Source organism: Kitasatospora sp. NPDC059327 (assembly GCF_042752535.1).
GTDB lineage: Bacteria > Actinomycetota > Actinomycetes > Streptomycetales > Streptomycetaceae > Kitasatospora.
The window spans coordinates 1-57671 of the sequence record NZ_JBHYYB010000011.1 but is presented as its reverse complement, the minus strand read 5'-3'; the positions used below and the strand labels follow the sequence as shown (position 1 = coordinate 57671).

Below are 57671 nucleotides of genomic sequence, written 5' to 3'. Positions count from 1 at the left end.
GTCTCGGCCAGCATCGCCTCCAGCCGGCTCAGCTCGACCAACAGCGGGTGCGAGGTGGCCGCGGCCTCGGCGGCCGGGTCCAGCCGGTCGTACAGGTAGTGCGCCAGGGACAGCGGCGTCGGGTAGTCGAAGACCACCGTGGCCGGCAGGCTCAGCCCCGTCACCTCCCGGAGCCGGTTGCGCAGTTCGACGGAGGTGAGCGAGTCGAATCCGGCGTCCTTGAACGCCGTCTCCGGCTTGACCTGCTCCGCCCCGGCGTGGCCGAGGACCGTCGCCACCCGGCCGCGCACCAGGTCCAGCAGCAGCGCCTCCTGCTCGGCCGGCGCGAGCCCGGCCAGCCGGCGGACCAGCCCGCCGCCACCGTCGCCGGTGGCCGCCCGGACGGCCTGCCGGCCGGTGCGGACCAGGCCGCGCAGCATCGGCGGGACACCGCCGCCGAGCGCGGCGTCGGCCCGCAGCGCCCGCAGATCCAGGTCGACCGGCACGAGCAGGGCCTCGCCGGTGCTCAGCGCCGCGTCGAACAGGGCCATTCCGGCCTCGGCCGTCAGGGGCCGGACACCCCCGCGCCGGCCGGACCGGTCCTGGCCCGACCCGTCGACGGAGCCGTCCTGACCGGCGGTCCGCGCCCACCCGCCCCAGGCCAGCGACGTGCCGGGCAGACCCGCCGCCCGGCGTCGGTGCGCCACCGCGTCCTGGTGGGCGTTGGCCGCGGCGTAGCCACCGGTGCCGGCGCCCAGGAAGACCGAGGAGGCGGAGGACATCAGCACGAACGCGTCGAGCTCCGGCGCCAGTTCGCGGCTGAGCTCGTCCAGGTGCCGGACGGCGGTCACCTTCGGCGCGAAGACCCGCGCCATCCGGTCCGGGTCGGCCTCGCCGATCACTCCGGCGTCGAAGACCCGGGCGGCGTGGACGATGCCGGTCAGCGGGTGCTCCGCCGGGACGGCGCCGAGCAGGGCGGCGACCGCGTCCCGGTCGGTGACGTCGCACGCCACCACCGACACGGCCGCCCCGGCGGCGGTGAGTTCGGCGGCGAGCGCCGCGGCGCCCTCGGCGTCCGGGCCACGCCGCCCGGCCAGGACGAGATGGCGGACGCCGTGCCGCGCGACCAGGTGGCGGGCCGCCAGCGCGCCCAGCGAGCCGGTGCCACCGGTGATCAGGACCGTGCCGTCCGGGCGGAAGGCCGGCTCCTCGCCCGGTGCGTCGGCGCCGGCGGCGCGGGCCAGGCGCGGCACGTGCAGCGCCGTCCCGCGCACCGCGACCTGCGGCTCGCCGAGCGCGAGCACCTCGGCGAGCACCGCCTCGGTGTCGCCGTCGCCGTCGCCGTCGCCGTCGAGCAGGATGATCCGGTCCGGGCTCTCCGACTGGGCCGCCCGGACCAGGCCCCAGACGGCCGCGCCGGCCGGGTCGGTCAGCGCGACGTCGCCGCCGGCCGGCACCGCGCCCCGGGTCCGCACCACCAACCGGGCGTCCTCCAGGGACTCGTCGGCCAACCATGACTGCACCACCGCCAGTACCCGCGAGGTCAGCGCGAGCACGGCGTCCGCGTCCTCGCCGTCCGCGACGGCCGGCAGCAGGACCACCGGGGGTACGTCCCCGCCGGCCGTCAGGGCCGGCAGGTCCGCCGCGGTGCGCACGGTCGCCCGGCGGGGCGCCGGGCCGGCGGGCCGCAGCGGGGCCGGTGGCAGCACCGTCCAGTCCACCCGGTACAGCGTCTCCTCGTCCGCCGTGCCCGACGCGACCGCCAACTGCTCGGCGGTGAGCGGCCGCAGCGTCACGCCGGCCGCCGTCAGGACCGGGCCACCGGTCTCGTCGACCGCCGCCAGCGCCAGCGTGTCGGGCCCCTGCCCGGTGACCCGCACCCGCAGCGCCGAGGCGCCGACGGCGTGCAGGGCCAGCCCGTGCCACTGCGAGGGCTGCCACGTCCGGTCGCGGTCAGCCGCACCCGCGTCCCGCAGGGCGGGGTGCAGGGCGGCGTCGAGCAGCGCGGGGTGCAGGCCGAACCGGGCGGCGCCGTCCCGCTGCTCCCCGGGCAGGGCGACCTCGGCGAACAGCTCCTCGCCGCGCCGCCAGGCCGCCCGGACGGCCCGGAACAAGGGTCCGTACTCGTGGCCCTGCCCGATCAGCTCGGTGTAGAGGCCGTCCAGGTCGACCGGTTCCGCACCGGCCGGGGGCCAGACCGCGGTGTCGAACTGCGGGGCGGCATCCGCCGTCGGCGCCACCGCCAGGGTGCCGACGACATGACGGGTCCAGGTCTCGGCGGCCTCCTCGCGCGCGGAGTACACCTCCACCGCACGCGTGCCGTTCTCGTCGGGGCCGCCGACGGCGACCTGGACGCGGACACCACCGTGCTCGGGCACCACCAGCGGGGCCTCGACGACCAGTTCGGCCAGGGTGCCGCAGCCGACCTCGTCACCGGCCCGCACGGCCAGCTCCACCAGCGCGGAGCCGGGGACCAGGACGACGCCGCCGACGGTGTGGTCGGCCAGCCAGGCGTGGGTGCGCAGCGAGAGCCGGGAGGTGAACACCAGCCCGTCGGACTGCGGGAGTGGGACGACCGCGCCCAGCAGCGGGTGATCGGCCCTGCCCTGGCCGAGCGAGGCCGCGTCGGTGGCCGGGGCACTCCGGAGCCAGTAGTGCTCGTGGTCGAAGGCGTAGGTGGGCAGCTCCACCCGAGCGGCACCGGCCCCGGCGGGCAGGGTCTTGGCCCAGTCCACCTCGGCGCCCCGGACGAAGAGTTCGGCCACCGAGGCGAGCAGGGTGTGCGCCTCGGGGCGGCCGTCGCGCAGCGAGGCCACCGCGACCGCGCCCTCGCCGGCGGACTCCGCCACGACACCGCTCAACGCGGCACCCGGGCCCAGCTCGACGAAGACCGCGTCACCGAGCCCGGCCGCCGCGGCGATCCCGTCCGCGAACCGGACCGGCTGCCGCACATGATCCACCCAGTAGGCAGGATCGGTGAGTCGACCCGGTTCGGCCGGACGGCCGGTGAGGTTGGAGATCACCGGCAGCCTCGGCTCGCGCCAGGTGACCTCGGCGAGCACCGTGGCGAACTCCGCCAGCATCGGCTCCATCAACGCCGAGTGGAAGGCGTGCGAGACCGTCAGCCGCTTGACCTTGCGGCCCTGCGCCTTCAGACTCTCCGCCGCCTTCAGCACGGCCGCCTCCTCACCGGAGAGCACCACCGACGACGGACCGTTCACCGCCGCCAGATCCACCCCGCCACCCAGGAACTCGGCGACCTCGGCCTCCGTCGCCGCCACCGCCACCATCGCGCCACCCGACGGCAACGCCTGCATCAACCGACCCCGCGCCGCCACCACCGCCGCCGCGTCCTCCAGCGACAACACACCCGCCACATGCGCGGCCGTGATCTCACCGATCGAATGACCCAACACCGCATCCGGCCGAACACCCCAGGACTCCACCAGCCGGAACAACGCCGTCTCCACCGCGAACAGACCCGCCTGGGTGAACACCGTCTGATCGAGCGAACCCGCCGTCCCGTCCACCACGTCCTTGACCGCGTGCTCCACCCGGCCCGCCAAGTACGCGTCCAACGCCGCACACGCCGCGTCGAACGCCTCCGCGAACACCGGGTAGCGCTCGGCCAACTCCCGTCCCATCCCCACCCGCTGGGAACCCTGACCCGGGAACACCAACACCGTGCGAGCCGAACCGCCACCCGTCACCAGCGCGGCATCCGACTCCCCGCGCGCCAACGCACCCAGACCCGCCAGCGCCTCCTGCGACGAACCCGCCACCACCACCGCACGCTCGGACAGCAGCGCCCGCTGCGACACCAAAGCGGCGGCGACGTCCGGTTCCGCGACCTCGGAGGTCTCCAGGAAGGCGGCCAGCCGCCCGGCCTGGCCCGCCAGCGACCCGGCGCTCTTCGCCGACAGCACCAGCGGCGCCAGGGCATCGGGGGCGGTCACGACCGCCTGCTCCACCTCGGCGTCCTCCGGCACCTGCTCCAGGATCAGGTGCGCGTTCGTCCCGCTCAGCCCGAACGAGGAGACACCCACCCGGCGGGGGCGGCCGGTCTCCGGCCACGCCCGCGCCTCGGTCAGCAGCTCGACGGCGCCCGCCGTCCAGTCCACCTGGGAGGACGGCGCGTCCACGTGCAGCGTCGGCGGCAGCACCCCGTGCCGCAGCGCCTCCACCATCTTGATCACCCCGGCCACGCCCGAAGCCGCCTGCGTGTGGCCGATGTTGGACTTCAGCGAGCCCAGCCAGAGCGGCCGCTCCGGGTCGCGGTCGCGCCCGTAGGTGGCCAGCAGCGCCTGTGCCTCGATCGGGTCACCCAGTACCGTGCCGGTGCCGTGGCCCTCGACCGCGTCGATGTCGGACGGGGCCAGCCCGGCCGCCGCCAGCGCCTTGCGGATGACCCGCTGCTGCGACGGGCCGTTGGGCGCGGTCAGACCGTTGGACGCGCCGTCCTGGTTCACCGCGCTGCCGCGCACCACCGCCAGGACGTGATGCCCGTTGCGGCGCGCCTCGGACAGCCGCTCCAGCACCACCACGCCCGCGCCCTCGGCCCAGCCCGTGCCGTCCGCCGCGTCCGCGTAGGACTTGCACCGGCCGTCCGAGGCCAGACCCCGCTGCCGCGAGAACTGGACGAACGCGCCGGGACCGGTCATGACGGCCGCACCGCTGGCCAGGGCCAGCGAGCACTCACCGGACCGCAGCGCCTGCGCGGCCAGGTGCATCGCCACCAGCGAGGACGAGCACGCCGTGTCGACCGTCACCGCCGGACCCTCGAAGCCGAACACATAGGAGACGCGGCCGGAGGCCACACTGCTGCCGGCGCCGGTCGTGACGAAGCCCTCCAGCTCGGCGGGGACGTCGCTGCCCGAGCCGTAGCCGGCGCCCATCAGACCGGAGAACACCCCGACGTCGGTGCCCTTCAGCGTGGCCGGGTCGATGCCCGCACGCTCCAGCGCCTCCCACGAGGTCTCCAGCAGCAGCCGCTGCTGCGGGTCCATCGCCAGCGCCTCACGCGGCGAGATCCCGAAGAAGCCCCCGTCGAACAGAGCCGCCTCGTGGAGGAACCCGCCCTGGTCGACGTAGGAGGTACCGGCCTTGTCCGGGTCGGCGTCGAACAGACCGTCCAGGTCCCAGCCGCGGTCGGACGGGAACCCGGACATCGCGTCCCGGCCCTCGCTGACCAGCCGCCACAGGTCCGCCGGACTCGCCACGCCGCCGGGCAGCCGGCAGGCCATCCCGACGATCGCGATCGGCTCGCCGGGGTCGGCGGCCACCGTCGGCAGCGCGGGCGCCGCCGGAACACCCGTCCCCGTCGTCTCTCCGAACTCACCGTGCAGATGACGGGCGAGCGCGAGCGGGGTGGGGTGGTCGAACACGACCGTCGCGGGCAGCTTGAGGCCGGTGGCCTCGCGCAGCCGGTTGCGCAGCTCGACCGAGGTCAGCGAGTCGAAGCCGGAGTCGCGGAACGCGGTGTCGGTCTTGACGCCCTCCGGTCCCGCGTGCCCGAGCACGGTCGCCGCGTGGGTGCGGACCAGGTCCAGCAGCAGCGCCTCCTGCTCGGCCGCCGACAGCCCGGTCAACCGGCCGGCCAGCCCGCCCGTCGTGTCGCTCGCGGCCGACCGCGCGGTCTGCCGGCTCACCCGGATCAGGCCGCGCAGCAGGGGCTGCACCTCACGGCCCGCCGCCGCGTCGGCGCGCATGGACCGCAGGTCGAGCTTGATCGGGACGAGCAGCGCGGCATCGGTGCGCAGCGCCGCGTCGAAGAGGTCCAGGCCCTCCCGCGAGCCCAACGAGCGGCTCCGGCTGCGACCGGTCCGGGACTCCTCCGCCGTGTCGAGGTGGGCGGTCATCGCGGTGGCCTGCTCCCAGAGGCCCCAGGCCAGCGACACGGCCGGCAGACCGTCGGCGCGGCGCCGGTGGGCCACCGCGTCCAGCTGGGCGTTGGCCGCCGCGTAGTTGCCCTGCCCCGCCGAACCGAACACCCCCGCCGCCGACGAGAACACCACGAACGACCGCAAACCCGGCGCCAACTCACGCGTCAACTCGTCCAGATGCCGCACCGCGGTCACCTTCGGACCGAACACGTACGCCAACCGCTCCGCCGTCAGCGCCCCGAACACACCGTCGTCCAACACACCCGCCGTGTGCACCACACCCGTCAACGGATGCTCCACCGGCACCGACGTCAACAACGCCGCCACCGCCGCACGATCGGTCACATCACACGCCACCACCGACACCGACGCCCCGAACCCGGCCAACTCCGCCGCCAACTCCGAAGCACCCACGGCATCAGGACCACGACGACTCACCAACACCAACCGCCGGACCCCGTGCCCCGTCACCAGGTGCCGAGCCAGCAGCCCACCGAGGGTGCCGGTGCCGCCGGTCAGCAGCACGGTGCCCTCCGGGTCGAACGCCGGGGCCCCGTCGGCCGCGGTCCGGTCTCCCGGCACGACGGCCCGGGCGATCCGGGGCGCGAACAGCGTGGTCCCGCGCACGGCGACCTGCGGCTCACCGGTGGAGAGCACGGCGGCGAGCACCGGTTCGACGTCGGTCCCCGGGGCGGCGTCGGTGTCGAGCAGCACGATCCGGTCCGGGTTCTCCGCCTGGGCGACCCGGATCAGACCCCAGACCGCCGCACCCGCCGGGTCCGTCACCGCGGCGTCACCACCGGCGGCCACCGCGCCCCGGGTGACGACGACCAGCTGCGCCGCCTCCAGCCCCCGGGTGGCCAGCCAGGCCTGGACGATCTCCAGCACCCGGCCGGTCAGGTCGAGCGCCGCGTTCTCGTCCGTGAGGTCCCCGACCGCGTCCAGGACGACGACGGGCGGCACACCCGAGCCGTTGGTCAGCATGGCCACGTGGTCCGGGGAGGCCACCGGCACCCAGGCCGGCGGCAGTTCCAGGCCCGGAGCGGCACTCGTGGGCAGCTCCGTCCAGTCGACCCGGAACAGCGCGTCCCGGCTCTCCTCGGCGCCCGCCCCGCCCAACTGGTCGGCGGACACGGCGCGCGAGACCAGGGAACGGAGCGTCAGGACGGGCCCGCCGGTCTCGTCGGCGGCCTCCAGCGAGAGGGTCTGCGGATCGGCGCGCACCAGACGGACCCGCAGGGCCGAGGCGCCGGCCGCGTGCAGCCGCAGCCCGTTCCAGCCGAACGGCAGGTGCACCTCGGAATCGCCGCCCGACCGGTTCTCGCCCGTCGGGTCCCCGAGCGCCACATCCAGCATCACGGGGTGCAGGGCGGCGTCGAGCAGCGCGGGGTGGATGCCGAACCGGGCGGCGCCGTCGCGCTGCTCCTCGGGCAGGACGACCTCGGCGAAAAGCTCCTCGCCGCGCCGCCACACCGCCCGCACGCCCTGGAAGGTCGGCCCGTAGCCGTACCCCGCCTGCGCGAGCAGGTCGTAGCCGCCGGTGACGCCCACCGGCTGCGCGTCGGCGGGCGGCCAGGCGGTGAAGTCGAACGCCGGAGCGCCGGCGTCCGAGGTCGCCGTCAGCGTGCCGGTGGCGTGGCGGGTCCAGTTGTCGCCCCCGGTGTCCCCGGCGCCGTCCCCGGCGCTGTCCTCACGGACGGAGTAGATGCCGACGCTGCGGGCGCCGGTCTCGTCGGGGCCGCCGACGGTGACCTGGACCCGGACGCCGCCCTGCTCGGGCAGCACCAGCGGGGCCTCGATCACCAGCTCGTCCAGCGTGCCGCAGCCGACCTCGTCACCGGCCCGCACCGCGAGCTCCACCAGCCCGGTGCCGGGCACCAGCACGGCGCCGCCGACGGCGTGATCGGCGAGCCAGGGGTGGGTGTGCAGGGAGAGCCGGAAGGTGCAGAGCACGCCGCCCGTCTCGGGCACCGCCACCACGGCGCCGATCAGCGGGTGGTCGACACCGGCCTGACCGAGCGCGGCCGCGTCCGTGGCCGGGGCGGTCCGCAGCCAGTAGTGCTGCTGGTCGAAGGCGTAGGTCGGCAGGTCCGCCTGCGCGGATTCGGCGCCGGTGGGCAGCACACCCGTCCAGTCCACCGGGACGCCCCGGACGAACAGTTCGGCCATCGAGGTCAGCAGGCGGCGCGGGCCGCCCTCGTCCCGGCGCAGTGTGCCGGTCACCAGGGCCTCGGCCCCGGCCTCGTCCACGATCTCGTTGACCGGCTGGACCAGCACCGGGTGGGCGGAGGCCTCCACGAACACCGTGTGGCCCTGGCCGAGCAGGTCGGCGACGGCCGGCCCGAAGCGGACCTGACCGCGCAGGTTGCGGTACCAGTAGCCGCCGTCCAGCACGCCCGCCTCGTCGACCCAGGCGCCGGTGACGGTGGAGAAGAACGGCACCAGCGGGGCCTGGGCACGGATGTCCGCGAACGCCTGGGTGAGGGTTTCCTCGATGGCCTCGACGTGGCGGGTGTGGGAGGCGTAGTCCACCGCCACCCGGCGCACCCGGACCCCGTCGGCCTTCAGCACCGCCAGGGCCTCGTCCAGCGCCTCGGCGTCACCGGCCACCACCACGGAGGACGGGCCGTTGACGGCCGCCACCTCCACCCGGTCCGCCCACGGCTCCAGCCTGGTCAGCGCCTCGGCCTCGGACAGCGCCACCGACGCCATCCCACCACGCCCCGCGAGGCTGCCGGCGATCACCTGGCTGCGCACCGCCACGATCCGCGCCGCGTCCTCCAGCGAGAGCGCGCCCGACACACAGGCCGCCGCGATCTCACCCTGCGAGTGCCCGACCACCGCGTCCGGGACCACACCGACGGACGCCCAAACGGCGGCCAGGCCGACCATCACCGCGAAACTCGCCGGCTGCAGCACATCCACGCGCTCCAGCAGCTCGGCCGGCGCCTCACCCCGCAGCACCTCGACCAGCGACCAGTCCACCCAGCGCTCCAGCGCCGCCGCACACGCCGCCACCCGCTCGGCGAACACCGGCGAGGACTCCAGCAGCTCACGACCCATCCCGGCCCACTGCGAACCCTGCCCCGGGAACACCAGCACCGTCCGGCCCGTACCGGACAGGCTGCCCGCCACCAGCCCCGGCGCGGACTCGCCCCGGGTCAACGCGCCCAGCCCCGCCAGCGCCTCGGACCGCGAACCCGCCACCAGCACCGCACGCTCGGAGAGCACCGCACGCCGCGTCGCGAGGACGCCGGCCACGGCGGCCGGCGACAGCGACTCGGAGGCCTCCAGGAAGGCCGCCAGCCGCTCGGCCTGCCCGGCCAGCGAGGCGGTCGACGCCGCCGACACGACCAGCGGCACCACCGCGTCGGGCCCGGCCTCGACCGCGACCGGGGCCTCCTCGGGGGCCTGCTCCAGGATCAGGTGCGCGTTCGTCCCGCTCAGCCCGAACGAGGAGACACCCACCCGGCGGGGGCGGCCGGTCTCCGGCCACGCCCGTGCCTCGGTCAGCAGCTCCACCGCGCCGACCGACCAGTCCACCTGCGGGGTCGGTTCCTCGACGTGCAGGGTGGGCGGCAGCACCCCGTGCCGCAGCGCCTCCACCATCTTGATCACACCCGCGACACCCGCCGCCGCCTGGGTGTGGCCGACGTTGGACTTGACCGATCCGAGCCAGAGCGGGAGGTCGGCGGCGCGACCGCGGCCGTAGGTGGCGAGCAGCGCCTGCGCCTCGATCGGGTCGCCCAGTGACGTGCCCGTCCCGTGGGCCTCGACCACGTCGACATCGGTGGTGGACAGGCCGGCGTTGGCCAGGGCCTTGCGGATCACCCGCTGCTGCGAGGGACCGTTCGGCGCGGTCAGACCGTTGGAGGCGCCGTCCTGGTTCACCGCGCTGCCGCGCAGCACGGCCAGGATCCGGTGTCCGTTGCGGCGCGCCTCGGAGAGCCGCTCCAGCACCACCACACCCGCGCCCTCGCCCCACCCGGTGCCGTCGGCGGTCGAGGAGAACGCCTTGCAGCGGCCGTCGGGGGCCAGCGCCTTCTGCCGCGAGAACTCCACGAAGGTGTGCGGCGTCGCCATGATCGTCGCACCGCCGGCCAGGGCCAGCGAGCACTCGCCCGAGCGCAGGGCCTGCGCGGCCAGGTGCATCGCCACCAGCGAGGAGGAACACGCCGTGTCCACCGTCACCGCCGGGCCCTCGAACCCGAACACGTACGACACCCGGCCCGAGGCCACGCTCATCGCCGAACCGGTGGCGGTGAACCCGCTCAGCTCGGGCGGGATCACGCCACCGATCCCGTAGCCCTGGGTCATCACGCCGGAGAACACCCCGACGTCCCGGCCCTTCAGCGAGGCCGGGTCGACCCCGGCCCGCTCCAGCGCCTCCCAGGACATCTCCAGCAGCAGCCGCTGCTGCGGGTCCATCGCCAGCGCCTCACGCGGCGAGATCCCGAAGAACCCCGCGTCGAACAGCCCCGCGTCGTGCAGGAAGCCGCCCTGGTCGACGTAGGAGGTGCCGATGTTCTCCTGGTCCTCGTCGTAGAGACCGCCCACGTCCCACCCGCGGTCCACCGGGAAGCCGGACACCGCGTCGCGGCCCTCGGACACCAGCCGCCACAGGTCCTCCGGAGTGACCACGCCGCCGGGCAGCCGGCAGGCCATCCCGACGATCGCGATCGGCTCGTCCAGGTCGGCCGCGGCCACCGCGGGAACGGCGGCGGCAGCGGCGGTGTCGCCGAGTTCCTCGCGCAGGAAGCGGGCGAGCGCCACCGGCGTGGGGTAGTCGTAGACGACGGTGGTGGGCAGGTTGAGGCCGGTCGCCTCACGGAGCCGGTTGCGCAGCTGGACGGAGGTGAGCGAGTCGAAGCCGGCGTCCTTGAACGCCTTCTCCGCCTTGACGTTGGCCGCGCCGGCGTGCCCGAGCACGGTCGCGACGTGCGTGCGCACCAGCTCCAGCAGCAGGGTCTCCTGCTCCGCCGCGGCCAGCCCGGCGAGCCGGTCGGCCAGCCCGGAGGCGGTCCGGACGGCCCGGCGGCCGACCGGCACCAGACTGCGCAGCAGCGGCAGGACCCCGCGCCCCGTCGCGGCCTCGGCCCGGACGGCCCGGAGGTCCAGCTTGATCGGCACGGTCACGGCCCGGCCGGTGCGCAGGGCCGCGTCGAAGAGCTCCAGGCCCTCCGCCGGCGCGATCGCCAGGAAGCCTCCCCGGTTCACCCGGTTCTGGTCCGCCTCGGTGAGGTGCGCGGCCATGCCGCCGGCCTGCTCCCAGAGGCCCCAGGCCAGCGACACGGCCGGCAGACCGTCGGCGCGGCGCCGGTGGGCCACCGCGTCCAGCTGGGCGTTGGCCGCCGCGTAGTTGCCCTGCCCCGCCGAACCGAACACCCCCGCCGCCGACGAGAACACCACGAACGACCGCAAACCCGGCGCCAACTCACGCGTCAACTCGTCCAGATGCCGCACCGCGGTCACCTTCGGACCGAACACGTACGCCAACCGCTCCGCCGTCAGCGCCCCGAACACACCATCGTCCAACACACCCGCCGTGTGCACCACACCCGTCAACGGATGCTCCACCGGCACCGACGCCAACAACGCCGCCACCGCCGCACGATCGGTCACATCACACGCCACCACCGACACCGACGCCCCGAACCCGGCCAACTCCGCCGCCAACTCCGAAGCACCCACGGCATCAGGACCACGACGACTCACCAACACCAACCGCCGGACCCCGTGCCCCGTCACCAGGTGCCGAGCCAGCAGCCCACCCAGCGAACCCGTCCCACCCGTCAGCAGCACCGTGCCCTCCGGGTCGAACGCCGGGGCCCCGTCGGGCTCGGCGGCGTCGACGGCGCGGACCAGGCGCGGCGCGGACAGGGTCGTCCCGCGCACGGCGACCTGCGGCTCGCCCGTGGCCAGCGCCGCGGCGAGCACGGCGTCGCCGGCGGCGTCGGTGTCGCTGCCGCTGTCGCTGTCCAGCAGCACGATCCGGTCCGGGTTCTCCGCCTGGGCGACCCGGATCAGACCCCAGACCGCCGCACCCGCCGGGTCCGTCACCGCGGCGTCACCACCCGCGGCCACCGCGCCCCGGGTGCGCACCACGAGACGCGAACCTTCGAAGTGCGGCGCGGCCAACCAGGCCTGCACGGTCGCCAGTACCCGGCCGGTCAGACCGAGCGCCGCGTCCTCGTCCGCGGCGTCCCCGACCGCGTCCAGGACTACCACGGACGGCACCGGCCCACCGTCGGCCGGCTCGCCCACCTCCGCCGCGCCGGACAGCGCGGTCCACCGCACGGCGGCCGGGGCGGCCGCCCCGGGCAGCTCGGTCCACTCCACCCGGAACAGCGCGTCACCGCCCGCAGAGCCGGCCACCTGCTCCACCGCGAGCGGACGGAACGTCACCGCCTCGGCCGCCAGAACGGCGGCGCCGGTCTCGTCGGCGGCCTCGAACGAGACTGTTCCGGCGCCGAGTCGGGCGAGTCTGACCCGCAGTGCCGCCGCGCCCGTGGCGTGCAGCACCAGCCCGCTCCACCGCAGCGGCTGCCACAGCCGGTCGCCGTCGGCCGCCACGGTGTCCCGCAGGCCCGGGTGCAGGGCGGCGTCGAGCAGCGCCGGGTGGATGCCGAAGCGGTCGGCCTGGTCCTGGTGGTCCTCGGGCAGGGCGATCTCGGCGAAGAGCTCCTCACCACGGCGCCACAGCGCGCGCACCCCCTGGAAGGCCGGGCCGTAGGCGTAGCCCTGCGCGACCAGGTCGGGGTAGAGGTCGTCGATGTCGGCCGGCTGCGCCCCCGCCGGGGGCCAGGCCGTGAAGTCGAAGGCCGGGGCGGCGTCAAAGGCCGGGGCGGCGTCGCCGACCGTGGTCGGGGCCAGCCGGCCGGCGGCGTGGCGGGTCCACGCGTCAGCGGCGTCCTCGCGGGCGGAGTACACCTCCACCGTGCGCGTGCCGTTCTCGTCGGGGCCGCCGACGGCGACCTGGACGCGGACGCCGCCGTGCTCGGGCACCACCAGCGGGGCCTCGACGACCAGTTCGGCCAGCGTGCCGCAGCCGACCTCGTCACCGGCCCGCACGGCCAGCTCCACCAGGCCGGTGCCGGGGACCAGGACCACTCCCCCGACGGCGTGGTCGGCCAGCCAGGCGTGCGTCCGCAGGGAGAGCCGGGAGGTGAACACCAGCCCGTCGGACTGAGGGAGTGGGACGACCGCGCCCAGCAGCGGGTGACCGGCGCCGGTCAGGCCGAGCGCCGCCGCGTCCGTCACCGAGGCCATCATCTGGAGCCAGTAGTGCTCGTGGTCGAAGGCGTAGGTGGGCAGCTCCACCCGAGCGGCACCGGCCCCGGCGGGCAGGGTCTTGACCCAGTCCACCTCGGCGCCCCGGACGAAGAGTTCGGCCACCGAGGCGAGCAGGGTGTGCGCCTCGGGGCGGCCGTCGCGCAGCGCGGCCACCGACACGGCACGGCCGTCGACCGTCTCGTCCACCACGCCGCTCAGCGCGGCGCCCGGGCCCAGCTCGACGAAGACCGCGTCACCGAGCCCGGCCGCCGTGGCGATGCCCTCGGCGAACCGGACCGGCTTCCTGACGTGGTCCACCCAGTAGGCCGGGTCGGCCAAATCAGCCACCCCGGCCACCTGACCGGTCACGTTGGACACGATCGGGAACCGCGCCTCACCCCAGCTCACCCCGGCCAGCACCGTGGCGAACTCCGCCAGCATCGGCTCCATCAACGCCGAGTGGAAGGCGTGCGAGACCGTCAGCCGCTTGACCTTGCGGCCCTGCGCCTTCAGACTCTCGGCCGCCTTCAGCACGGCCGCCTCCTCACCGGAGAGCACCACCGACGACGGACCGTTCACCGCCGCCAAGTCCACCCCGCCACCCAGGAACTCGGCGACCTCGGCCTCCGTCGCCGCGACCGCCACCATCGCACCGCCCGACGGCAACGCCTGCATCAACCGACCCCGCGCCGCCACCACCGCCGCCGCGTCCTCCAGCGACAACACACCCGCCACATGCGCGGCCGTGATCTCACCGATCGAATGACCCAACACCACATCCGGCCTGATGCCCCACGACTCCACCAGCCGGAACAACGCCGTCTCCACCGCGAACAAACCCGCCTGGGTGAACACCGTCTGATCGAGCGAACCCGCCCTACCGTCCACCACGTCCTTGACCGCGTGCTCCACCCGGCCCGCCAAGTACGCGTCCAACGCCGCACACGCCGCGTCGAAGGCCTCCGCGAACACCGGGTAGCGCTCGGCCAACTCCCGTCCCATCCCCACCCGCTGGGAACCCTGACCCGGGAACACCAACACCGTGCGAGCCGAACCGCCACCCGTCACCAGCGCGGCATCCGACTCCCCGCGCGCCAACGCACCCAGACCCGCCAGCGCCTCCTGCGACGAACCCGCCACCACCACCGCACGCTCGGACAGCAGCGCCCGCTGCGACACCAACGCGGCGGCGACGTCCGGTTCCGCGACCTCGGAGGTCTCCAGGAAGGCGGCCAGCCGCCCGGCCTGGCCAGCCAGCGACCCGGTGCTCTTCGCCGAGATCACCAGCGGCACCGGGCCGGCACCCGGCGCGGCTTCCCCCGCGACCGGCTCCAGCTCCTCCTCGGGGGCCTGCTCCAGGATCAGGTGCGCGTTCGTCCCGCTGACACCGAAGGAGGACACCCCGGCCCGGCGCGGCCGCTCCACCTCCGGCCACGGCCGGCTGCGGTCGAGCAGCTCGACGGCGCCCGCCGTCCAGTCGACCTGCGAGGACGGCGCGTCCACGTTCAGGGTCGCGGGCATCACGCCGTGGCGCAGCGCCTGCACCATCTTGATCACACCGGACACACCGGCCGCGGCCTGGGCGTGGCCGATGTTCGACTTCAGCGAGCCGAGCCACAACGGCTGCCCGGGCTCGCGCTCCTGGCCGTAGGTGGCCAGCAGCGCCTGCGCCTCGATCGGGTCGCCCAGTACCGTCCCGGTTCCGTGCCCCTCCACCACGTCCACGTCGGCCGGGGTCAGTCCGGCCGCCGCCAGCGCCTTGCGGATGACCACCTGCTGGGAGAGCCCGTTGGGCGCGGTCAGCCCGTTCGACGCGCCGTCCTGGTTCACCGCGCTGCCGCGCAGCACGGCCAGGACGCGGTGTCCCTTGCGACGCGCCTCGGAGAGCCGCTCCAGGACCACCACACCCGCGCCCTCGGCCCAGCCGGTGCCGTCCGCCGCGTCCGCGTAGGACTTGCACCGGCCGTCCGAGGCCAGACCCCGCTGCCGCGAGAACTCCACGAAGGTGTGCGGGGTGGCCATCACCGTCGCGCCGCCCGCGAGCGCCATCGAGCACTCGCCGCGCCGCAGCGCCTGGGCGGCCAGGTGGATCGCCACCAGCGAGGACGAGCACGCCGTGTCGACGGTGACCGCCGGACCCTCGAAGCCGAACACGTACGAGATCCGGCCGGACGCCACGCTGCCCGCCGCACCCGTGCCGGCGAAGCCCTCCAACTCCGGCGGCACGCTCCCGCCGAAGAAGTAGTCGACGCCCATGATCCCGTTGAACACCCCCACGTCGGCGCCCTTGAGCGAGGCCGGGTCGACCCCGGCCCGCTCCAGGGCCTCCCACGAGGTCTCCAGCAGCAGCCGCTGCTGCGGGTCCATGGCCAGCGCCTCACGCGGCGAGATCCCGAAGAACTCGGCGTCGAACTTCCCGGCGTCGCGCAGGAATCCGCCCTGCCCGACGTAGGAGGTACCGGCCTTGTCCGGGTCGTCGTCCAGGAGCGTGTCCAGGTCCCAGCCGCGGTCGTCCGGGAACGCCGACACGCCGTCCCGGCCCTCGCTGACCAGCTGCCACAGGCTGTCGGGGCCGGTGACGCCGCCGGGCAGCCGGCAGGCCATCCCCACGATCGCGACCGGCTCGTCCGCGTTCCGCTGGACCTGCTTGCGCAGGTCGTGCAGTTCGGCCGTGACACGCTTGAGGTACTTGAGGATCTTCTCGTCCGTGGCCATCTTCAATTCCTCACCGGGGGGTTGGGCAGACCGTGAAGGCGTGGGGGGTTCAGGAGATTCCGAGCTCGTCGTTGATGAAGTCCAGGACCTCATCGGCCGAGGCGGACTCCAACTGCTCGGCCACCGTGGACTCTTCCGCCTGCTCGACTCCGTTGAACTTCGCCACCAACCCCTGAAGGCGGAGCACGATGCTGGATTTCTTGGACTCGTCGGACAGCAGTCCGGCGATCAGTGACTCGATGTCCTCGATCTTCGCGTTGACGATCGAGAGCGCGTCGTCGGTGGTGCCGAGTTCGCCGTGCAGGAAGCGGGCCAGCGCGAGCGGGGCCGGGTAGTCGAACACCACGGTCGCGGCCAGCTTCAGGCCGGTGGCCTCGCGGAGCCGGTTGCGCAGCTCCACCGAGGTCAGCGAGTCGAAGCCGGCGTCCTTGAACGCCGTCTCCGGGCCGACCTGGTCCGGTCCGGCGTGACCGAGGACGGTCGCCACCTGGCCGCGGACCAGGTCCAGCAGCAGGGCCTCCTGGGCCGCCGGTGCCAGGCCGGCCAGGCGACGGGTCAGCCCACCGCTGTCACCGGTGGCCGTGCGTGCCAACTGCCGTCCGGCGCGCACCAGTCCGCGCAGCAGCGGCTGGGCCGTGCGGCCGGCGGCCGCGTCGGCCCGCAGCGAGCGCAGGTCCAGCTTGATCGGCACCACCAGCGCCGTGTCGGTCCGCAGGGCCGCGTCGAACAGCCGCATGCCCTCGGCCGGGCCGATCGGCAGGACCCCGCCGCGGCTCATCCGGGCCTGGTCGGCGGCGCCCAGGTGGGCGGTCATGCCGCTGATCTGCTCCCAGAGGCCCCAGGCGAGGGACGTACCGGGCAGGCCGACCGCCCGGCGCCGGTGGGCCAGCGCGTCGAGGAAGGCGTTGGCCGCCGCGTAGTTGCCCTGGCCGGCGGAGCCGAACAGGCCGGACGCGGAGGAGAACACCGCGAAGGTGGTCAGGTCGAGGTCACGGGTGAGCTCGTCCAGGTGGCTCACGGCGGTCACCTTCGGACCGAACACGTAGGCCAGGCGCTCGGGCGTCAGCGCGCCGATCACCCCGTCGTCGAGCACACCGGCGGTGTGCACGACGCCGGTCAGCGGGTGCTCGGCCGGCACCGCCGCCAGCAGCGCCGCCACCGACTCCCGGTCGGTCACGTCGCAGGCGGTGACCGTCACCGCCGCGCCGAGCCCGGCCAGTTCGGCCACCAGCTCGGTCGCGCCCTCCGCCCGCGCACCGCGCCGGCTGGCCAGCACCAGGTGCCGGACGCCGTGCTCGGTGACCAGGTGCCGCGCCAGCAGGGCGCCGAGGGAGCCCGTCCCGCCGGTGACCAGGACGGTCCCGTCGGGGCGGAACGCCGCCGGTGCCTCCGTGGCCGGCCGGGCCTGGGCCCGGACCAGGCGCGGCACGGACAGTGCCGCCGCCCGGACCGCGACCTGCGGCTCACCGGTGGCCAGCACGGCGCCGAGCACGGTGGTGAAGGAGTCCTCGGTGTCCGGGTCGAGGTCGAGCAGGACGATCCGGTCGGGGTTCTCGGCCTGGGCGGTGCGCAGCAGACCCCACACCGCCGCTCCGGCCAGGTCGGTGACGTCGGCGTCGGGCCCGGCCGGCACCGCGCCCCGGGTGACCACCACGAGCCGCGCGTCCTCGAAGGCCTCGTCGGCCAGCCAGGCCTGGACGACTTCCAGGGCCGTTCCGGTCAGGGCGGGCACCTGGTCGGCGCCGCCGGTGCCGCGGGCCTCCAGGACGGCGACGGCGGGGGCCTCGCCGGCCAGCGCGGCCACGTCGTCGCCGCCGGTGACCGGTACCCAGGCGGGTGCCGGGTCGGCCGCCGCCGGGGGCAGCGCGCTCCACTCCAGGCGGAGCAGCGCGTCGCGATCCTCGTCGGCCGCCGCCGCGGTGTCCAGTTGCTCGACGTCCACCGGCCGGAAGGTCACCGAGTCGACCGTGAGGACGGCGCCGCCGGCCTCGTCGACCGCGGTCAGCGCCAGCTTGTCCGGCCCCTGCGGGGCGATCCGGACCCTGATCGCCCCGGCGCCGGCGGCGTGCAGCACCAGCCCGTTCCAGGCGAACGGCAGGACGTTGTGGCCCTCCTCCGGCTGGGCGAACGCCTGCGTGTGCAGGGCCGCGTCGAGCAGCGCCGGGTGGATCCCGAAGCGGGTGGCCTCGTCCCGCCGCTCGTCCGGCAGGACGACCTCGGCGAACAGTTCCTCCTCGCGCCGCCAGACCGCCCGCAGGCCCTGGAAGGCCGGGCCGTAGGCGTAGCCGTGCCGGGCGAGGTCGTCGTAGAACCCGGTGACGTCGAGGTCGACGGGCTCCGCGCCGGCCGGCGGCCAGGCGGTGACGTCGAAGCCGGGCGCCTCCGCGACCTCGGCCGGAGCCGTCGTCAGGGTGCCGGCCGCGTGCCTGGTCCAGGCGTCCGGGCCGATCTCGCCGGCCGCGTCCTCGCGGGCCGAGTAGACGGCGACGGTGCGCGTGCCGTTCTCGTCGGGGCCGCCGACGGCGACCTGGACCCGGACGCCGCCGTGCTCGGGCACCACCAGCGGCGCCTCGATGACCAGTTCGTCCAGCACGCCGGCGGCCACCACGTCACCGGCCCGCACGGCCAGCTCCACCAGGCCGGTGCCGGGGACCAGGACGACGCCGCCGACGGCGTGGTCGGCCAGCCAGGCGTGGGTGCGCAGCGAGAGCCTGGAGGTGCAGAGCACCCCGCCGGTCTCGGGCACCTCCACCACCGCGCCGAGCAGCGGGTGGTCGGCCGTGACCTGGCCGAGCGAGACCGCGTCGGTGGCCCGGGTGGTCTGCAGCCAGTAGTGCCGGTGGTCGAAGGCGTAGGTGGGCAGGTCCAGATGGGCGGTCGCGCGTCCGGCGGGCAGGGTCTTGGCCCAGTCCACCTCGGCGCCCCGGACGAAGAGTTCGGCCACCGAGGCGAGCAGGGTGTGCGCCTCGGGGCGGCCGTCGCGCAGCGCGGCGACGCAGAGCGCGTCCTCGCCGGCGGACTCCGCCACGACACCGCTCAACGCGGCGCCCGGGCCCAGCTCGACGAACAGCGCGCCGCCGAGCCCGGCGGCCGTGGCGATGCCCTCGGCGAACCGGACCGGCTTCCTGACGTGGTCCACCCAGTAGGCCGGGTCGGCCAGTTCAGCCACCCCGGCCACCTGGCCGGTCACATTGGACACGATCGGGAACCGCGCCTCGCCCCAGCTCACCCCGGCGAGCACGGTGGCGAACTCGGCCAGCATCGGCTCCATCAGCGCCGAGTGGAAGGCGTGCGAGACCGTCAGCCGCTTGACCTTGCGGCCCTGCTCCTTCAGGCTCTCCGCGGCCTTCAGCACGGCCGCCTCCTCGCCGGAGAGGACCACCGAGGACGGGCCGTTCACCGCCGCCAGATCCACCCCGTCGCCGAGGAACCCGGCGACCTCCGCCTCCGTCGCGGCGACCGCGACCATCGCGCCGCCCGAGGGCAGCGCCTGCATCAGCCGGCCGCGCGCGGCCACCACGGCCGCCGCGTCCTCCAGCGAGAGCACACCCGCGACATGCGCGGCCGTGATCTCACCGATCGAATGCCCCAGTACCGCATCGGGCCGGACGCCCCAGGACTCCAGCAGCCGGAACAGCGCGGTCTCCACCGCGAACAGACCCGCCTGCGTGTAGACGGTCTGGTCGAGCGAACCCGCCGTACCGTCCACCACCTCCTTGAGCGAGTGGTCCACCCAGCCCGCCAAGTGCGCGTCCAGCACGACGCACGCCGCGTCGAAGGCCTCGGCGAACACCGGGTAGCGCTCCGCCAGCTCCCGGCCCATGCCCACCCGCTGGGAACCCTGCCCCGGGAAGACGAACACCGTACGGTCCGTGTCGGACACCGTGCCGGTCACCACACCGGCCGGGGACTCCCCGCGTGCCAGCGCGGCCAGCCCCGCCAGGACCTCCGCCGTCGAACCCGCCGGCACCACCGCCCGCTCGGACAGCAGCGCCCGCTGCGCCAGCAACGCGGCGGCGATGTCCGGCGCCCCGGCCCCGGAGGTCTCCACGAAGGCGGCCAGCCGCCCGGCCTGGCCGGCCAGCGAGCCCGCGCTCTTCGCGGACAGCACCAGCGGCACCAGGGCGTCGGGGGCGGTGACGACCGCCTGCTCCGCGCCGGCCTCGACCGGCGCCTGCTCCAGGATCAGGTGCGCGTTGGTGCCGCTGACCCCGAACGCGGACACCCCGCCGCGCCGGGGGCGGCCGGTCTCCGGCCACGCCCGCGCCTCGGTCAGCAGCTCGACCGCGCCGGCCTCCCAGTCCACCTCGGTGGAGGGCGACTCGACGTGCAGGGTGGGCGGCAGCACCCCGTGCCGCAGCGACTCCACCATCTTGATCACGCCCGCGACACCGGCGGCCGCCTGCGCGTGCCCCAGGTTGGACTTGACGGACCCGAGCCAGAGCGGGCGCCCCGGCTCGCGGTCCTGGCCGTAGGTGGCCAGCAGCGCCTGCGCCTCGATCGGGTCACCCAACACCGTGCCGGTGCCGTGCGCCTCGACCGCGTCCACCTCGACGGTGGACAGGCCGGCGTTGGCCAGGGCCTTGCGGATCACCCGCTGCTGAGAGGGGCCGTTCGGCGCGGTCAGACCGTTGGAGGCGCCGTCCTGGTTCACCGCGCTGCCGCGCACCACGGCGAGCACCGGGTGCCCCTTGCGGCGCGCCTCGGACAGCCGCTCCAGCACCACCACACCCGCGCCCTCGGCCCAGCCCGTACCGTCGGCCGTCGAGGAGAAGGCCTTGCAGCGGCCGTCGGGCGAGAGCGCCTGCTGGCGGGAGAACTCGACGAAGGTGTGCGGGTTGGCCAGGACGGTCGCGCCGCCGGCGAGTGCCATCGAGCACTCGCCCTGGCGCAGCGCCTGCGCGGCCAGGTGGATCGCCACCAGCGAGGAGGAGCAGGCCGTGTCGACGGTGACCGCCGGACCCTCGAAGCCGAACACGTAGGAGACGCGGCCCGAGGCCACGCTGCCGGCGGAGCCCGTCGCGGTGAAGCCGCTCAGCTCCGGCGGGATCTCACCGCCGAACCCGTAGCCCTGGCTCATCACACCGGAGAAGACGCCGACGTCGGTGCCCTTCAGCGCCGCCGGGTCGATGCCCGCGCGCTCCAGCGCCTCCCAGGACGCCTCCAGCAGCAGCCGCTGCTGCGGGTCCATGGCCAGCGCCTCGCGCGGCGAGATCCCGAAGAAGCCGGCGTCGAACAGCCCGGCCTCGTGCAGGAAGCCACCCCGGTCGACGTAGGAGGTGCCGACCCGGCCGGGGTCGGCGTCGAACAGGCCGTCCAGGTCCCAGCCGCGGTCCTCAGGGAACGGGGAGAGGGCTTCCCGGCCGTCGGCGACCAGCCGCCACAGGTCGTCCGGGCTCGCCACGCCGCCGGGCAGCCGGCAGGCCATCCCGACGATCGCGATCGGCTCGTCCGGGTCGGCGACCAGGACGGTCGGCGCCGCCGATCCGGCCGCGGCGGCGACGTGGCCGAACGCGCCGTGCAGGTGCCGGGCCAGGGCGAGCGGGGTCGGGTAGTCGAAGACCACGGTGGTGGGCAGGTTGAGGCCGGTCGCCTCGCGGACCCGGTTGCGCAGTTCGACGGAGGTCAGCGAGTCGAAGCCGGCGTCCTTGAAGGCCTTCTCGGCCTTGACGTGGTCCGCCCCGGCGTGGCCGAGGACGGTCGCCACCTGGCCGCGGACCAGGTCCAGCAGCAGGGCCTCCTGCTCGGCCGCCGACAGCCCGGCCAGCCGCTCCGCCAGCCCGCCGCCGCTGCGCTGCGCTGCCGCGGCCCGGACGGCCTGCCGGCCGGCCCGGACCAGGCCTCGCATCAGCGGTTGGACGGCGCCGCCGGAGGCCGCGTCGGCCCGGGCGGCCCGCAGGTCGAGCTTGATCGGCACGACCAGGGCCCGGTCGGCGTGCAGCGCCGTGTCGAACAGGGCCAGGCCCTCGGCCGGGGTCAGCGCCAGGACGCCGCCGCGGCTCATTCGCGCCTGGTCGACCTCGCTCAGGTGCGCGGTCAGACCGGTGCTCTGCTCCCACAGGCCCCAGGCCAGCGAGACACCCGGCAGGCCGCTCGCGCGACGGCCGGCCATCAGGCCGTCCAGGTAGGCGTTGGCCGCCGCGTAGTTGCCCTGGCCGGCCGAGCCGAACAGGCCGGCGGCGGAGGAGAACACCGCGAACGTGGTCAGTGCGAGCTCACGGGTGAGTTCGTCCAGGTGCCGCACGGCGGTCACCTTGGGCGCGAAGACGCCCGCGATCCGCTCCGGGGTCAGCGCGCCGATCACCCCGTCGTCCAGCACACCGGCGGTGTGCACGACGCCGGTCAGCGGGTGCTCGGCCGGCACGGCGGCCAGCAGCGCCGCCACCGCGTCGCGGTCGGCCACGTCGCAGGCGGTGACCGTCACCGCCGCGCCGAGCCCGGCCAGTTCGGCCACCAGCTCGGTCGCGCCCTCCGCCCGCGCACCGCGCCGGCTGACCAGCACCAGGTGCCGGACGCCGTGCTCGGTGACCAGGTGGCGGGCCACCAGGGCGCCCAGCGAGCCGGTGCCGCCGGTGACCAGGACGGTGCCCTCCGGCCGGAAGGCCGGGTCGGTGGCGGTCGCCTCGCCACCGGTGGCCCGGACGAGCCGCGGCGCGGAGAGCACGCCACCGCGCACGGCGACCTGCGGTTCGCCGGCGGCGAGCAGGGCGGTGAGCAGCGGTTCGACGTCCGTACCGGAGGTGACGTCGGTGGCCGTGTCGGTGTCGAGCAGGACGATCCGGTCCGGGTTCTCCGCCTGGGCGGCGCGGATCAGGCCCCAGACGGCGGCGGCGGCCGGGTCGGTGACGTCGGCGTCGCCGCCGGCCGGGACGGCGCCCCGGGTCACCAGCACCAGCCGGGATTCCTCCAGGCTCGGTGCGGCCAGCCAGGTCTGGACGAGCTCCAGGATCCGGGTGGTCAGTGCCAGGGCGTCGCCGCGTCGGCCGACCGCCTCGACCAGCGCGACCACCGGGGTGGTGACGTTGTCGGCGAGGATCTGCACCTCGTCGGCGTGGAACAGCGGCACCCACGGCGGCAGCGTCTCGCCCCCGGCGGTCGCCGCGGGCAGTTCGGCCCACTCGACCCGGAAGAGCGCGTCGGGTCCGGCGTCCGCCGCGGCGGCCGACAGCTGCTCGGCGGAGACCGGCAGGAAGGAGAGCGCGTCCAGCGTCAGGACCGGTCCGCCGGTCTCGTCGGCGGCCTCCAGCGACAGCCCGCCCTGGTCGGACGGCGCGAGCCGCACCCGCAGCGCCGAGGCGCCGGCGGCGTGCAGGGTGAGGCCGGTCCACTCGGCCGGCTGCCACAGCCGCGGTCCGCCCGCGCTCTGGTCCGCGACGGCGGCGTGCCGAAGGCCGGACTGGAGGGCGGCGTCCAGGAGTGCCGGGTGGATGCCGAAGCTCCCGGCGTCGGAGCGCTGATCCTCGGGCAGGGCGACCTCGGCGAAGACCTCCTCGCCCCGCCGCCAGAGCCCGCGGACGCCCTGGAAGGCCGGGCCGAAGGCGTAGCCGAGGCGGAGCAGGTCGTCGTACAGCTCGTCGGCGCCCGCCTGCCGGGCGCCGGTGGGCGGCCAGACGACGAGGTCGGGGTGGGCCTCGGTCCGGGCCGCCGTCGTCGCGGCGAGCCGGCCGGTGGCGTGCCTGGTCCAGGCGTCGGCGTCGTCGGCGGTGTCCTCACGGGTCGCGTAGATGTCGACGCTGCGGGCGCCGGTCTCGTCGGGGCCGCCGACGGTGACCTGGACCCGGACGCCGCCCTGCTCAGGCAGCACCAGCGGGGCCTCGACGACCAACTCGTCGAGGGTGCCGCAGCCGACCTCGTCGCCGGCCCGCACGGCCAGCTCCACGAGCGCGGAGCCGGGCACCGGCACGGCGCCGCCGACGACGTGATCGGCGAGCCAGGGGTGCGAGCGCAGCGAGAGCCGGGAGGTGAAGGCCAGCCCGTCCGACTGCGGCAGCCGGACGACGGCGCCGATCAGCGGGTGGTCGACGCCGGCCTGGCCGAGCGAGGCCGCGTCCGTGGCCGGCGCCGTCCGGAGCCAGTAGTGCCGGTGGTCGAAGGCGTAGGTGGGCAGGTCGACGGGGGCGGTGCCGGAGGGCAGCACGCCCGTCCAGTCCACCGGGACGCCCCGGACGAAGAGTTCGGCGATCGAGGTGAGCAGCCGGCGCGGGCCGCCCTCGTCCCGCCGCAGCGAACCGGTGACCACGGCCGACACCTCGGCCTCGTCCACGATCTCGTTGATCGGCTGGACCAGCACCGGGTGGGCGCTGGACTCGACGAAGACGGTGTGACCCTCGCTCAGGAGGGCGGCCACGGCGGGGCCGAAGCGGACCTGGCCGCGCAGGTTGCGGTACCAGTAGGCACCGTCCAGCACCCCGGCCTGGTCGACCCAGGCGCCGGTGACGGTGGAGAGGAACGGGACCAGCGGGGCCTGGCTGCGGATGTCCGCGAAGGCCTCGGCCAGTGTCTCCTCGATCGCCTCGACGTGGCGAGTGTGGGAGGCGTAGTCCACCGCGACCCGGCGGACCCGGATCCCGTCGGCCGTCAGCGCGTCCAGCGCCTCGGTCAGCGCCTCGGCGTCACCGGCCACCACCACGGAGGACGGACCGTTGACGGCCGCCACCTCCACCCGGTCCGCCCAGCGCTCCAGCCTCGCGACGGCTTCGGACTCCGAGAGTGCCACCGAGGCCATGCCACCGCGCCCGGCCAGCTGACCGGCGATCACCTGGCTGCGCACCGCGACGATCCGCGCTGCGTCCTCCAGGGACAGCGCACCGGCCACGCAGGCCGCCGCGATCTCGCCCTGCGAATGGCCCAGGACGGCGTCCGGGACGACACCCACCGAGGCCCAGACGGCGGCCAGACCCACCATCACCGCGAAACTCGCCGGCTGCAGCACATCGACCCGCTCCAGCAGCTCGGCCGGGGCCTCCCCGCGCAGCACCTCGACCAGCGACCAGTCCACCCAGCGCTCCAGCGCCGCCGCACACGCCGCCACCCGCTCGGCGAACACCGGCGAGGACTCCAACAGCTCACGACCCATCCCGGCCCACTGCGAACCCTGCCCCGGGAACACCAGGACGAGCTTGCCCGCACCGGCCGAACCGAGCGAGCCACCGGTCACCAGAGCGGGGGCGGACTCGCCCCGGGCCAGCGCGCCCAGCGCGGCCAGCGCCTCGTCCGTCGAACCGGCCACCACCACCGCGCGCTCGGAGAGCAGCGCGCGCCGGGAGACCAGGGCTGCCGCCGTACCGGCCGGCGTCGCCGCGTTCGCGGCGGCGAGGAAGGCCGCCAGCCGCTCGGCCTGCCCGGCCAGCGAAGCCGTCGAGGCCGCCGACACCACCAGCGGCACCACATCGGCGCCGGGCAGCAGCTCGCCCGCCTCGGGCCCGGGCGCCGCCGCCTCGGCGGACTCCTCCAGGATCAGGTGCGCGTTGGTGCCGCTGATGCCGAAGGAGGAGATCCCCGCCCGGCGCGGCCGGCCACCGCCGGCCCAGTCGCGCGGCTCGGTGAGCAGCTCGACCGCGCCGGCCGTCCAGTCCACCTGCGGCGTCGGCTCGGTCACGTTCAGCGTGGCGGGCAGCACGCCGTGGCGCAGCGCCTGGACCATCTTGATGACGGCGGCGACACCGGCCGCGGCCTGGGTGTGGCCGATGTTGGACTTCAGCGAGCCCAGCCAGAGCGGCCGCTCCGGGTCACGGTCCCGGCCGTAGGTGGCGAGCAGGGCCTGCGCCTCGATCGGGTCGCCCAGCGCCGTCCCGGTGCCGTGCGCCTCCACCGCGTCGATGTCGGAGGCGTCCAGGCCGGCGTTGGCCAGGGCCTTGCGGATCACCCGTTGCTGCGAGGGGCCGTTGGGCGCGGTCAGACCGTTGGAGGCGCCGTCCTGGTTCACCGCGCTGCCGCGCAGCACGGCGAGCACCTGGTGCCCGTTGCGCCGCGCCTCGGAGAGCCGCTCCAGCACCACGATGCCGACGCCCTCGGACAGGATGGTGCCGTCGGCACCCGCCGAGAAGGCCTTGACCCGACCGTCGGCCGCCAGGCCGCGCTGACGCGACATGCCGAGCACGCCGACCGGCGAGCCCATCACGGCGACGCCGCCGGCCAGCGCCAGCGAGCACTCGCCCGACCGCAGCGCCTGCGCGGCCAGGTGGATCGCCACCAGCGACGAGGAGCACGCCGTGTCCACCGTCACCGCCGGGCCCTCGAAGCCGAACACGTAGGACACCCGGCCCGAGGCCACGCTGCCCGCCGTCGCGGTGGTCACGAAGCCTTCGAGCTCGGCGGGCATGCTGGTGAGGGACTCGACGTAGTCGTGGATGGAGACACCGGAGAAGACCCCGATGTTGCCGCCGCGCGCCGTACCGGGGTTGATCCCGGCGCGCTCCATGGCCTCCCAGGACGCCTCCAGCAGCAGCCGCTGCTGCGGGTCCATGGCGAGCGCCTCGCGCGGCGAGATGCCGAAGAACTCGGCGTCGAACTTCCCGGCGCCCTGCAGGAATCCGCCCTTGTGCACATAGGAGGTTCCGGGCGTCGACGCGTCGTCGTCGAAGAGCTCGTCGAGGTTCCAGCCGCGGTCGTCCGGGAAGCCCACCATCCCGTCGCGGCCCTCGTGCACCAGACGCCACAGGCCCTCCGGGTCGAGGACGCCGCCGGGCAGCCGGCAGGCCATGCCGACGATCGCGATCGGCTCGTCCGGGTCGGCCGCGACCACGGTGGGGACGGCGGCGGCGCCGGCCGCCGTGTCGCCGAGTTCCTCGCGCAGGAAGCGGGCCAGCGCCACCGGCGTGGGGTAGTCGAAGATGAGGGTGGCGGGCAGCTTGACCCCGGTCGCGGCGCTCAGCCGGTTGCGGAGCTCGACGGCGGTGAGCGAGTCGAAGCCGATGTCGCTGAAGCCGCGGGTGCCCTGGGCCAGTTCCTGGCCGTTGAAGCCGAGCACCGCGGTGGCCTCGGCCTGGACGATGCCCAGCAGGACGCTCTCCTGCTCGGCCTCGGACTTCCCCGCGAGGCGGCGGACCAGCCCGCTGCCGTCACCGGCGGCGGCCCGCGCCACCCGGCGTCCGCTCCGCACCAGGCTGCGCAGCATGTGCGGGACGGCGCCGCCGGACGCGGTGTCGGAGCGCAGCGCCCGCAGGTCCAGCTTGATCGGGACGAGCAGCGCCTGCTCGGCCCGCAGTCCGGTGTCGAAGTGGGCGAGGCCCTCGGCCGGGGTCAGCGCCAGGACGCCGCCGCGGCTCATTCGCGCCTGGTCGACCTCGCTCAGGTGCGCGGTCAGACCGGTGCTCTGCTCCCACAGGCCCCAGGCCAACGAGACACCCGGCAGGCCGCTCGCGCGACGACGGGTCATCAGGGCGTCGAGGTAGGCGTTGGCCGCCGCGTAGCTGCCCTGGCCGGCCGAGCCGAGCAGTGCGGCGGCGGACGAGAAGACCACGAACGCCCGCAGTTCCGGGGCGAGTTCGCGAACCAGCTGGTCCAGGTGGCGTGCCGCGGTCACCTTGGGCGCGAAGACGCCGGCGATCCGCTCCGGGGTCAGCGCGCCGATCACCCCGTCGTCCAGGATGCCGGCCAGGTGCACGACGCCGGTCAGCGGGTGCTCCGCCGGGACGGCGGCCAGCAGGGCGGCGACCGCCTCGCGGTCGGCGACGTCGCTCGCGACGACGGACACCGAGGCCCCGAGCTCGGCCAGTTCGGCGGCCAGGTCGTCGGCGCCCTCGGCGTCGGGACCTCGGCGGCTGGCCAGGACGAGGTGGCGCACGCCGTGCCGGGTGACCAGGTGGCGGGCCACCACGGCGCCCAGCGAGCCGGTGCCGCCGGTGACCAGAACGGTGCCCTCCGGGTCGAAGGCGGGGGCGACGGACTCCTCGACGGCGGCGGACTGCTCAACGGGGGCGGACTGCTCGACGGGGGCGGCGTCGGCGCGCACCAGACGGGAGGCGGACAGCACGGTGCCGCGCACCGCGACCTGCGGCTCACCCGAGGCCAGCACCGCCCCGAGCACCGGGCCGGCCCCGGTGGCGGCGGCGGGGTCCAGGTCGACCAGGACGATCCGGTCCGGGTTCTCCGCCTGGGCCGCGCGGACCAGGCCCCAGACGGCGGCGCCGGCCGGGTCGGTCACCGCGGCGTCGCCGCCGGCCGGCACCGCGCCCCGGGTCGCCACGACCAGCCGGGCGTCGGCCAGGCCCGGTGCGGCCGTCCAGGCCTGGATCGTGGCCAGCACCCGGCAGGTCAGCGCCAGCGGGTCGGCGTCGCCGTCCTCGCCGCTCGCGTCGAGGACGGCGACCGGCGGGACGCTCTCGCGGTCGGCGAGCGCGGCCACCTCGTCCGGGCCGGCCAGCGGGGCCCAGACCGGCGCGGCCGTGGCGCCCTCGGGCGCGGGCAGCTGGGTCCACTCCACCCGGAACAGCGAGTCCCGGGCGTCCTGGCCCGCCGCGCTGCCCAACTGCTCGGCGGAGACCGGCAGGGAGACCAGCGAGTCCATGGTCAGGACCAGCTCGCCCGCCTCGTCGGCGGCCTGGAAGGACAGCGCGTCGGTGCCCCGGGGGGCGACCCGCACCCGCAGCGCCGAGGCGCCCAGGGCGTGCAGGACCAGCCCGTTCCAGGCGAACGGCAGCACATTGCGGCCGTCCTCCGGGTTGGCGAACGCGTTGGTGTGCAGGGCGGCGTCCAGCAGGGCCGGGTGGATACCGAACTTGTCGGCGTTCTCCCGGTGGTCCGCGGGCAGGACGGCCTCGGCGAAGAGCTCCTCGCCGCGCCGCCAGACCGCCCGCAGGCCCTGGAAGGCCGGGCCGTAGGAGTAGCCGCGGACGACCAGGTCGGTGTAGAAGTCGTCGATCTCCACCGGCTCGGCACCCGCCGGGGGCCAGGCGGTGAAGTCCACGGCGGGCGTGTCGCTGCCGCTCGGGGCGGTGGCCGAGAGCAGACCGGTGGCGTGCCGGGTCCACTCGCCGTCGCCGTCCTCACCGGCCGCGTCCTCGCGCAGGGAGTAGACGTCCACCGTGCGGGAGCCGGTCGGACCGGGGCCGCCGACCGCGACCTGCACCCGGACGCCGCCCTGCTCGGGCAGCACCAGCGGGGCCTCGATGATCAGCTCATCGAGGATGCCGCAGCCGAACTCGTCACCCGCGCGCACCGCCAGGTCGACGTAGACCGTGCCGGGGACGATCACCACGCCCTGCATGGCGTGGTCGGCGAGCCAGGGGTGGGTGCGCAGCGACAGGCGGGAGGTGAACACCAGCCCGTCGGACTGCGGCAGCCGCACCACGGCGCCGAGCAGCGGGTGGTCGGTGCCGGTGAGGCCCAGCGAGGCGGCGTCGGTGGCCGCCCCGGTCAGGTGGAGCCAGTAGTGCTGGTGGTCGAAGGCGTAGGTCGGCAGGTCGACGGGGGCTGTGCCGGTGGGCAGCACGCCCGTCCAGTCCACCGGGACGCCCCGGACGAACAGTTCGGCGATCGAGGCCAGCAGCCGGCGCGGGCCGCCCTCGTCCCGGCGCAGCGAGCCGGTGACCACGGCCGACGCGTCGGCGGCGTCCACGATCTCGCTGATCGGCTGCACCAGGACGGGGTGGGCGCTGGACTCGACGAAGACGGTGTGACCCTCGCTCAGGAGGGAGGCGACGGCCGGGCCGAAGCGGACCTGGCCGCGCAGGTTGCGGTACCAGTAGCCGCCGTCCAGCACCCCGGCCTCGTCGATCCACTCGCCGGTGACGGTGGAGAAGAAGGGGATCCGCGGGGCCTGGCCGCGGATGTCCGCGAAGGCCTCGGTGAGGGTCTCCTGGATCGCCTCGACGTGCCGGGAGTGCGAGGCGTAGTCCACGGCGATCCGCCGCACCCGCACACCCTGGTCCTCCAGGGAGTCCAGGACCTCGTCGAGGGCCTCGGCGTCACCGGCGACCACCACGGACCTCGGGCCGTTGACGGCCGCGACCTCCACGCGGTCCGCCCAGCGCTCCAGCCGCTCGACGGCGTCGCTCTCGGACAGCGCCACCGAGGCCATTCCACCGCGCCCGGCCAGGCTGCCGGCGATCACCTGGCTGCGCACCGCCACGATCCGCGCCGCGTCCTCCAACGACAGCGCGCCGGCCACGCAGGCAGCCGCGATCTCGCCCTGCGAGTGCCCGACCACCGCGTCCGGGACGACACCCACCGAGGCCCAGACGGCGGCCAGACCGACCATCACCGCGAAGCTCGCCGGCTGCAGCACATCGACGCGCTCCAGCAGCTCGGCCGGGGCCTCACCCCGCAGCACCTCGATCAGCGACCAGTCCACCCAGCGCTCCAGCGCCGCCGCGCACTCGGCCACCCGCTCGGCGAACACCGGCGAGGAGTCGAGCAGTTCACGACCCATGCCGACCCACTGCGAACCCTGCCCCGGGAACACCAGGACGAGCTTGCCCGCCCCACCCGCCGTCCCCGTCACCAGACCGGGAGCCGACTCACCCCGCGCCAGCGCGGCCAGCCCCGCCAGCGCCTCGTCGGGCGAGTCCGCCACCACCACCGCACGCTCACCGAGCACCGCGCGCCCGGTGGCCAGCGTCCCCGCCACATCGGCGAGGGAGACCGCCTGCGGGGTGTCGAGGAAGGCGACCAGCCGCTCGGCCTGGCCGGTCAGCGACCCCGCCGAGGCGGCGGAGACCACCAGCGGCACCACCGCGTCGGGCGCGGCGCCGGGGGCGGCCGGCTCCTCCTCGGGCACCTGCTCCAGGATCAGGTGCGCGTTGGTCCCGCTCGCGCCGAAGGAGGACACCCCGGCCCGGCGCGGCCGGTCGTGCTCCGGCCACTGCCGGGACTCCGTCAGCAGCTCCACCGCGCCGGCGGTCCAGTCCACCTGCGGGGTGGGCGCGTCGATGTGCCGGGTGGCCGGCATCACGCCGTGCCGCAGCGCCTGCACCATGTTGATCACACCGGCGACGCCGGAGGCCGCCTGGGTGTGGCCGATCACCGACTTGACCGAGCCCAGCCGCAGCGGGCGGTCGGCCGGGCGGTCCTGGCCATAGGTGGCCAGCAGCGCCTGCGCCTCGATCGGGTCACCGAGGACGGTGCCGGTGCCGTGGCCCTCGACCATGTCGATGTCGGCCGTGGACAGGTTGGCGCTGTCCAGCGCCTTGCGGATGACCCGCTGCTGCGCCGGACCGTTGGGCGCGGTCAGACCGTTGGACGCGCCGTCCTGGTTGAGCGCGGAACCCCGGATGACCGCCAACACGCGGTGCCCGAGCTCCCGGGCCCGGGAGAGCTTCTCCAGCAGGATGACGCCGGCGCCCTCGGCCCAGCTGGAGCCGTCGGCACAGGCGGCGTAGGACTTGCAGCGGCCGTCGAAGGCCAGGCCGCGCTGGCGGGCGAAGCCCACGAACCCGCCCGGGGTGGACATCACGGTCGAGCCGCCGGCCAGCGCCATCGAGCATTCGCCGCGGCGCAGCGCCTGGGAGGCCAGGTGGATGGCGACCAGCGACGAGGAGCACATGGTGTCGACGGTGACCGCCGGGCCCTCCAGCCCGAGGGAGTAGGCGACGCGGCCGGAGGCGACACCGCCGGCGGTGCCCAGGGCCCGCTCCAGGCTCAGGAAGCCCTCGTAGCCGCTGAGGTCCGGGGCGTAGTCCTGGTGCACGATGCCGGCGAAGACGCCGATGTCGGTGCCCCGGACGGAGTGCGGGGCGATGCCGGCCCGCTCCAGCGCCTCCCAGGACACCTCCAGCAACTGCCGCTGCTGCGGGTCCATGGCGAGCGCCTCGCGCGGCGAGATGCCGAAGAACCCGGCGTCGAACTGGCCCGCGTCGTGCAGGAAGGCGCCCTCGCGGACGTAGGTGGTACCCGGGTTGTCCGGGTCCGGGTGGTACAGGCCTTCGAGGTCCCAGCCGCGGTCCTCGGGGAAGGTGGTGTACACGTCGGTGCCGTCGGTGACGACCCGCCAGAGGTCCTCGGGGGTGCGGATCCCGCCCGCGTAGCGGCAGGCCATCGAGACGATGGCGATGGGCTCGGCGGGGGCTTCGAGGAGCTTCTGGTTCTCCTGCTGGAGCCGCGCGTTCTCCTTCAGCGAGGCACGAAGTGCGTTGACGATCTGCTCGTCCGGCGTCGTCATGTTCCTACGTCCTCCGTGTCGGTTCGCTGTCAGTGGTCAGCTGGTCGTGCCAGGTCATCAGGGGCATCCGGGTCGTCCGGGTCAGGTCGTCTTGCCCAGGGCGCGCGACACGAGGTCGGCGACGTCCATCGCGTCGATCAGGTCGGCGTCGTCCTCGGCCGGTTCGGCCGCCGCGTCGGTCGCGGGGGCCTCCTCGGTCTCGACGAGGGCGAGCAGGGTGTCCAGGAGGCCGGCCTCCTTGAAGCGGGCGAACGGGACGTCCGCGAGCGCGCGCCGCAGGTCGTCCTCCCGCCCGTCGAGGTCGTCGCCGGTGTCCCGCAGGAGCTCGGAGCGCAGGTAGCCGACGAGGGCGTCCGGGGTGGGGTAGTCGAAGATCAGCGTCGCCGGCAGCCGCAGACCGGTGGCCACGTGCAGGCTGTTGCGGAGGTTGACGGCGGCCAGCGAGTCGAAGCCGACCTCCTGGAAGGCCTGCAGCGGTCCGATGCTCTCGGCGCTGCTGTGGCCCAGGACCGTCGCGGCCTGGCCGCAGACGAGCTTCAGCAGGATCCGGCTCTGCTCGGCCTCCGGCACGGCCCGCAGCGAGTCCACCAACGAGGAGGTGGTGTCGCTGTTCCCGGCGTCCGGCTGGGAGGCCCGCAGGGCGGCGTCCGCCTCCGGGAGGTCCGCGAACAGCGGGCTGGCCCGGACGGAGGTGAACGCCGGGATGAACGCGTCCCAGTCCATGTCGACCACCGACACGAACTTCTCCCGGGCCTCCACCGCCTGTTCGAAGGCCGTCATCGCGACCTGCGGGGCCATCGGCAGGACACCCCGGCGGCGAAGTTGGACCAGGGTCTCCTCGTCCATCCCGGCGCCGATCTGGTCGAGGGCGCCCCAGGCGATCGAGGTGGCCCGCAGGCCGCGTCCCCGGCGCCACTCGACCAGGGCGTCGAGCACGGTGTTGGCCGCGCCGGAGACGCTCTGCCCGCCGCCGCCCCAGACGCCGGCGATCGAGGAGAACACCACGAACGCGTCCAGCGGGGCGTCCGCGACCAGGTCGTCGAGCCAGAAGGCCGTGTCCACCTTGGCGGCGAACACCTCGGCGAGGTCCGCCGCGGCGGTGTCGGTGACGGAGCTGGTCCAGGCCATGTCGGCCGCGTGCAGCACGGCGGTGAGCGGCTGGTCCGCCGGGCTCCCGGCGACCAGCCGGGCGATCTCGTCGCGGTCGGCGTCGGCGCGGAAGAGCACGGTGGTGTCCGTGCCCAGGGCGGCGAGTTCCTCCCGCAGCCCGGCCGGCGCCTCCTCGGGTGTCCCGGGGCCGGTGGTGACGATCAGCCGGCGGGCGCCGGAGCGTGCCAGCCAGAGCGAGGCGTGCCGGCCGAGCCCCTCGGCGCCGCCGGTCACCAGCACGGTGCCGCTGGGCTGCCAACCGCCGCCGGCGGTGGGCTCCGGCGCGGGCTTGCGGACCAGTCGGCGGCTGTAGACGCCCGAGCGGCGGACGGCCAGCTGGTCGTCGCCGGCGGTGCCGTTCAGGGCGCCGAGCAGGTACTGCGTCGTCCGGGCGTCGTTCGCCGCCGGCAGGTCGATCAGGCCGCCCCACCGGTCGGGGAACTCCAGGGCGGCGGCACGGCCCAGGCCCCACAGCGCGGCCTGGGCCGGTGCGGTGAGGGTGTCCTGGATGCCGATGTTCACGGCGCCCCGGGTGAGGCACCAGAGCGGGCGGCCGGCCCCCGCGTCACCCAGGGCCTGGATCAGCGCGAGGGTCGCCGCGGTGGCGCCCAGGTCGGTCGGGGCGGTCCCGGGGGCGAGCGCGAGCAGCGACAGCACGCCGGTCACCTCGTGCTCGGCCAGGACAGCGGTCAGGCGCTCCGCGAGGTCGGCCCGGGTGGCGCCGGTCGCGACCTCCAGCGTGACGAGGTCGAGCCCCTGCCCGGCCAGCGCCGCCGCCAGGTCGGCGGCGGACGCGTCCGCCGGCCCGCCGACGGGAAGGACGGCCAGCCACCGGCCACCCGGCACCCCGACGGCCTCGCGTTCGAGCGGCCGCCAGGTGACGTTGTACCGCAGCTTCTCGGCGCTCGACCGGCGGCGTCGCCGGCCCCGCCAGTCCGCCAGGACCGGGACGACCGTACGCAGCGCGTCCCGCTGGTCGGCCGAGGCCAGGTCGAGCAGGTGGGCGAGCGAGTCGGCGTCGGTCTGCTCGACGGCGGCCCAGAAGTCGGAGTCCGCGCCTTCGGCCGCCGCGGCGGAGTCGTCGGGCGTCTCGCCCTCCTGGAGCCAGAAGTGCCGGCGGTCGAAGGCGTAGGTCGGCAGGTCCACCCGGGCGGACTCGGCGCCGGTGGGCAGCAGGCCGGTCCAGTCCACCGGGACGCCCCGGACGAACAGTTCGGCCATCGAGGTGAGCAGCCGGCGCGGGCCGCCCTCGTCCCGGCGCAGCGTGCCGCCGACGACGGCGCGCAGCCGGACGCTGTCGTCCGCGGCGGTGTCGAAGATCTCGTTGACCGGCTGGACCAGCACCGGGTGGGCGCTGGACTCGACGAAGACGGTGTGACCCTCGCCGAGCAGCGTGGCGACGGCCGGGCCGAAGCGGACCTGGCCACGCAGGTTGCGGTACCAGTAGCCGCCGTCCAGCACGCCCGCCTCGTCGACCCAGGTGCCGGTGACGGTGGAGAAGAACGGCACCAGCGGGGCCTGGCCTCGGATGTCCGCGAAGGCCTCGGCCAGCGTCCCCTCGATCGCCTCCACGTGCCGGGTGTGCGAGGCGTAGTCCACCGCCACCCGACGCACCCGGACCCCGTCGGCCTTCAGCACCGCCAGGGCCTCGTCCAGCGCCTCGGCGTCACCGGCCACCACCACCGAGGTCGGGCTGTTGACGGCCGCCACCTCGACCCGGTCTGCCCAGCGCTCCAGCCGCTCGACGGCGTCGCTCTCGGACAGCGCCACCGAGGCCATCCCGCCGCGTCCGGCGAGGCTGCCCGCGATCACCTGGCTGCGCACCGCGACGATCCGGGCCGCGTCCTCCAGGGACAGCGCACCGGCCACGCAGGCAGCCGCGATCTCGCCCTGCGAGTGGCCGAGGACGGCGTCCGGCACCAGGCCGGCCGAGGCCCAGACGGCGGCCAGGCCGACCATCACCGCGAAGCTCGCCGGCTGCAGCACATCGACGCGCTCCAGCAGCTCGGCCGGGGCCTCCCCGCGCAGCACCTCGACCAGCGACCAGTCCACCCACGGCTCCAGCGCCGCCGCACACGCCGCCACCCGCTCGGCGAACACCGGCGAGGAGTCCAGCAGCTCACGACCCATCCCGACCCACTGCGAACCCTGGCCCGGGAACACCAGCACCGTCCGGCCCGGGCTGGACACACTGCCCGTCACCAGCCCCGGCGCGGACTCGCCCCGGGTCAGCGCGCCCAGCGCGGCCAGCGCCTCGGAGCGCGAACCGGCCACCACCACCGCACGCTCGCCGAGCACCGCGCGTCGCGCGACCAGCGCCCCCGCCACCCCGGTGAGGGGCGCCGGCGACGCCTCGACGAAGGCGGCCAGCCGACCGGCCTGGCCGGCCAGCGACGCGGTGCTCTTCGCCGACACCACCAGCGGCAGCACGGCGTCGGGCGCGGTCGCCGCGGCCGGCTCCGCCCGGAGGGGTTCGGGCCCCTCCTCCAGGATCACGTGCGCGTTGGTGCCGCTCGCGCCGAACGAGGAGACCGCGGCGCGGCGCGGGCGGCCGTCGCGCGGCCACTCGCGTGCCTCGGTCAGCAGTTCCACCGCTCCGGCCGCCCAGTCCACCTGCGGCGTCGGCTCGGTCACATGGAGCGTCGCGGGCATCACACCGTGCCGCATCGCCTCCACCATCTTGATCACACCGGACACACCGGCCGCGGCCTGGGTGTGGCCGATGTTCGACTTCAGCGACCCGAGCCGCAACGGCCGGTCGGCGGGCCGGGCCTGGCCGTAGGTGGCCAGCAGCGCCTGGACCTCGATCGGGTCACCCAGCGAGGTGCCGGTGCCGTGGCCCTCGACGACGTCCACCTCGGACGCGTCCAGGCCCGCGTTCGCCAGCGCCCGGCGGATCACCCGCTGCTGCGAGGGGCCGTTGGGCGCGGTCAGACCGTTGGAGGCGCCGTCCTGGTTCACCGCGCTGCCGCGCAGCACGGCGAGCACCTGGTGCCCGTTGCGCCGCGCCTCGGAGAGCCGCTCCAACACCACGACGCCCACGCCCTCGGCCCAGCCGGTGCCGTCGGCCGTCGCGGAGTAGGCCTTGCAGCGACCGTCGGCGGAGAGGCCGCGCTGGCGCGAGAACTCCAGGAAGGCATCCGGGCTGGACATCACGGTCGCGCCGCCGGCCAGCGCCATCGAGCACTCGCCGCGCCGCAGTGCCTGCGCGGCCAGGTGCATCGCCACCAGCGAGGAGGAGCACGCCGTGTCCACCGTCACCGCCGGGCCCTCGAACCCGAACACGTACGACACTCGGCCCGAGGCCACGCTCGACGACGTCCCGGTCATGACGTAGCCCTGGACGTCGTCGGGCACCTGCCGCAGCCTCGTCACGTAGTCGTGGTGGACGATGCCGGTGAAGACCCCGATGTCCCGGCCCCGGGTGGAGAGCGGGTCGATCCCGGCCCGCTCCAGGGCCTCCCACGAGGTCTCCAGCAGGAGCCGCTGCTGCGGGTCCATCGCCAGCGCCTCACGCGGCGAGATGCCGAAGAGTCCGGCGTCGAACTGGGCCGCGTCGTGCAGGAATCCGCCGACCCTGGTGTAGCTGGTGCCGGGGTGCGCCGGGTCCGGGTGGTAGAGCTTGTCGACGTCCCAGTCCCGGTCGGTGGGGAAGGGGGAGAGCCCGTCGCGTCCCTCCGAGACCAGCGTCCAGAGCTCCTCGGGGCTGGTCACCCCGCCCGGCAGCCGGGTGCTCATCGCGACGATGGCGATCGGCTCGTCCGGGTCCGTCGCGGCCGCGGCGGGCACCGGGGCACTCGCCGGGCCCTCGCCGAGCAGTTCGGCGCGGAGCAGGTCGGCCAGCGCGGCCGGGGTCGGGTAGTCGAAGACCAGACTGGTCGGCAGGGACAGACCGGTGAAGTCGTGCAGCCGGTTGCGGAGCTTGACGGCACTGAGGGAGTCGAAGCCGAGCTCCCGGAAGGGCCGGCCGCCGTCGAAGGACTCGGCGCCCTCCTGGTGGCCGAGGACGGCGGCGGCGCTCTCCCGTACCAGGTCCATCAGCAGGCGGTGCTGTTCCGCGCCGGCGAGGTCGGCGAGCCGGGCGGCCAGCGAGCCGCCGGCCGCCGCACCGCGGCGCACAACGCGCCGGGCCAGCGGGGCGTGCGCCGGGGTCGGCGCGGCGGTGACCGGGGCGGTGACCGGGGTGGTGCCCGCCCCGAGCGCCTCGGCGGGAGCGGCGGCGCGCTCCAGCGTCACCGGGCCGAAGGCGGCGACCGGTTCGCCCTCCGGGTCGGCGAGTTCGACCAGGTGGGCGCCGTCGCCGGCCGGGGTGATCCGCAGCCGCAGCGCGGCGGCGCCCTCCGCGTAGACGGCCAGGTCGGCGCAGGCGGCCGGCTCGCGGTCGCGGTCGTCGGTGTCGCCGCTGCCGGTGTGGGCGGCGAGGACCTTCAGCGCGGTGTCGATGAGCGCCGGGTGGAGCGTGAACGTCCCGGCCTCGTCGGCCCGTTCGGCGGACAGCTCGATGTCGGCGAGCAGCCGGCCGTCGCGCTGCCAGAGCCGGCGGACACCGGCCACCTTGGCGGCGGGCCCGGCGGTGTCCTCGGCCTCGTCGGCGGACGGCCAGCTCCGCAGGTCGAAGGCGGGCCTCGGCAGGCCGGGTGCCAGCAGGGCGCGGGCGTGGCAGGTCCACGGGCCCTGCTCCGGGCCGGCCGGGCGGGAGTGCACACCGGCGCGGCGCAGGCCGTCCGGGCCCGGGGCCGCCACGGCGACCCGCAGCTGGAGGTGCCCGTGCTCGGGCAGGGTCAGCGGCGTCTCGACGGTGATCTGCCGGACGGCTCCGCTGGCGGTCTCGCTGCCGGCCCGGACGAGCAGGTCCAGCAGCACGGCCGCCGGGACGACGGTGTCGCCGGCGCCGGTCGGGTCGACCGGCAGGCCGGGGCTGCGCCGGGTCAGCCGCCCGGTGAGGACGGCACCGGTGCCGCCGCCGTCCGCGGGGACCTCGACGACGGTGCCGAGCAGCGGGTGCCCGGTGCTGCGGGCGCCGAGCGCCTCGGCGTCCGCGGCGGCGCCGCTCTCGACCCAGTAGCGCTCGTGCTGGAAGGCGTAGGTGGGCAGTTCGGCGCCGACCGCCGTCACCGGCCCGACCGCCGTCGCCGGCCCGACCACGCCCGCGGTGCCCGGCCGGCCGAGGACGGCGGGCCAGTCCACGTCCACCCCGCGCACGTGCAGTTCGGCGAGCGCGGTGAGGACGGCGGTGTCCTCGGGGGTGTCGGTGCGCAGCGTGGCCAGGCAGCCCCGCGCCTGCTCGCCGAGCGTGCCGAGCGCCATCGCGGTCAGCACCCCGCCCGGCCCGAGTTCGAGGTAGGTGACGGCGCCCTGGTCGCGCAGCGACCCGACCGCGTCGCCGAACCGGACGGCGTGCCGCACCTGGTCGGCCCAGTACCCGGCGGTGCCGAAGTGCCCGTCCTCGGCGAGCGCGCCGGTGAGGGTGGAGACGACCGGGACGGTGGCCGGCCGGTACGTCAGCCGGGCCGCGACGGCCTCGAACTCCGCCAGCATGGGCTCCATCAGCGGCGAGTGGAAGGCGTGGCTGACGGCGAGCCGCCGGGTCTTGCGGCCCGCGCGGGCCAGCTCGGCGGCGACGGCGAGCACCGCCTCCTCGGCGCCGGAGAGCACCAGGGAGTCCGGCGCGTTGACCGCCGCGACACCGACCGCCCCGGCCGTGCCGGCCAGCAGCGGCGCGACCTCGGCCTCGGTCGCCCGGACGGCCACCATCGCGCCGCCGGCGGGCAGCGCCTGCATCAACCGGCCGCGGGCGGCGACCAGTTCACCGGCCGTGGCCAGGTCCAGGACGCCGGCCGCGTGCGCGGCGGTGATCTCACCGATCGAGTGACCGGCCAGCAGGTCCGGCCGGACGCCCCAGGAGGCGAAGAGCCGGAACAGCGCGGTCTCCAGGGCGAAGAGGCCAGCCTGGGTGTACAGGGTCTCGTCGAGCAGCGCGCCCTCCGTCGTCCCGGGGTCGGCGAAGACCACCTCGCGCAACGGCCGCGCCAGGTGGCCGTCCAGGTGCCGCTCGACGGCGGCACAGGCGGCGGCGAAGGCGTCCCGGAAGACGGGGAACGCCTCGGCGAGCCGGCGGCCCATACCGGCCCACTGGCTGCCCTGGCCGGTGAACAGGAAGGCCAGCCTGCCGTCGGCGGCGGCGTCGGCGGCGTTCCCGACGACGGTCGCGGTACCGGGCGTGCCGTGTTCGAGGGCGCGCAGGGCGTCGGCCAGCTGTCGGCGGTCGCCCGCCAGGACGACGGCGCGGTGGTCGAGCCGGGCCCGGGTGGTGGCGAGCGCGTGGGCCGTATCGGCGAGCGGGAGGTCGGCCCGGTCGTCGACGAAGCGGGCGAGCCGTCCGGCCTGGCCGCGCAGCGCGGCCGCCGTCCTGGCCGAGAGCGGGACCGGCACGGGCACCGTCGGGTCGGCCTCGGACCGGGCCGGGGCCGGGGCCGCGGTCTCGGCCGGGGCCTGCTGCACCAGGACGTGCGCGTTGGTCCCGCCGATACCGAAGGAGGACACCCCCGCCCGACGGGGGCGGCCGGTCTCCGGCCACTGCCGGGCCTCGGTCAGCAACTCGACCGCGCCGACCGACCAGTCCACATGGGTCGAGGGCCGGTCGACGTGCAGCGTCCGGGGCAGCACGCCGTGCCGGATGGCCATCACCATCTTGATCACGCCGGCCACGCCGGCCGCGGCCTGGGTGTGGCCGATGTTCGACTTGACCGACCCGAGCCAGAGCGGCCGGTCGGCGGGCCGGTCCTGGCCGTAGGTCGCCAGCAGCGCCTGCGCCTCGATCGGGTCGCCCAGTACGGTGCCCGTGCCGTGCGCCTCCACCGCGTCCACCTCGACCGGCGACAGGCCCGCGTTCGCCAGCGCCTTGCGGATCACCCGCTGCTGGGAGAGGCCGTTCGGCGCGGTCAGACCGTTGGACGCGCCGTCCTGGTTCACCGCGCTGCCGCTGACCACCGCGAGCACCTGGTGCCCGCGCCGGCGCGCCTCGGAGAGCCGCTCGACGAGCAGCACGCCCACGCCCTCGGCCCAGCCGGTGCCGTCGGCACCGTCCGCGAAGGCCTTGCAGCGGCCGTCCGGGGCCAGCCCGCGCTGGCGGGAGAACTCGACGAAGGTCTCCAGGTTGCCCATCACCATCACACCGCCGGCCAGCGCCATCGAGCACTCGCCGCGGCGCAGCGCCTGCGCGGCCAGGTGCAGGGCGACCAGCGACGAGGAGCAGGCGGTGTCGACCGTGACGGCCGGTCCCTCGAAGCCGAACTGGTAGGCGACGCGGCCCGAGAGGACGCTGGCGGAGCCGCCGGTGAGACGGAACCCCTCGACCCCGGCCGCCTGGTGCATCCGCACGGTGTAGTCGTGGCTGTTGACGCCGACGAAGACGCCGATGTCCTGCCCGCTCAGCCCGGTGGGGTCGATCGCGGCGCGCTCGAACGCCTCCCAGGAGGTCTCCAGCAGCAGGCGCTGCTGCGGGTCCATGGCGAGCGCCTCGTTCGGGGAGATGCCGAAGAAGCCGGCGTCGAACCCGGTGGCGTCGTCGAGGAAGGCGGCGTGGCGGACGTAGGTCTTGCCCGCGCTGTCCGGGTCGGCGTCGTAGTGCCGCTCGATGTCCCAGCCGCGGTCCTCGGGGAACTCGGTGACGGCGTCGACGCCCTCGGCCACCAGCCGCCAGAGGTCCTCGGGGCTGTGCACGCCGCCGGGCAGCCGGCAGGACATCGCCACGATCGCGATCGGCTCGTCGGGGTCGGCGGCCCCGCCGACGGGAGTGCCCTCGGCGGCGGTGGCGCCCTCGGACGGGGCGGCGCCGAAGAGCCGCACGCGCAGGTGCTCGGCCAGGGCCGCCGGCTTCGGGTAGTCGAAGACGATGGTCGAGGAGAGCGTGAGCCCGCTCGCGGCCGCCAGCCGGTTCCGCAGCTCCACGGCGGTCAGCGAGTCGAAGCCGGCCTCCTTGAAGGCGCGGTCGGCCCGGACGGCGTCGGGGGCGGCGTGGCCGAGCACGTTGGCGGCGTGCCGGCGCACCAGGGCCACCAGCTCCTCCGTCCGCTCGGCCGTGCCCAGGCGGGCGAGGCGCTCCCGCAGCGGGGCGGTGTCCGTGCCGTCGGCGGTCCGGGCGGTCCGCCGCCCGGCGGGCGCCAGACCGCGCAGCAGCGGTGCGACGGGGCCGCCGCGGGCCGCCGCGCGCAGGGCGGGCAGGTCGAACCTGGCGGCCACCAGCGCGGCGGGCGTCCCGGCGTCGGCGCGCAGGGCGGCGTCGAACAGCGCCATTCCCTCGGCGTCCGAGAGCCCGACCATGCCCAGGCGCCGGGTGCGGTGCAGGTCGGCGGCGCCGAGGTGGCGGGTCATGCCGCTGGCCTGGCTCCAGTAGCCCCAGGCGAGCGAGACGCCGGGCAGGCCGAGCGCGCGCCGCCGGTGGGCGAGCGCGTCCAGGCAGGCGTTGGCCGCCGCGTAGTTGCCCTGGCCGGGGTTGCCCAGGACACCGGCCGCCGAGGAGAACAGCACGAAGGCCGCGAGGTCCAGCTCCCGGGTCAGCTCGTGCAGGTGCAGGGCCGCGTCCAGCTTCGGCCGCAGCACGGTGTCCACCCGCTCCGGGGTCAACGCCGTGACCACGCCGTCGTCCAGGACGCCGGCGGTGTGGACGACGGCGGTCAGCGGGTGCTCGGCCGGCACCGCCGCGAGGAGCGCCGCGACCTGGTCGCGGTCGGCCGTGTCGCAGGCGGTGACCGTGACGGTGGCGCCCAGCGCGGTGAGTTCCTCGCGCAGTTCCGCCGCGCCCTCGGCGGCGGGGCCCCGGCGGCTGACGAGCAGCAGGTGCCGGACGGCGTGCGCGGTGACCAACTGCCGGGCGACCAACGCGCCCAGCGTGCCGGTCCCACCGGTGACCAGGACGGTACCGGCGGGGTCGAGCCCCCGGGTGCCGACCGTTCCGGCGCTGTCGCCCGGCGCGGTGCTGTCGGCCGGCGTGGCACTGTCGCCCGGCGCGGTGCTGTCGGCCGGCGTGGCACTGTCGGCGGCCTCGGCGCTCGGCGGGACGGTGGCGCGCACCAGCCGGGGCACCTCGGCCACGCCGGCCCGCACCCGGACCCGCGGTTCACCACTGGCCAGCACGGCGGGCAGCAACGCGGCCTCGGCCTCGTCGAGTTCGACGATGACGATGCGGTCCGGGTGCTCGGACTGGGCCGAGCGCAGCAGGCCGGACACGGCGGCGGCGGCGAGATCGCCCGCGTCCCCGGTGACCGCCACGACCAACCGGGACTGTGCCAGCGCGGGTGCGGAGAGCCAGGCCTGGAGGAGGGCCAGGGAAGCGGCCACGGCGGCCCGGGGATCGCCGCCCGGGTGCTCGACGGCGTACCGCAGCACGTCCGGGGCCGGGCTCTCCGAGGCGGCCAGGGCCTCGACGTCCGCCGCGGTCACGACCGCGGCCGTGCTGAGCACCCGGTCCACGGCGGGCAGCGAGAGCGCGGTCCACTGCGGAAGGAACAGCGCGTCCTGCGTCAACTCCCTGGTGATCCCGTCCTGTTCCGGCGAGAACGGTCGGGCGAGCACCGCGTCGGCGGCCAGCACCGGCCCACCGGCCGGGTCACTCAGCTCCAGCCGGGCCCCCTCGTCCGACAACTCGGACGTACGGACCCGCAGTTCGGAGGCGCCCGAGGCGAGCAGGGTCACCCCGCGCCACTCGGCCGCGAGCATGCCCTCCGGAAGGATCGTGCGGACCGCCGCGTCGAGCAGCGCCGGGTGCAGGCCGTAGCGGTCGGCGGGACCGGCCGCGTCGTCCAGGGCGACCTCGGTCGCCGGGCCGCCGGCGGGCCGGGCGGCCCGGTCGTCCGCCGGGGTGGGGGTCAGCGTGCCGTGGGCGTGGCGTGTCCACGGCGCGTCCAGCGCCGCGTCGTCCGCGCGGGAGTAGACCTCGGCGGTGCGCCGGCCGGCCTCGTCCGCCGCTCCGACGATCATCTGAACGGACCTGCCCCCGCGCAGCGGGAGCACCACGGGCCGCTCCACCGTCAATTCGGCGACGGTCGGCGTACCGACCTCGTCACCGAACCGCACGGCCAGCTCGACCAGGGCCGCGTTCGGCACCAGCACGGCGGCGCCCACCACGTGGTCGGCCAGCCAGGAGTGCGCGCCGAGCGACCACCGCGAGGTGGTCATGAAGCCGCCGGAGCCGGGCACACCGACGATCGCGCCGATCAGCGGGTGGTCGGCGGAGGCCTGGCCGAGCGCGGCCGCGTCGGTGGCCGGGGCGGTCCGCAGCCAGTAGTGCCGGTGGTCGAAGGCGTAGGTCGGCAGGTCGACGGGGGCGGTGCCGGTGGGCAGCACGCCCGTCCAGTCCACCGGGACGCCCCGGACGAAGAGTTCGGCGATCGAGGTGAGCAGCCGTCGCGGTCCGCCCTCGTCGCGGCGCAGCGAGCCGGTGACCAGGGCCTCGACAGCGGCCTCGTCCACGATCTCGTTGATCGGCTGGACCAGCACCGGGTGGGCGCTGGACTCGACGAAGACGGTGTGACCCTCGCTCAGGAGGGCTGCGACGGCCGGGCCGAAGCGGACCTGGCCGCGCAGGTTGCGGTACCAGTAGCCGCCGTCCAGCACCCCGGGCTCGTCGACCCAGCCGCTGGTGACCGTCGAGAAGAACGGGATCCGCGGGGCCTGGCTGCGAATGTCCGCGAAGGCCTCGGCCAGCGTCCCCTCGATCGCCTCGACGTGGCGGGTGTGGGAGGCGTAGTCCACCGCGACCCGGCGCACCCGGACCCCGTCGGCCTTCAGCACCGCCAGGGCCTCGTCCAGCGCCTCGGCGTCACCGGCCACCACCACCGACGCGGGGCCGTTGACGGCCGCCACCTCCACCCGGTCCGCCCACGGTTCCAGCCTGGTCAGCGCCTCGGCCTCGGACAGCGCCACCGAGGCCATGCCACCGCGCCCCGCGAGGCTGCCGGCGATCACCTGGCTGCGCACCGCCACGATCCGCGCCGCGTCCTCCAGCGAGAGCGCGCCCGACACACAGGCCGCCGCGATCTCACCCTGCGAGTGCCCGACCACCGCGTCCGGGACCACACCGACGGACGCCCAAACGGCGGCCAGGCCGACCATCACCGCGAAGCTCGCCGGCTGCAGCACATCCACGCGCTCCAGCAGCTCGGCCGGCGCCTCACCCCGCAGCACCTCGACCAGCGACCAGTCCACCCAGCGCTCCAGCGCCGCCGCACACGCCGCCACCCGCTCGGCGAACACCGGCGAGGACTCCAGCAGCTCACGACCCATCCCGGCCCACTGCGAACCCTGCCCCGGGAACACCAGCACCGTCCGGCCCGTACCGGACAGGCTGCCCGCCACCAGACCGGGAGCCGACTCACCCCGCGCCAGCGCACCCAGCCCCGCCAGCACCTCCTCCGACGAACCCGCCACCACCACCGCACGCTCGTCCATCAGTGCCCGGCGCGAGACCAGCGCACCCGCCAGTGCCGCCGTGTCGACCGCGCCCGCCAGGGACGTCAGCCGCCCGGCCTGGGCCGCCAGCGAGGTCACGCTCCTGGCCGACAGCATCAGGGGCAGCACGGCGTCGGGCGCGGCATCGACCGCGACCGGGGCCTCCTCGGGGGCCTGCTCCAGGATCAGGTGCGCGTTGGTGCCGCTGACACCGAAGGAGGAAACGGCGGCCCGGCGGGGGCGGCCGGTCTCCGGCCACTCCAGCGCCTCGGTCAGCAGCTCCACCGCTCCGACCGACCAGTCCACCTGGGAGGACGGCGCGTCCACGTGCAGCGTCGGCGGCAGCACGCCGTGCCGCAGGGCCTGCACCATCTTGATCACGCCCGACACACCGGCCGCGGCCTGGGTGTGGCCGATGTTCGACTTCAACGACCCGAGCCAGAGCGGCCGGTCCGCGGGCCGGTCCTGGCCGTAGGTGGCCAGCAGCGCCTGCGCCTCGATCGGGTCACCCAACACCGTGCCGGTGCCGTGCCCCTCCACCACGTCCACCTCGGCGGTCGTCAGGCCCGCGTTGGCCAGGGCCTTGCGGATCACCCGCTGCTGGGACAGGCCGTTCGGCGCGGTCAGACCGTTCGACGCGCCGTCCTGGTTCACCGCGCTGCCGCGCACCACCGCGAGCACCCGGTGCCCGTTGGCCCGCGCCTCGGACAACCGCTCCAGCACCACCACACCCGCGCCCTCGGCCCAGCCGGTGCCGTCCGCCGCGTCCGCGTAGGACTTGCACCGGCCGTCGGCCGCCAGCGCCCGCTGGCGCGAGAACTCCACGAAGGTGTCCGGCGTCGCCATCACGGTCGCGCCGCCGGCCAGCGCCAGCGAACACTCCCCGCGCCGCAGTGCCTGCGCGGCCAGGTGCATCGCCACCAGCGAGGACGAGCACGCCGTGTCCACCGTCACCGCCGGCCCCTCGAACCCGAACACGTACGACACCCGGCCCGAGGCCACACTGGACGCCGTGCCGGTGGCGACGAAGCCCTCCAGCTCCGCCGGCGCCGCGCCGCCCGCGCCGTAGCTCTGGCCCATGACGCCGGAGAACACCCCGACGTCCGCGCCCTTCAGCCCGGCCGGGTCGATCCCGGCCCGCTCCATGGCCTCCCAGGACGCCTCCAGCAACAGCCGCTGCTGCGGGTCCATCGCCAGCGCCTCACGCGGCGAGATCCCGAAGAACCCGGCGTCGAACAGCCCGGCGTCGCGCAGGAAGCCACCACGGTCGGCGGTGGACGTACCGGCCTGCTCCGGATCTCCGGAGAACAGCCGCTCCAGGTCCCAGCCGCGGTCCTCCGGGAAGCCGGACAGGGCTTCCCGGCCCTCGCTGACCAGCTGCCACAGCTCGTCCGGTCCGGTGACCCCGCCCGGCAGCCGGCACGCCATGCCGACGATCGCGATCGGCTCGTCCGGGTCGGCGGGCAGCGCGCGGGCGGCCGGCGCCTGGGCCTCGTCGAGGCCGAGGGCGCGGGCCCGCAGGTGGGCCGCCAGCGCCTCCGGCGTCGGGTGGTCGAAGCTGACGGTGGCGGGCAGGCGCAGCCCGGTGCTCTCGGTCAGCCGGTTGCGCAGTTCGACGACGGCGAGCGAGGTGAGTCCGAGGTCGCGGAAGGCTCGGCCGGCCGGAATCGGCCCGGCGCCCGGCCGGGTCAGGACGGCGGCGGCCTCGGTCCGGACGAGCTCTTCGAGCAGGGCGAGCTGGGCGCGCTCGTCCAGGCCCGCCAGGCGCTCGCGCAGGGCGGCGGTGACGGCTTCGTCGGGCCGGGCGGCCGCCGGTGCCGCCGCGGCGAGGGAGCGGAGCACGGCCGGGACGGGGCCCTCCGGCTCGAACGGACCGGTCCGCAGCGCCACCAGCGCCGGGGTGCCGGTCTCGATCAGCAGGTCGAACGCGGCGAGCCCGTCCCGCAGGCGGCGGGCCCGGTCGGCCCCGGCGTCGGCCGTCTCCTCACCGGTGCTCCAGGACAGCGCCGCACCGGTACGGCCGCTCAGCCGGCGGGTGTGTGCCAGCGCCTCGGTCAGCGCCTCGGCCACGGCCGTGTCGGGGGCCGCGGGGGCTCCCAGAACAGCGGCCGTCCCGGTGACGGTGACGAAGGCGGCGAGCTCGGTACCGGCCGTGAGCTCGTCCAGGGCCAGGGCGAGGGCGGGGTCGGCGGCGGCGTGCACCACGGCGGTCACCGGGCGGCCGAGGCCGGCCAGCGCGGCGCGCAGCACGGTCCGCAGCGCGGCCGGGTCGGTCGGGTCGGCGGTCACCCGGGTGACTGCGACCCCGGCCGGCTCGGCGGCGGGTTCGGGGGCCTCCCCCGGCATCGGGGAGTCGACCAGCAGCAGGCGCTCCACCCGGTGGGCGGTCGCCAGGTGGCCCACCAACGCCGCACCGGCGGGCGTGCCGGCACCGGTGACGACCACGGTCGTGCCGAGGTCCGGCGCGTCGGCGGGTCGCGGCCGGTCGATCACCGGGACGCGGACGAGTCTCGGGACCAGCAGTTCCCCGGCGCGCAGCGCGAGCTGGGGCTCACCGGAGGCGACGGCGGCGAGCAGGGCACGGGCCGCGCGGTCCGCACCGCCTTCGCGGTCGCCGTCGAGGTCCGCGCCACCGTCGAGGTCGCCGTCGAGGTCCGCGTCGCCGTCGAGGTCGAGCAGGGTCACCGTCTCGGGGCGGTCGGTGTCGGCCTGGACGGACCGCACGACGGCCCAGAGCGGGACGCCGTCGAGGTCCGGCGCGCCGTCCCCGGTGGTGGCGCCGACCGCGCCCCGGGTGAGGAGGACCAGCCGGGCTCCGGCCGGGACCGGACGGACGGCCGCCGCCCGGCCGTCGGCGCCACCGGGGACCGGGGCGAGCACCGTCACACCGGGAGCGGGCTCACCGGCGGCCACGGCGGCGTCCAGGGCCGCGAGGTCGGGGTGGACCCGGACGTCCAGGCCGGCGGCCCGCAGCCCGGTGGCGAGCGCCTCGGCGGGGCCGACCAGCGCCCAGCCGGCCGCGGCGGGCCCGGAGCCCGCGGCGGGCGCGGCCGGCGCCGGCAGCCAGGCCGGTGCCAGCAGGGCGTCGTGGTGTCCGTCGGCGGCGTGGCGCAGCCGGGCGGGCTGCTCGGCCAGCAGGCGCCGGACGATCTTCCCGGAGGGCGTCCGGGGGATGCTCGCGACCTCGTAGACCCGCTCCGGCAGCTTGTACGCGGAGAGCCGCTTGCGGCAGCGGTCGATCAGGGCGGCGGTGTCGAGACCGGCCGGCCCCGGGACGACCCAGGCGACGGGCACCTCGCCGAGCGTGTCGTGCGCCACCCCGGCCACGCCGGCGTCGGCGACGCCCTCGACGGTGCGCAGGACGGCTTCGACCTCGTCGGGGTGGATGTTCTCGCCGCCGCGGATGACCAGGTCCTTGAGGCGGCCGCAGATGGTGAAGTAGCCGGCCTCGTCGCGCCGGGCGAGGTCGCCGGTGTGGAACCAGCCGTCCCGCACCGCCTCGGCGGTGGCCTCCGGGCTGTTGTGGTAGCCGACCATGACGTTCGGTCCGCTGACCCAGACCTCGCCCTCCTCGCCGGCCGCGACGTCCAGGCCGGTGCGCGGGTCGACGATCCGCACCCCGACGCCCGGCACGGGCAGGCCGCAGGAGCCCTCGACCCGGGCGGCGTCCGGCGGGTTGATGGTGATCGCCCCGCAGGTCTCGGTGCTCCCGTAGGCGTCGACCAGTGGTACCCCGAAGCCCTCCTCGAAGGAGCGGCGCAGCTCGGAGCCGGTGACGGCGCCGCCGACCAGCCCGATCCGCAGGTCGGGCAGCGACAGGCCGGTCCGCCGGGCGGTCGTGACCAGGTGGTGGTAGGTGGTGGGGACGCCGGCCAGGAAGGTGGAGCGGTCCTCGCGGAGCGCGGTGAGGATGTCGTCCGCGGAACTGCCGTCCATGATCCGGGCGGTGGCGCCGGCCACCGGGACGGAGAGCACGCAGGCGATGTGCGAGAGGCTGTGGAAGAGCGGCAGCGGCCACAGCACGCGGTCCTGCTCGGACAGCCCCGGGACGGGTACGTAGCAGGAGGCGACGGACCACAGGCAGTTGCGCTGGGTGGACAGCACGCCCTTGGGCCGGCCGGTGGTGCCCGAGGTGTAGAACATCCAGGCCACCTCGTCCAGGCCGAGGTCGTCGGGGGCCTCGGTAGCCGGCTCGGTGACGGCGAGTTCGTCGAAGGCGAGGGCACCCGCGGGAGCCGGCGCCGGACCGGTGGCCAGGACGCTGACGCCCGAGGCGGGCTCGGGCAACAGGCGCAGGAACGTTTCTGCGCTACTGGCCTCGGCGAGCGCGAAGACGGCGCCGCTGTCGCTCAGCAGGTACTCGGTCTCGGCCGCCGTCGCCCGCGGATTGACCGGTACCCCGATCCCGCCGGCCCGCACGACGGCGAGATAGCCCTCCACCATGGCCACGGAGTTGCCGAGGCAGAGTGCCACCCGGTCCCCGCGGCGGACGCCGAGGCCGGCCAGGTGACCGGCCAGCCTCCGCGTCCGCGCTTCGAGCTCTCCGTAGGTGACCGCGTGCCGGTCGTCCTCGAAAGCGATCTTGTCCGTGAGACGGACCGCGTTCTCCCGGAGGATGACCGGGAGCGGGGTGATCAGATCGGGGCGCACCTTACCGCGAACTCCTTCCGGAGAGCAGGGAGTTACCAGGAAACGGGCAGGGACTTCACAGCGAAGACGGATCCGTGGGTCCGGAGCGGGACCTCGTCCGCCGGCACCGCCAGGCGCAGGTCGGGGAAGGCCTCCAACAGCGCGCGCAGGCCGACCCGCAGCTGCAGGCGGGCCAGGTTCTGGCCGATGCACTGGTGGACCCCGTAGCCGAAGGCGACGTGGCCCGCGGTGTCCCGGCCGAAGTCGAGCTCCGCCGGGCAGCCGAACTTCTCCGGGTCCCGGTTGGCGGCCGGCAGCGAGACGGTGACCGTCTCGCCCTTCTTCACGGCGTGGCCGCCGAGTTCGAGGTCCTCCAGGGCGGTCCGGAAGATCTCGTACTGGTTGACGGTGATGTAGCGGAGGATCTCCTCCACCGCGTCGTCGATCTTCGAGGGGTCCGCCCGCAGGACGGCCAGCTGCTCGGGGTGGTGCAGCAGCGCGAACACGCCGACCGTCAGCGCGCCCTCCGTGGTCTCGTAACCGGCGAACAGCAGCAGGGCGGTGATGTTGCCCAGCTCCTCGTCGGTCAGCTCCCCGGAGGCGATCAGCCGGCTCAGGATGTCGTCCCCGGGCTCCGCCTTCTTGCGCGCGATGGTCTCGTGGATGAAGGCGCCCACCTGGGCGAACGCCGCCATCGACTCCTGCGCGTCACCGAACGGGTTGTTCATGACCGCCGGCGCCTCGGCGTAGCGGTCCCGCTCGCTGTAGGGCAGGCCGATCAGGTCGGACAGCACCCGCAGGACCAAGGGGTTGGCGAAGCTCTCCAGCAGGTCGGCGGAGTCGCCCTGCTCGCGCATGTGCTTGATCTGCTCGGCGGCCACGGCCTCGACCCGCGGCGCCAGCTGGTTGATCGTGCGGCCGGTGAACTCACGCGTCAGCAACTTGCGGAACCGGGTCTGCTCCGGCGGGTCCATGTGGATGAACATCCCCGGCATGGCCGGGAACTGGGGCACCGGGCCGCCGTACTTGGTGACCGGGAAGTGCCCGATCTCCAGGTTGTGGCTGAACTTCGGGTCGCTCAGGACCTGCCGGGCGAGCTCGTGACTGGTGGCGATCCACCCGACGTGTCCGTCGGGGTAGACCATCCGCGCCAGCGGGCGCTCCTTCCGCAGCTCGTCGAAAATCGCCGGAGGGTCGAACTTGTCAGTCCGCGCCCAGGCATCCTCGTAAGAGATCGCCTCGCTCATGACGCACCTTCTCCGTTTCGGGTCGAAAATATCCCTGCGCACGAAAACGGCGGCCCCGCCGAATGGGCGCGGAGCCGGTTTCCGGACGATCCGTCGGGCCCCCGCGGATGTGCGGGCCCGCGAACTCCGGGTGAATTCGGCAAAGGGCCTGCCGTGACGTGCCCGCCGGCCGCGAATGGCGGCCGTGAAATCAGAGAGCCAGCTTCTTGAGCGTCTCGTTGGCGTTCGCCAGGGACTGCTCGCCCAGCGGCTTGAGAGCCGCCATGGCCGGCACGATCGCCGAGAGGGTCAGCTCGGTGTGCACGAACTTCAGATTGTCGGCGAGGCCGATCGAGCTCAGCACGGCGCGCAGGTAGGGCTCCTGGTGGTCCCAGCCCTCCCGCGGGGTCCCCGGCGCGTACGAGCCGCCGCGGGCGGTCACCACGATCACCGTCTTGCCGCTCAGCGGGCCGGACTCGGCACCCGGGGGCACCATGTGGGCCGGGCTGACCAGGAGGTCGATCCACGACTTGATCGTCGACGGGACGGCGTAGTTGTACATCGGCACGCCCAGCACGATGGTGCTCGCCTCGCGGACCTCGGCCACCACCGACTCGGTGAAGGCCTTCTCCTCCGGCGTCAGCCCGTGGTCACGGCTGGGGTCCAGGAGGAACTCGCGCACCGCGTGGGTGATGTGCGGGACCGGCTGGGCGGCGAGGTCCCGGTAGGTGTAGCCGTCGCCGGGGTGGTTCTGCCGCCACTGGCCGGCGAAGTGGGACGACAGCTGCCTCGTCACGGAGCCGGTTGCGCGGATGCTCGAATCAATGTGGAGAAGAGAAGACACTAAAGGCCCCTGGATTGTCCTGAGCGATTCACCGAGAACTGCTTTTCCAACTCTCTTCGAGTCTAAGGAGAAGCGCCCCGGACGGGCATCCCTCAGTCTGGTAGCGCGGGTGGCCACCGGCCCCGTGAGGAGCCGCGCGGCCGGCCCACGCGCCGGTCCCGACGGTTCGGACGGTGGCCCGCGGAATCCCTACCGGAAGGGCGGGTTCCGCGAACGTCCGCGAACCGTTCGCACCGGCGCGCGGGCCTCACACGGCCAACCGGCCGACCGGATCCCCGGTCACGAATGCGGACTCGGCGCCCAATTCGGTCGTCCGTTCCTCCACGAGCCGGTTCCAGGTGCCGGCCAACTCGACCCGGGAGGCGACGTCGAGCTTGCGGAAGATCTTCTTGAGATGGAACGCCACGGTGTGCGGCGACATGAAGAGCTGCCGCCCGACCCGCCCGTTGGTGAGGCCCTGGCTCACCAACTCGGCCACCGCGTACTCGGTGTCGGTCAACTGACTGGCCTGCGTCCTGGTCCGGCTCGGGCGGCGCGAGAACTGACCGCTGTTTCCCTCGACCTCCCGGAGCTTGCTGCGTACCCGCAGCACGTCCCGGGACGCGCCGACCGCCAGGTAGTCGTCCGCCGCGCGTTTCAGCAGGTCGACGGCCTGATCCGACTCGGAGCGGCGGGCGAACCGCACCGCGCTCGCGTCCTCCAGCGCGGAGGCCTGGGCCCACCGGTCCAGATGCAGGCCGGACGCCCGCTCCAGGGCCGCCGCATTGCGCTCGAACAGGCCGATGGCGTGCGCGGAGGCCGCCTGCACGGTGCGGAAACTGGGATTGCGCGCCGCGAGTTCATTGACCTGGGTGACCGTCCGGACGGCGATCTCGTCGTCCCCCAACCGCTGCGCGGCGCGGACCAGCCAGGCCGCCGCCGCCGGCTGCGAGACCAGCAACTCCCGTGCCAGCGAACCGTCGTGCACCAGGCCCTTGAGGAGGTGGGCGATGCTCTCGGTGCCGTCCCGGGCCTCCAGGACCTGCGCGACGGCCCAGGCGCACTGCCCGGCCATCAGGTTCGCGCGTCCGAGCAGCGCGTGGTCCCGCAGCCGGTTCGCGTACTGGAGGGCCGTGGTGAGGTCCAGCCGCCGGGTCGTGCTGACGGCCATCACGAGGAACCCGCTCGGCGTCAGCGACCGGTTGCCGGCCTGTTGCGCCAGCCGGAGCCCGGCCTCCGCGGAGGCGACCGCCCCGTCCAGATCACCCCTGGCCAGGTCGAGCTCCGCCTCGCACAGCAAATGAGCGGCACGCTTCTCAACTCGGTCAGAACCGTGGACAGGTGACGAGTCGTCGGCGAGCATGATGGTGGCCGCCCCCAGACCGCGGACGCGTGTCAGCAGCGTCGCGTGCCAGATTCTCGCCTTCAGCGTGCATGCGCCCGGCCCACCGGCCCGCGCCCGGAGCGTGGCGGCGGCGGCCAGATCCATACTCCTACCGAGCTGGCCGTCGAGCCAGGACTGCGCGGAACGCGCCGCCAACTCGACGACTTCATCGGATAACCGCAGGGAAGGACCGGGCGTCGTGGAAGTCCGAATTGACACTGTATCCTCCGACTCGGAATCAGTGACGCCCTGAGTCGCCCGGCTGCTCGACGGGCATCGTGGGGTGCCACTCGATTCGACATGGGAATGTGGGGCCTGCAACACGATCGTGCCGGTAGTGCCTGGTCGACCACGGTCCGGTGGCGGTCCGGCGGTCGGCGGCGGACCGTGGGGTCCACCGCGCTCCGCCCCCGGAGACCGGCCACCGGGGCCCCGCCCGAAGGACGGACGCACCGGGCCCGGAACACCGCACCGCCGGGGCTTCGTCCGACAACTCCCCGCGAGGGAGCCGGCGTTCGACTTCATGGAGACCTGCCGGTGCCGTCCGGGGCACTGGACGCGAGATCGGCCACGGCGGGCCGGAGCCACGGCCGCCGAAAAGGCGACGACACACGGCCGACGAGCCGGAAGAGCCCGAGCCGCTCACGCCGCGACTGATGCGGCCGCGGCGTCGACAGGACTCTGAACAGTCGCCCGACCGCCGGACGAGGTCCGCGGGGGGAGACGGGGAAAGGGGGTCGCGGTGCCGGCTCCGTCGCCGGTCGACCGCGGGCGTAGGGGCAGCGAGCACCTTCCGATCCGTAAGAGGCTTTTCCCTTGGACAGCGTGAAGTGCCGCCGGGCGGCCGGAGCCGCCGCAGCGCCCCCGATCACCGCGACCGACGAGGGTGGCGCCCCGCCGGCGGTCACCCATGAGCATGCCCAGAACACCGAGGGATTGGAAAGGCCTGGCCACATCGTGGAACAGACCGTCTCGCCGCCGCACCTGTTCAGACATGTCGCGACCCACCACGACCTGTGACTCGACCCGCACGACGCACCTCACCCCCTCGGCCCGCAGCCTCACCCGCTGTGCGACAGCCCCAGGACGAGCCCGACCGTGCCCGCGGAACGGGCCGGCGCCCCCGGCCCCCGCCGGTAGGACGCACTCGGACGCACCCATCTGGCCTGTGCATGCCGACTCAGACTCTACGTCATGTCGAACACGATCGGGTGATGATCGTGATCATTCCTGTGACTGGAGTGACGACCCGGACACCCTGATCCATGAGGTGCGCGAAGGCCGGCCGACCGCTCCGAGCCAGGCCGACGGCCGGTGCGGGCAGCCCGCACCGGCCGGACGACTCTCAGCCCGTCACGGCGAGTTCGGCCACCACCGCACGGTGATCCGTACCCGGCACCCGGTGCTCGGACACCGCCACCGCGGTCAAACCTTTCCCATGAAGAACATGGTCGATCTGGATCATCGGCGGCAGCCGGGGGAAGTCCGCGTTGTCCTCCGGCCAGGTGGGCGAACCGCCGCGGCCCAGCTCGGCATGGGTGTCCGTCAGCCCGGTGGCGAGCAGGTCGCGCATCGGCGCGTGGTCCAGGGTCGCGTTGAAGTCCCCCAGGAGGACGGCGTCGCGGGTGCTGCCCTCGGCCGCCGCCCGGAGGCCCGCGAAGTCCTCGGACCACCGCCGGGCGTCACCCAGCGGGTAGTAGGTGTGCACGGCCGTCAGCCGAACCGTCCGGCCGCCGACCGACACCTCGGCGGCCACCTGCGCCCGGGCCGCCGCCGGAGCGGACTCGTCGAGCGGCGCGAGCGGCAACCGGGAGTACAGCGCGGTGTCGCGGCCCGGCGGCAGCTGTCGGTGCGGCAGCACCTCGGCGATGCCGGCCCGCTCCAGCGCCGCGGCCGCGGCGCCGCGCAGCTCCTCCACCGCGAGCACGTCGACCCGCTGCTCGCGCACCAGCCGGACCAGCGCGTCGGCGTCGACCTGCCCCATGTAGGCGTTGCTGGTCGCGACGCGCAGCCGCGGCGCGTCGGCGGCCACCGTGCCGCCCTCCGGCACGAACCTCGGCACCAGCCAGCAGAGCTGAACCACCGCCAGCAGCCCGGCCAACCCCGCCGCCCACCACGAGCGCAGCGCGAGCAGCACCCCCAGCGCCAGCAGGGTGGCCACCGCCGCGTAGGGCAGCAGCACGACCGGGAGCGCCAGCGCCGTCCCGTCGTCCCAGCCGCCCAGGCGGGTGACGACCAGCACCGCGGGCAGCACCAGGCCCACCCCGCAGAGCCCGATCACCGTCCTCCGGGTCCACCTCCACCAGCTCCGCCCGGCCACCCGCTCACCCACGCGCCCCTCCGTTCCTCGACCGCCTGCCCCGACGGGCCGCTCGACCAACTGTGCGATCACCCGTCGGCTCCGCCGGAAGACGCGACGGGCGGTGGCCCCGGTTCCGGTCGGGAGGGCGGCGGGGTGCGCGGGCCCAGGAGTCCCCCGGGTCCTCGGAACACGAACCGCGCGACGGGCGAGGGTAACTTCTACACCGCTGTAGAGGTAAGCTGCCGTCCGCACCCCCGCCGCCCACCGCGCGGCCGCCGCAGCAGAGGAGCAGAGCACATCATGTTCGACGGTCTGAAGAACCTCGTCGGCCGGGCCACCGGCCTCGCGCGCGAGCACAGCGACCTGGTCGGCCAGGGCCTGGAGAAGGTCGCCGGCGTGATCGACGACCGGACGGACGGCAAGTACGCGGGCCCGCTCGGCACCGGCGTCGAGAAGGCCAAGGACTTCATCCGCACCCCGGACGGCGACCGGAAGCCCACCGAGTAGCGGACACACGGCCGCCGACCGGGCCCGCGCGGCAGAACGCGCGGGCCCGGTCGGCGGGTTCGTCGAGTGGGTCCCGTCAAGCAGTACCCTCGGGCGCTGTCCCCCGGGTGCTGTCCCTGCGGCGCCCGGCCGTCAGGTACCGGCCGTCAGGCGCCGCCCTCCAGTCACTGCCCGTCAGGCCGAGGCCAGTTCGGCCGCGGTCGGACCGGCCGAGGCGCGGTCGGCCGAGGCGAGCTGGGCGGTCCACTTGGCCCGCCAGGCGAGGGCGTCGGCGACCGCCTCCTCGATCGTGCGCCGCGCGGTCCAGCCGAGCAGGTCGCGGGCGGTGTCCACCACGGCGTAACACCCGATCACGTCACCGGGGCGGGGAGCCGCCTCCCGGACGTCGAGGTCGGCCCCGACGGCCGCCTCGAAGGCCGCGATCAGCTCGCGGACCGTGGTGCCCTCGCCGGTGCCGATGTTGATCACCCGGAAACGGTCGTCGGCCGCCGGCTCGACGACCTCGTCGAACCGGGTGAGCGCGGCGACATGGGCCTCGGCGAGGTCCTGCACATGGATGTAGTCCCGGATGCCGGAACCGTCGCGGGTCGGCCAGTCCACCCCGGTGACGGTGAACGGCACGCCGTCGGCGTGGGCCTCGATCAACTTGCCGAGGGCGTGGGTCGGCCGGAGGTCCTGCAGGCCGGTGCGCAGGCGCGGATCGGCGCCGATCGGGTTGAAGTACCGCAGCGCGACGACGCGGACGTTCTCGGCGCCGTCGCCCCGGGTCCAGTCCTGGAGGACGTGTTCCATCATCTGCTTGGTGCGCGCGTACGGACTGTCGGCGGCGACCGGGCTGCTCTCGTCCACCCGGGCGTCCGGGGTGGGCGCGTAGATGGAGGCGGAACTGCTGAAGACGACCCGGGTGCAGCCGTTGCGGCGCAGGCCCTCCAGCAGCTCGACGGTCTTGGCGACGTTCTCCCGGTAGTAGAACAGCGGCCGGGCGACCGACTCGGGCACCACGATCCGCGCGGCGCAGTGCAGGGTGGCGGCGATGTCGGGGTGCTCGGCGAAGATCCGGTCCAGCAGTCCGGCATCGGCGATGTCCCCCCGGTAGAACACCCGGCCTTCGACGAACTCCGGCCGTCCCTTGGAGAGGTCGTCCAGGACGACCGGTGTGATGCCCTGGTCGAGCAGCGCGGACGCGACGGTGCTGCCGATGAATCCCGCGCCACCGGTGATCAGGACCTTCTTCATACGCGAACGCTCCCTTGCTCCCGTCGGACACCTCGGCGGCGCCCGGTGAGTGAGGGGACGACGGTTCGGGCGCGACGGTTCCACCGGCCCGCCGATCTCCGGTCCGCGCGCCGGCTCCGGTCTCCGGTCCGCGCGCCGCCTCCGGTGCGGGCATCACCGTCGGCCGCGTCTCGGCTCCGGTCCGGGCGTCAGCTCCGGCGGGCCCGGCGGCGGAGTCCGAAGCCGGTGGCGACCAGCAGGACGGCGACGACGGCGGTGGCGACCGCCGCCCGGGCCGCCGTCGAGGAGCCGTCGGTCCCGGCGGCGGTGCTCGGCGCCGTCGCCACGGCCACCCCGGCGGAGGCGGAGGCGGACACGGGTGCGGACGTCGGCGGGACCACCGGCCCGGCCGTGGCGGTGGGCGCCGCGGTGGGCGGTGCCGTGGGCCGCGCGGTGGGCGGTGCCGTGGGGGTGGGCAGCGTCGGGTCGGAGATGACGGCCGCCTCGATGTCGAGTTCGCGCTCCCCGTGCCCGAGCGAGGGGAAGGCGCAGTCGACGGTGATCTTCCAGTGGCCGGCCGGCAGCATCTCCCGGGTGGTGTACGTCCCCGGGCGCCCGGGGACGGCGACCAGCCGCCAGGGCCCGGCCGTCCGGCCGTCGGCGGAGGTCGCGGCGAGCGTCCCGGCGAACTCCTCGGTGACCGGGTCGTGGTCGTTCTCCCAGGTGGCGACGGTGGTGACGTGCCCACTGTCCTGACCGGTGACCTCCAGGTGGACGGTGTCGCCGTGGGCGACGGCGGGCACCGCGGCGGGTGCGAGGACGAGGGCCCCGGCGAGGGCGAGGGCGGCGGCGAACGGTCGGGTGCGCATGGCGGGCTTTCCTCGTGGGGGGGAGGGGAGCCCGGGTGCGGCCGCCGCGCCGCGGGGCGGCGGGCGGGCCCGGGCGGGACGGGCCGGGCCGGGCGGGCGTCGGCGCTCCGAGCGGGCCGCCGGGCCCGGGGGCCGGGAGTGCCGCGAGCGGTCCCGGAGAGCGGCCTGGAGG

General features: G+C 75.3%; 11 protein-coding genes (1 of these 11 running past the window's edge). 2 read left to right on the top strand and 9 right to left on the bottom strand.

The genetic code is table 11. The annotated features are described in order from the left end of the window. The 6 genes from ACFXHB_RS09695 to ACFXHB_RS09670 form a co-directional block, all read right to left on the bottom strand. Positions 1–15848, bottom strand: partial view of an SDR family NAD(P)-dependent oxidoreductase gene (locus ACFXHB_RS09695; protein ID WP_380573346.1) — the 5' portion only. It extends 166 nt beyond the left edge of the window; 15848 of the gene's 16014 nt are visible here — the first part of the coding sequence; the start codon lies at positions 15846–15848; its stop codon lies off the left edge, out of view. 49 nt (positions 15849–15897) lie between these two features. Next, entirely contained in the window at positions 15898–31947 is a 16050-nt protein-coding gene (locus ACFXHB_RS09690) for a type I polyketide synthase (RefSeq protein WP_380573345.1), read from the bottom strand. A gap of 81 nt (positions 31948–32028) precedes the next feature. Then, positions 32029–49194 carry a type I polyketide synthase gene (locus tag ACFXHB_RS09685; RefSeq protein WP_380573343.1) on the bottom strand — a complete coding sequence of 5722 codons (17166 nt, stop codon included), beginning with the start codon at positions 49192–49194 and terminating at the stop codon, positions 32029–32031. Between the two features lie 32 nt (positions 49195–49226). Then, a complete protein-coding gene (locus tag ACFXHB_RS09680; protein WP_380573342.1) occupies positions 49227–50420 on the bottom strand; it encodes a cytochrome P450 in 1194 nt (397 codons plus the stop codon). 190 nt (positions 50421–50610) lie between these two features. Further along, on the bottom strand, positions 50611–51243 hold the full coding sequence (locus ACFXHB_RS09675) for an FMN-dependent NADH-azoreductase (RefSeq protein WP_380573341.1): 633 nt from the start codon (positions 51241–51243) through the stop codon (positions 50611–50613). A 247-nt stretch (positions 51244–51490) separates the two neighbouring features. Beyond that, a complete protein-coding gene (locus ACFXHB_RS09670) occupies positions 51491–52762 on the bottom strand; it encodes a response regulator transcription factor (RefSeq protein ID WP_380573340.1) in 1272 nt (423 codons plus the stop codon). 660 nt (positions 52763–53422) lie between these two features. On the opposite strand from ACFXHB_RS09670, the gene ACFXHB_RS09665 reads away from it, so the two are divergent. Further along, a complete protein-coding gene (locus ACFXHB_RS09665; RefSeq protein ID WP_380573339.1) occupies positions 53423–53626 on the top strand; it encodes a hypothetical protein in 204 nt (67 codons plus the stop codon). A gap of 325 nt (positions 53627–53951) precedes the next feature. Here the strand turns inward: ACFXHB_RS09665 and ACFXHB_RS09660 are convergent, their stop codons facing one another. After that, entirely contained in the window at positions 53952–54938 is a 987-nt protein-coding gene (locus ACFXHB_RS09660; RefSeq protein ID WP_380573338.1) for an endonuclease/exonuclease/phosphatase family protein, read from the bottom strand. A 270-nt stretch (positions 54939–55208) separates the two neighbouring features. Here ACFXHB_RS09660 and ACFXHB_RS09655 point away from each other — a divergent pair, with 270 nt between their 5' ends. Beyond that, positions 55209–55415: an antitoxin gene (locus tag ACFXHB_RS09655; protein ID WP_380573336.1), complete on the top strand. Its 207-nt coding sequence runs from the start codon at positions 55209–55211 to the stop codon at positions 55413–55415. A 174-nt stretch (positions 55416–55589) separates the two neighbouring features. Here the strand turns inward: ACFXHB_RS09655 and galE are convergent, their stop codons facing one another. Both galE and ACFXHB_RS09645 read right to left on the bottom strand, forming a co-directional pair. Beyond that, a complete protein-coding gene (gene galE, locus ACFXHB_RS09650) occupies positions 55590–56651 on the bottom strand; it encodes a UDP-glucose 4-epimerase GalE (protein WP_380573334.1) in 1062 nt (353 codons plus the stop codon). Between the two features lie 188 nt (positions 56652–56839). Continuing rightward, the gene (locus tag ACFXHB_RS09645; RefSeq protein ID WP_380573333.1) at positions 56840–57499 is read right to left on the bottom strand and encodes a hypothetical protein; all 660 of its coding nucleotides are present in this window, start codon (positions 57497–57499) and stop codon (positions 56840–56842) included. Positions 57500–57671 lie beyond the last annotated feature (172 nt).

What these genes read in the sequence shown, in the direction of transcription:
- ACFXHB_RS09690 (WP_380573345.1), bottom strand. Translation starts at nt 31,947, where the DNA reads ATGACGACGCCGGACGAGCAGATCGTCAACGCACTTCGTGCCTCGCTG.
- ACFXHB_RS09680 (WP_380573342.1), bottom strand. Translation starts at nt 50,420, where the DNA reads ATGAGCGAGGCGATCTCTTACGAGGATGCCTGGGCGCGGACTGACAAG.
- ACFXHB_RS09655 (WP_380573336.1), top strand. Translation starts at nt 55,209, where the DNA reads ATGTTCGACGGTCTGAAGAACCTCGTCGGCCGGGCCACCGGCCTCGCG.
- galE (WP_380573334.1), bottom strand. Translation starts at nt 56,651, where the DNA reads ATGAAGAAGGTCCTGATCACCGGTGGCGCGGGATTCATCGGCAGCACC.
- ACFXHB_RS09645 (WP_380573333.1), bottom strand. Translation starts at nt 57,499, where the DNA reads ATGCGCACCCGACCGTTCGCCGCCGCCCTCGCCCTCGCCGGGGCCCTC.